The following is a 54,064-nucleotide window of genomic DNA, read 5'->3' as shown; positions in this document are numbered from 1 at the left end:
AACGGTGGCCGCCACCGGCCATTGGGATGTCCGCGAAATCGGGCTGAAAAACGGGGCCTGGCAGGTGAAAGCCGCCGACGATGCCGGCCAGATGGAAAAGTTCCGCGTCGATGCCCAAAGCGGTCAGATCCGCTGAAGCAAAAAGGCCCCGGATCGCTCCGGGGCCTTTTCGTCATCAACACGGGAAAAATCAGCCGCGCGCCATCTTGGCCAGCCGCATGCGCAGAGCGTTCAACTTGATGAAGCCCTGGGCGTCGCGCTGGTCATAGACGCTGTCTTCCTCGAAGGTGACGTAATCCATGCGATAGAGCGACTTTTCCGACTTGCGGCCGACGACGGTGACGTTGCCCTTGTAGAGCTTCAACCGCACCACACCGCAGACGTTCTGGCTGATATGGTCGATCATCTGCTGCAACGCGATGCGTTCCGGGCTGAACCAGAAGCCGTTGTAGATCAGCTCGGCATAGCGCGGCATGATGTCGTCCTTCAGGTGCGACTCGCCGCGATCCAGCGTCAGGCTTTCGATGGCGCGATGGGCGACGATCAGCACCGAGCCGCCGGGGGTCTCGTAGACGCCGCGGCTCTTCATGCCGACGAAGCGGTTTTCCACCAGATCCAGACGACCGATGCCGTTGGCGCCGCCCAGTTCGTTCAGCTTGGTCAGCAATTGCGCCGGGCTCAGCCGCACGCCGTCGACGGCCACCGCGTCGCCCTTCTCGAACTGGATTTCCACATAGGTCGGCTTATCAGGGGCCTTTTCCGGGCTGACCGAACGGGTGAACATGTCCTCGTCCGGCTCGGTCCACGGGTCTTCCAGCGCCTTGCCCTCGTACGAGATGTGCAGCAGGTTGGCGTCGGTGGAATAAGGCGCCTCGCCGCGCTTGTCCTTGGCGATGGGAATCTGATGCTTCTCGGCGAAGTCCAACAGCTTGGTGCGGCTGGTCAGATCCCACAGACGCCAGGGCGCGATCACCTTGATGTCCGGCTTCAGGGCATAATAACCCAACTCGAAGCGGACCTGATCGTTGCCCTTGCCGGTGGCGCCGTGCGACACCGCGTCGGCGCCGACCTGATTGGCGATCTCGATCTGACGCTTGGAAATCAGCGGCCTAGCGATGGAGGTGCCCAGCAGATAGACGCCTTCGTACAGGGCGTTGGCGCGGAACATGGGGAAGACGAAATCGCGGACGAATTCTTCACGCAGATCGTCGATGAAGATGTTCTCGTCCTTGATGCCCATCAGCTGGGCCTTCTTGCGCGCCGGCTCCAGTTCTTCGCCCTGGCCCAGATCGGCGGTGAAGGTCACCACTTCGCATTGATATTGGTCCTGCAACCAGCGCAGGATGATCGAGGTATCCAGGCCGCCGGAATACGCCAGCACGACCTTCTTGACTTCGCCCTTCATGGCAAACGCCCCTGGAAATGGGAAAGATTGAACGCAGCAGTATAGACCCTGGCGCGGCGCGGGCAAGCTTGCGCTGCGAAAGGACGAAAACGCACAGCCTTCCGCCTTCTGACGGATACTCTCCGACTTCCTGAAAGCCCCGCGTCCTGGCATTGTTACGGCTATGGACGACAAAGCCCGCGACGCCGATCTGAACACCGCCATCGCCTTGACCCAGCGCCTGCTTGGGTCGAGTGACGACAGCGTGGAACCGGCCAAGCCCGGCTTCGGTCAAAATCTGCGCTATTGGCTGTGGAAAGCCGGTGCCCGCCGGCTGACCCAGGCCAAAAACGCCGAACAGGTCTCCAAGCTCCTCGACAATTACGACATGGAGCTGGAACGGCTGCGCCAAAATCACGACCGTGATCTGGCGGCGCAAAAGCAGGCCCATGACCTTATCGTCCAGGAAATCGAGGCCGCACACCTGCAATCCTTCGGCTCCATGCGCGCCGGCATCATGGCCGAGGCGGAAGCGGCTAGCCAGAACCTGCGCCAGGATCTGGAGCGGGAACGCCAGCGGGTGACGCAGTTGGAGCAGCTCACGGCAGAGCTCGAGCGCGTCTACAGGGCCGAGATGGCCAAAGCGCAGGAACGCGGCCAGAGCGAGGGGCAGAATGCGCTGGACGCCGCCCAGGACCGCATCACCGCCCTGGAAGAGGAATTGGCCGCCCAAGCCAGCCGCCATCAGGAACAATTGCGCCACTATTCCGAGGAGGCGGCCAAGGCCGCCGAAACCGGCATGGCGGTGCTGCGCGACGAAATCAAGGCCTTGAACGCCAACCAGGCCAAGGAACTGAGCCTGAGCCGCCAGCTATACCTGGATCAGGCCGAGAGCGAGAGCGAAACCCTGCGTCAGCAGGTGGCGGCGGCGGAACTCGACAAGGAAACGGCGTTGCGGCAGGCCCAGCAACACCACGATGCCGCCCTGGCCGCCTTGCGCACCCGCCATGCCGAGGAACTGGCGGAAACCCGCATCAACGGCGAATGGGCGCTGGGCGACGCCAAACGCCAGATCACCGATCTGCGCCGACGCCTGAACGAACAGGAAGAAACCCACGCCGAGGCAACGGCCAGCCTGCGCGAAAAGTTCGAGCACGCCGCGCAATCTCTGGTTCGCGCGCAAGGCCGCATCGCCGAATTATCGACCGAGTTGGGGCAGACGCGTCAGGCACAGATTCTGGACGGCGATCGTCTGGAAGGGGCGCAGGCCCGGGAAAACCAACTGGCCGAACAACTGGCGGCGGAACGCGAGGCGCGCCGCCAGCTGGAAATCCAGTCCGGCAGCACCCTTGCCGATGCCCTGGCGGCCGAACGGCTGGCCAGTGAACGGGCCCAGCGGCTGCAAGCCGAATTGGAAACGGAACGCCGTGTCTTGCACGAACAGACCGGCAAGCTGGAGGAATTGCGGGCGGAAATCCAACGGCTGCGGGACGGAACCCCGCCGCCGCCGCCGCCCGACGTGGCGGCGATCATCGCCGACCATAATCGGGAACTGGCCCGGCTGCGCCTGGACAGCAGCCGCCGCATCGCCGAGTTGGAACGCCAGGTGGCGCAGAGCGAAAGTCAGCCGCAGCCTCCTCCCTCCGCCGAGATCATCCCGCTGCACAAGACCAAGCCCGGCATCGATTGGGAAGCCCGGGTCAACGATGCGCTGGAACGCGCCCAGCGGGCCGAGGCCGAGGCGCAACTGGCCGCCAACAAGATCGAAGTCCTGAAGGACGCGCTCGCCTTGGCCAAGGCGCGCCCCGCCAATGGCAACATGCCCGCCGTCGACCATCGTTTCCGCGATGCCAAACGCGCCTTCGCCCGCGCCTTCCACCCCGACCAGGGCGGGCGCGAACATCCTGACAAGGCCGCCTTGTTCCTGGAATTCTGGCCGGTGCTGGAAAAAATCGACAAGGAAGATTGTTAATTTCCCGGCAGCTTGGCCGTCACCTGCACCTCGACCGCCTCGGCGTCGTCGCCCACCTGCACCGCTTCGATGCGGTCGGCGCGCTTGACCACCTTGTCGGTGGAAATGCGGATCTGGCGGATGTCTTCCGTCGCCTGGACGAAATGCTTGTCCAGTTGCGCCACCCGCCCGTCCAGCCGCTCGACATCGTCCAGCAGCAGCCGCACTTCCTTTTGGATCAACCCGGCCTGTTCGCGCATGCGGGCATCCTTCAGCACCGCACGCACCGTGTTCAAGGTCGCCATCAAGGTGGTGGGCGAGACGATCCACACCTTGGCCCGGTAGGACTTTTCCACCACTTCGGGGAAATTGGCGTGCAATTCGGCGTAGATGGCTTCCGACGGCAGGAACATCAGCGCCGATTCCGCCGTTTCGCCGGGGATGATGTATTTCTCGGCGATATCGCGCACATGCTTCAGGATGTCGGTGGCGAAGGCGCGACCGGCAACCAGCTTTTCCGCGTCGTCCTTGGCCCGGCGCATCAGGTGCCAGCTTTCCAGCGGAAACTTGGCATCGACGCCGATAGGGCCGGGCGGATTGGGCAGCTTCAACAGGCAATCCACCCGCTTGCCGCCGGGAAGCGTCGCCTGGAACTCATAGGCCGAAGGCGGCAGCGCCGCCTGCACCAGATCGGCCAGTTGAATTTCGCCGAAGGCGCCACGGGTTTGCTTGTTGGACAAGATGTCCTGCAACGACACCACCTGGGCCGACAATTCGGTGATGTTCTTTTGCGCCGCGTCGATCACCGCCAGCCGTTCGCGCAGATCGTGCAGGCTGGTGGCCTGACGATGCGACGATTGCTGCAAGCCGTCATCCATGCGCTTGGCCATATCGGCCAGACGTTCCTCGACCGTCTTGGCCAGGGCGCGTTCCTGCGCCTGCAGGCGTTCACCCAATTGCGTCTGGGCCGCCGCCTGGGTTTCCGCCAATTGCGCCAGCCGCCCGGCCAGGGACGATTGCGCCTGCATCATGCCGTCGACCGCCCGCAACATGGCGCCGTCCTGACGTCCGCGCGCATTTTGCCCCAGCACGACGATGACGATCACCACCGCCAAGGCCGCCGCCGCCGCTGCTCCGATCAAAACCGGGTCCACCATCTTTTCCCCATTTTCGCCATCGTCTGGCCGCTTTCATAGCATAGCTTTGGCGCCGTCATGGATTTTCGGAGCATCATCATGCGCTGGCGCACCGCCCTTTTCTCCACCATCGCCCTGTCGCCCCTGTTGGCCGCCGGGGTTTGGGCCGACACCGTCTTGCGCGACGATACCCGCACCAACCTGATCCTGACCATCGCCCAGGACGGTGCGGCCCTGGTGCACGACCGTCGCAGCGCCACCTTGGAGGCTGGAGAGCAAGCCCTGATCATCGAACCGCTGCCGCGTCAGGCCCGGTTGGAGGCCGGCGGTCTGACCGGCCCCGGCATCAGTGTGCGCAGCCAATATCTCGATCTGAACGGGATTGATGCCCAGGCCTTGCTGGCCGCCCATCGCGGCAAGCAGGTGACCATCGTCTGGCGCACCGGCAGCGGGGCCGAGCGGGAAGAACGCGCCACCGTACTGTCCGCCGACGGCATCCCGGTGTTCGGTGTCGACGGCAAGGTGGTCAGCGGCCAGCCGGAACGGGTGCTTTACGACACCTTGCCCGCCGGCCTGCACGCGGTGCCGGTCTATCGCGCCGACATCGCCGCCGACAAGGCCGGCAAACGCGCGGTGGAGCTGTCGTACGTCACCCACGGCCTATCGTGGCAGCCCGCCTATGTGATCGAGCTGGAAGAAAACGGCAAAGCGCTGTTGTCGTCCTGGGCCACCCTGACCAACGGCAGCGGCGGTGATTTCCCCGCCGCCCAAGTCCGGCTGTTGGCCGGCGAACCCAACCGGGGCGCCGCCCCCACCCCCATGCCGCGTCCGGCACGGATGGAAAAGGCCATGATGGCGGCCTCCCTGGATGCCGCCCCCAGCCGCGAAGCCCTGGGGCCGCATCACCTTTATACCCTGGCCCAGCCGGTTTCCCTGCGTGACGGCCAAAGCACCCAGGTGCCGTTCCTGCCGCCGACCCACATCAGCGCCGACCGCCTGCTGGAATTGCCGCCGTTGCCGCCCCATGCCTGGCTCGGACGCTTCGGCACCGAGACCCAAAAGCAGCACCCCGACACCATCCTGGCCTTGCGCAACAGCACCGGCCAACCCTTGCCGGCGGGCCCGGCCCGATTGTTCCTGCGCGGTGGCGATGGCGGGCTGGCCCTGGCCGGCGACGACCAGATGCCCATGGTGCCGGCGGGGGCGCCGTTCCGCCTGAGCCTGGGCAAAACCTTCGACGTCACCGCCACGCGGGTGCAGACCGACAGCCAGAAGGTGGCGACCGAGATCAGCGAAACCGCCTGGGAAGTCAAACTGGCCAATGCCGGGGCCAATCCGGTCAAGGTGCTCGTGCGCGAGACCTTCGCCGGTGAATGGCTGGTGCTGGAGGAAAGCCAGCGCCACGACAAGACCGACGCCCATCGGGCCGGTTGGAGCGTGCAGGTGCCGGCCAAGGGCGAGGCGGTGCTGCGCTATCGCGTCCGCGTCAAGCTTTGATCCCTCACCGCCCGGCGGGGATATCCAGGTGCGACGGCAACTGGCCGTCATAGACCAGTTCGTCGATGGTCCGGGCCAGGATGTCGCGGGCCAGCCGGTTGCCGCCCACCGCCAGCGCCATGCCCAGATGGGCGTCGAGCAGATCGTGGATCCCGACCCGCTCCAGATATTCCCCCGGCTGCCGCCGCCGTGGCGGTGCCACCCGATTGATCTGCTCGAGCGCCAGTTCCTGCACCGCGTTCTTCAACAGGGTTTCCGTGGTGTTTTTCTCCAGCAATTGCTGGTACTCGCGTGAATCCCGCTCGGCCTGAGCCCAATTGGGCGGCGGCGGCGCTTCCGCTGCCGGCGGGGCGGTACCGTCCAATTGGGCGATGGATTTGGCCACCATGCGCGCCGCCACCAATTCCTCATCGGGCGAAGCACCATTGGCGACGGTGCGGGCCATCAATGCCCGCAACCGGTGCAACAAGCGGTCGCGCACGCTGTCCTTTATGGTCGAGGAAGCCGACAAGGGCGAAACTCCGTACGATTTGATGGCAGTCTAGGCCGTTCTGGGCGGTACTGTCGATTGCGCCGAAGAATTAATCCCTCGTCAGGGGGTGACAAGGACAGCATCTGTGCCTAATCTTAAAACCATAGTGGGTCATGGGGGCTTCCATGGAAAAAGGTAAAGTCCTGGAACGCAAAGTTTTTTATGCGGGCCAGAAGGTTTTCGGCGAGGGTGATTCCGGGGATCGCGCCTATTTGATCCAGGAAGGATCGGTCGAGATTTCCAAGCACGGCCTGGTTTTGGCCACTCTCAACAAAGGCGAGCTGTTCGGCGAGATGGCCCTGGTCGATGACCAGCCGCGCATGGCCACCGCCAAGGCGCTGACCGACGTCTCCGTCGTCATCATCGGCCGCGATTCCTTCCGCGAGAAGCTGGCCAAGGCCGACCCCTTCATCCGTGGCCTGCTGAACATCTTTGTCCGCAATATCCGCAACCTGACCCGCTGATCATGGGCTTGAGCGGTCGGTTCCGCGTGGATTTCCCGCATCTGACCGCGCGACAATTGTTCGACATCGCCGCCGACATCGAAAGCTATCCCCATTTCATCCCCTGGTGCCGCGCGGCCCGGGTGATCGGTCAGGATGGCGACGCGACAATGGTGGAAAATCATTTCGGCGCCGGCCCCGTCGATCTGCGCTTCACCACCCGAGCCGTGGCCCAAGCCCCCGAATGCCTGACCATCACCGGCGATGACGGCCCGTTCACGGCCTTTCGCCTGGAATGGACCTTCGCCGACGGCCATGTTAAAGCCCAATACCAGATCGCGTTGGCGTCCCCGTTGCTGCAAGGCCTTGCCGGTTTCGCCATGCCCGAGGTAGAACGCCGCATCGTCAGCCAGTTCCGCCAGCGGGCCAATGCCCTGTACGGCGCCTGACCACCGGAGAAGACCATGTCCGACAAGCCGCTCCCCCAACACCCCGACGCGCCGACGCGTGAAAGCGCCACCACCTTCCGTCCGGTGGCCGAGGGCATGGAAGGCCACGTCAACGTCTATCATCCGGTGCTCGATCACGGCTTCATCGCCGTCAAGGATTACATGGGCGACGACGTCTCGATCCTGCAAATGGCGCGGATGAGCTATGGCAAGGGCACCAAGGGGGTATCCGACGACCGGGCGCTGTTGCGCTATCTGATGCGCCACCTGCACACCAGCCCGTTCGAGGGCTGCGTCATCAAGCTGCACGTCAAGCTGCCCATCTTCGTCATGCGCCAATGGGTGCGCCACCGCACCGCCAGCTTGAACGAATATTCCGCCCGCTATTCCATCCTGCCCGACGAATTCTACATGCCCGAGCCGCACCTGTTGGCGGTGCAGTCCAAGGACAACAAGCAAGGCCGCGGCGATTCCCTGACCGCCGAACAGGCGGCCGAGGTGCTGCGCATCCTGAAGGAAGACGCCCAACGCAATTTCAGCACCTATCACAACTTGCTGAATGCCGATGAAGACGGCAACGCCATCGACGAGGACCGTGACGGCATCGCCCGCGAACTGGCCCGCATCGGCCTGCCTTTATCCACCTATACCCAGATGTACTGGCAGACCAACCTGCATAATCTGATGCACTTCCTGCGTCTGCGCGCCGACCCGCACGCCCAGTACGAAATCCGCGTCTATGCGGAAAAGATGCTGGCGATCATGGCCGATTGGGTGCCGGTAACCACCGAGGCCTTCCGCGATTATCAATTGGAAGCCGGGCGCTTGTCGCGCATGGAGCTCGGCTTGGTACGCGACCTGCTGGCCGGCAAGGCGAGTATGGCCGATGCCGAACGCTATGGCCTGACCAAGCGCGAGATCCGCGAGTTCAAGGACCGCTTCGGCTGCTGATCGGCACAGCCATGCGGGCTATATCGTCCCGCATGGCGATTGTCATAATCAGTGTCGATTTTTCGCCGCACGGGCTTTCTTGCTGGACCCGGTCACCTTGTTGACCACGATTCCGGCCGATGGACCGTCGTCATCGTCCATGTCGTCGTCCGCATCATTGTCGGCGCTGTCCTCTTCCTCATCCTGTGAGGCTTTTCGCTCGGGCCGGTTGGGGCTGACCTCGGCCCGGCTTTGCGAACGGCTGTTGGCCGATCCCGAGGGCGGCACGCCCGAGCCGCCGCGATAATAGCGCATGGCCTCGGCGATCTCGCTTTGCAGATCGGCGATCCGGGTCTGGTCGGAGGGGTGCGTGCTCAGAAATTCCGGCGTCCCGTCATTATCGTTGGCCGCCGCCATGCGACCCCAGAAACGCGGTGCTTCATGCGGATCATATCCGGCCATGGCCATGAAGATCAGGCCCAACCGATCCGCCTCGCTTTCATGCATGCGGCTGAACGGCAGCGCCACCGCCAGGGATGTCCCGATGCCGAAGGCCATGGAAAATACCTCTTGCGCCGCCGGATCGTCGCCGGCCAGGGCAATGCTGAGGGCCGCCCCCGTCACCTCCAGCAACAAGGACTGACTCATCCGTTCATTGCCGTGATTGGCGATGGCGTGAGCCACTTCGTGGCCGACGACCACCGCCAGACCGGCTTCGCTTTGGGTCACGTCCATGATGCCGGAATAGATGGCCACCTTGCCGCCGGGGAGGCAAAAGGCATTGACCTCGTCCTCATCCAGCAGATTGAATTCCCAGCGATAGCCGCTGATCCGGGCTTCCTCGCCGTTCTGACGGAAATATTGGGTGACGGCATCCTTGATCTTGGCGCCGACCTTCTGCACCTGCTGTGCCTTGGCGCCGGTACGGATGACGGTACTTTCCCTGATGATGTCGCGGTATTCCCGCGCCGCCATGGTCGACAATTCCTGATCGCCGTAAAGATTGATCTGCTGACGCCCGGTGATGGGAACCGTCTCGCAAGCCGCCAGCACCAGCAGCGACAAAAGCAGTGCAACCGTCCTGACCATATCCACCCCCACCCTGCCCATCGGCACATCACCAAGGTTTGCCCGGCGTGAACCAGATGTCCAGCGCTGGACGGCGGGGTGTGGATGGCCGTTCACAGACGGCGGACTTAGCCGCCGCTGACCCCGGCTTCGGCGAAGGTGGCCATGCCGGTGTGACAGGCCAGGGCGGCGCGCACCACCCCCACCGCCAGGGCAGCACCCGAAGCCTCGCCCAGGCGCATGCCCAGATCGAACAAAGGCTGCTTGCCCAGTTCCGCCATCAAACGGCGGTGGCCCGGCTCGGCCGAGGCATGGGCGACGACGCAATGGTCCAAGGCGCCGGGGAACTCCGCCTGCAAGGGTGCCACGGCGGCGGTGCACACATAGCCGTCCAGCAGCACCGGCACCCGCTTCAGACGGGCCGCCACCACCGCACCGGCCATGGCCGCCAGTTCGCGCCCGCCCAAACAGCGCAGGATATCCAGACCCTGTTGTCCGCCATGACGGGCCACCCCGGCGGCCACCACCTGGGTCTTGCGGTCGAGGCCAGCGCCGTCGATGCCGGTGCCGCGCCCGGTCCACAACCCGGCCTCGCCGCCATAAAGGGCGCAGGGGATGGCCGCCGCCGCGGTGGTGTTGGCGATGCCCATTTCGCCGATACACAGCAGATCGGCATCCGCCGGCACCGCATCCATTCCGGCCTGGAACGCCTGGATGAACTCGGCCTCGTTCATGGCCGGGCCTTGGGTGAAATCGGCGGTGGGGCGGTCAAGCTCAAGCTCGATCACCTCTAATTCAGTGCCGAAGGTGGTGCACAACTGGTTGATGGCCGCACCGCCATGGCGGAAATTGGCGACCATCTGCACCGTCACTTCCGGCGGAAACGCCGACACGCCCAAGGCGGCAACGCCGTGATTGCCGGCGAAAACCCGGGCCACCACCTTGTTCAGACGCGGCGGATGCTGTCCCTGCCACGCCGACAGCCAGCGCCCCAGATCCTCGAGCCGGCCCAGCGACCCCGGCGGCTTGGTCAATTGCGGCTCACGCGCGGCCCAGGCGGCCACCGCCCCACCATCCTCGCCCGGCAACGCCGCCAGAATTTCCCGAAGCTGCAACACACTAGAAATGGACGTATTCAAGGGTATTCTCCACAACATATTGCGCGGGCGCGGTGCCTCGTCCTATAAACCATCCATTCCTCGGCGTCATCAAAGATGAATGAAGTGACCGACCCCACCCACCCCGTTGCCGGCTGGCGCGGCGTTGTTGCCGACGCCCATCTGGCCTTGGCCTTCCTCACCCGGCTGCCACTGCCCGATACCGGCGCCTACGTCCCCGGCGCCCTGGCCCGCTCCATGCGTCTGTTTCCGCTGGCCGGGGCAGTGATCGGGCTGATCGGCGGCGCGGTCTTCGTTGTCGGCCACACCCTGTTGCCGCCCTTGCTGGCAGCTTTGCTGGCTTTGCTTGCCACCCTCATGGTTACCGGCGCCTTGCATGAAGACGGCCTGGCCGACACCGCCGATGGCCTGGGGGCGCGTGGTGGACGGGAAAAGCGGCTGGAGGTGATGCGCGATTCGCGCTCGGGTGCCTATGGCGTCGCCGCCTTGGTCTTTTCCGTCGCCTTGCGCGCCACGGCCCTGGCCGCCGCCCCCACCGCCCTGGCCGGTCTGGGCGCCATGATCGCGGCGGCAGCGCTGTCGCGGGCGACCGTGCCGGCGATCATGCAGATCCTGCCACCGGCCCGCGCCGACGGCCTGGGCGCCGGCGCCGGCTTGCCCCATGCCGGCATCGCCGCCACCGCCCTGGTGCTGGGCTCGATCATCGCCGCCATCGCCACCGGCCTGGGTGCCGCCCCGGCCATCGTCGCCGCCCTTGTCGGCGCGGGTCTGATCGCCTGGCTGGCCCGGCGCTGTTTCGGCGGCTTCACCGGCGATATACTGGGGGCGGCCCAGCAATTGGCCGAAATCGCCATTTTCATCGCTCTTGCCGGATATTGGTCATGAACGCCTCTTTCGCCCGCTGGTGGCTGGTCCGCCATGGTCCCGTGCCCTGTCCCCATGGTCGCATCCACGGTCAATTGGACGTCGCCTGCGATGTGTCCGACGACGACGATTTCCGCCAACTGGCCCAGCGGGTGCCGTCGCATGCGGTGTTGGTGGAAAGCGGCCTGATGCGCTGCCGCCAGACCTCGGGGGCACTGGAGGCCGCCGGCATGGTATTGCCGCCGCCCCTGATCGAACCGGATTTGATCGAACAAAGCTTCGGACGCTGGCAAGGCCGGTCCTGGGCCGATCTGGAGACGGCGAAAGAGCCGGAACTGCCCGATTTCTGGCGCGATCCCGCCCATACCGCCCCGCCCGGCGGCGAAAGCTTCGCCCAAGTCTGCCTGCGGGTGAAAGCGGCGATGGAACGGCTGTCGCAGGCCCATGCCGGGCGCGACATCGTCGCCGTCATCCATGCCGGCTCGATCCGCGCCGCCCTGGCCCTGGCTTTGGGTCTGGACCCGGCCCAGGCGCTGCGCTTCGCCATCCAGCCGCTGTCGCTGACCCGCCTGGACGCCACCGCCGATGGCTGGCGGGTGGAATGCGTCAATGTAACGGCGGTTTAGCTCTTTTCGGCTACGATCCAATCCAGCCGCGATGACGCGTCGGCCTCGCCCAAGGTCGTCGCCAACCACGGCATCAGCCGACCCAGAGCCTCGTCCAGCTTCCACGGTGGGTTGATCAGCACCAGACCGCAGCCGTTCAGACGGTCGGGCGCATCACCGCCCCGGATCCAGATATCCGCCGCCAAGGTCTTGGGCAGGCCCAGCATGGCCAGATCGGCATGAAAACGGTCGATGGCGGCGCGGGCCTTGATGGGATACCACAGGGCATAAAGCCCGGTGGGCCACCGCTTCATCGCCTGGACCAACCCCTTGCGCATGCGTTCGAATTCGTCGCGCACCTCGAAGGGCGGGTCGATCAGCACCAGACCGCGCCGTTCCGGCGGCGGCAACAACGCCTTGACGCCGTCATAGCCATCCCGATGGTGCACGCCAACCCGGCGATCAGCGGCGAAGCGGGCACGCAATTGGGCGCAATCCTCGGGGTGCAATTCGCACAAGGCCAAGCGGTCGGCAGGGCGCGCCAACAGGTCGGCGATCATGGGCGAGCCGGGATAATGGCGCAGACCACCATCGGGGTTGAGCCGGTGGACCACATCCAGGAACGGCGCCAGTTCCTCGGGCGGGTTGGCCGCCGCCATCACCTTGGCGATGCCGCCTTGCCATTCCCCGGTTTTTTCCGCCTGCACCGAAGCCAGATCATAGGCGCCGATGCCGGCATGGCTGTCCATGTAAGCGAAGGGGGCATCCTTGCGCTTCAGGTGTTCCAGGATCAACGCCAGGGCAGCATGCTTATGAACGTCGGCAAAATTGCCGGCGTGGTATGCGTGTCGGTAATTCATCCTCTGGCTTTTGGCTAAAAGCGGGGAAAAGCGCAAGAAAATTAGCCGTACGCTCTGTGCGCAGTAATTTTAGAGCGCATCTAAAGTGAACAAGCGTCTACATTCCAAAATCCATGGTTGCCGATAGTATCAGTCGATCCACTTGCAAGCTAATATCGGAGCATTAACCATATCGGGATAAGTATTTTTAATTATCGCTTAATTCCTTCCCTCTATATGTTAACGCCTCGCGAAGGGCCACCGGTGCTTCGCGGGATCCGTCATCAACGAGCCGACCCGTGGGGGGGATATGGCACGAAGCGATGTTAAACTGACTGGAACCGAGCGCACCTTCGGCACTGACGAGATCATCGTCAGCAAGACCGATCCGAAGGGCCGGTTGATTTATGCCAACGAGGTTTTCCTGCGCCTGGCCGGCTATAGCGAGGCCGAGGTTCTGGGGCAGCCCCACAATGTCATCCGCCACCCGGACATGCCGCGGTGCGTATTCAAGCTATTGTGGGACACCATCGCCTCGGGCAAGGAATGCTTCGCCTATGTGGTGAACCGCTCCAAGAACGGCGACCATTACTGGGTTCTGGCCCACGTCACCCCCACCTTCAATGCTGCGGGCGAGATCGTCAGCTATCACTCCAACCGCCGGGTGCCCACCCGTCAGGCGGTGGCCAAGGCGGAAGCGCTGTATGCCGAATTGTCGGCCATCGAAAACGCGTCGCAAGACCGCAAAAAGGGAATGGAAGCGGCCTATCAGGCCTTGACCGACAAGCTGCAGGCGCTGGGGGTGCCCTACGATGAATTCGTCTTCGCTCTCTAAGGCCTGGCTGGCCGCCATCGCCGCCGCCGCCGCCGCCGCAATCTTGCTGGTGGCCAGCCTGTTGTCGGGCTCGGTTCTCAATGCCGTTCTCGCCGCCATCAGCTGTGCTGCCACCTTGCTCTGCCTGTTGATGGTGCTGCGCACCCGGTCGTCCGTGCACCGGGCCACCGCGATCATTTCCCAGGCCGCCGCCGGTCGTCTGGATGCCCGCGTCATCGGCATCCGCGAAGCCGGGGTGCTGGGCGACCTGGACCACGCCATCAACCGCCTGCTCGACCTGACCGAGGCTTTCACCAAGGAAGCCGACGCCGCCATGGCTATGACCGCCCAGGGCCGCTATTTCCGTCATATCCTGCTGGAAGGTCTGGTCGGCGAGTTTTCCGACCACGCCCGCCTGATCAACGATGCGTTGACCAGCATGGAAAACAAATCCAAGGAATTCGTCACCGAGGCCACCGGCGTCGGCAACACCATCAAGCACATGAGCCAGGCGGTGGCCGCCACCGCCACCGAGTTGGAAGCCACTGCCCAGCAGATGCGCGACATCGCCAACCAGACCAGCGACCAGTCGTCCACCGTCGCCCGCGCCGCCGAGGATGCCTCGGCCAGCGTCGAATCGGTGGCGGCGGCAGCCGAGCAGGTGTCGTCTGGTATCCGCGAAGTGGCCGAACGCATCCAGCAATCGGCCAACATGGCCCAAGATACGGTGCAAGTGGCGGCGGAAACCGACCATGCCATCCAAGGGCTGGCCGATGCCGCGCAAAAGATCGGCGACGTGGTCAAGATGATCACCGAGATCGCCAGCCAAACCAATCTGCTGGCGCTTAACGCCACCATCGAGGCGGCCCGCGCCGGCGAGGCCGGCAAGGGTTTCGCCGTGGTCGCCAACGAGGTCAAGCATCTGGCCAACCAGACCAGCCGGGCCACCGACGACATCACCAACCAGATCGAAAGCATGCGCCAGGCCACCCGCGGCGCGGTGGACGCGGTCCGCCGCATCGCCGGCATGATCCGCGACATCAACGACAACTCGTCCGGCATCGCCGCCGCCACCGAGCAGCAATCGGCGGCCGTGGCCGAGATCAGCCGCTCGATTCGCGACGTCGCCGCCGGCGTGCAGACGGTGGCCAACACCATCGGCGAGGTGTCGGAAGTGGCCGGCACCGCCACCGAGGCCGCCGATCAGGTGCTGATCGCCGCCGGCGACATGGCCTCGCGCACGGTGGGCATGAACGACGACATCGACGCCTTCATCATCCGCGTCTGCTCGGGCATGCGCATGCAGTAGGGCCGAAGGCCGGCCCGTGAACGGGCCCGCTCAGATGCCGCGCGGGCTTAGGGGGGAAACCCCTTAGACCCATTCCATATCTTGCCCTTCCTCCTGGCCGACCGTACCTTGGTCGGCCAGGAGGAAGCCCATGACCAAATTCACCGGTACCGACAGCTATATCGCCACCCCCGATCTGATGGTGGCGGTCAACGCCGCCTTGACCCTGGAACGCCCCTTGCTGATCAAGGGCGAGCCCGGCACCGGCAAGACGGTTTTGGCCCAGGAAGTGGCCAAGGCCTTGGGTCGTCCGCTGATCCCCTGGCACATCAAATCCACCACCAAGGCCCAGCAGGGCCTGTACGAATACGACGCGGTAGCGCGCCTGCGCGATTCGCAACTGGGCGACCCGCGCGTGCACGATATCGGCAATTACATCGTCAAGGGCAAGCTGTGGCAGGCGTTCGAGACCGATCCCTGCCCGGTGCTGCTGATCGACGAGGTGGACAAGGCCGACATCGAGTTCCCCAACGACCTGTTGCTGGAACTCGACCGCATGGAATTCCACGTCTACGAAACCCAGCAGGTGATCAAGGCGGCCAAGCGGCCCTTGGTCATCATCACCTCGAACAATGAAAAGGAACTGCCCGACGCCTTCCTGCGCCGCTGTTTCTTCCATTACATCCGTTTTCCCGACCGCGACACCATGCAAAGCATCGTCGAGGTGCATTATCCCGGCATCAAATCGGCGCTGCTGCATCAGGCGCTGACCGTCTTCTTCGATGTGCGCGAGGTGCCGGGCCTGAAGAAAAAGCCGTCGACGTCGGAATTGCTGGACTGGATCAAGCTGCTGGTGTCCGAAGACCTGTCGCCCGACGAATTGCGCGGCCAAGATGCCAAAAGCCTGATCCCCAAGCTGCATGGGGCTCTGTTGAAGAACGAACAGGACATCCACCTGTTCGAACGTCTGGCCTTCCTCAACCGCCGGGGCGGGTAAGCCTATGTTCCTCGCCCTGTTCCTGGATTTGCGCGCCGCCAAGGTGCCGGTCAGTTTGCGCGAATACCTGACGCTGTTGGAAGCGGTGGCCAAGGGCGCGGCGGGGTTCAGCGTCGAGGATTTCTACTACCTGTCGCGCGCCCTGCTGGTGAAGGACGAACGCAACCTCGACAAGTTCGACCGCGTCTTCGCCAAGGTATTCGATGGCGTGGTGTCGGAAGCCGGCAGCATCGAGGAATTCTTGGCCGAAATCCCCGAGGAATGGCTGCGCGCCCTGGCGGAAAAGCTGCTGAGCCCCGAGGAAATGGCCGAAATCCAGGCTCTGGGCGGCTTCGACAAGCTGATGGAGACCCTGCGCCAGCGTCTGGCCGAACAGAACGAGGAACATCACGGCGGCAGCAAGTGGATCGGCACCGGCGGCACCTCGCCGTTCGGCGCCTATGGCTATAATCCGGCGGGCATCCGCATCGGCCAGAAGACCAACCGCCACAACCGCGCCGTCAAGGTGTGGGACCGCCGCGACTTCAAGAACCTGGACGATTCCTTGGAGCTCGGCACCCGCAACTTCCGCATGGCCTTGCGCCGCTTGCGCAAATTCGCCCGCGAGGGGGCGGCGACCGAATTGGACCTGGACGCCACCATCACCGGCACGGCGCGGGCCGGCGGCATGCTTGATGTCCACATGCGGCCCGAGCGTCACAACAAGATCAAGGTGTTGCTGTTGCTGGACGTGGGCGGCTCCATGGATTCACACATCCAGACCTGCGAGGAACTGTTCTCGGCGGCGCGGTCAGAGTTCAAGCACCTGGAACATTACTACTTCCACAATTGTCCCTATGGCCATCTGTGGCGCGACAATTCCCGGCGCTGGGACGACCGCATCAGCACCTGGGACGTGCTGCACACCTATCCGCCCGACTGGAAGCTGGTGATCGTCGGCGACGCTTCCATGAGCCCGTGGGAGATCACCACGCCAGGGGCGGCGGTGGAGGAATGGAACGACGAGGCGGGGGAAACCTGGATGCGCCGATTGCTGGCGCAATGGCCGTCGGCTGCGTGGTTGAATCCATCGCCGCCCCGGCACTGGCAATGGACCGAATCCATCAATATGCTCAATCAGACCATGGCCGGTCGTATGTATTCTTTGACCCTGGAGGGTCTTGACCTGGCCATGCGCGAACTGAACCGGGGCGCCGCCGCCTTAAAATGACGGCGGCGCGACCGGGTCACTGTTTACGCGTTCCCGGCTTCCTGGCCCTGGGCCGCTTCCATGCGCGAGCGGTAGAGCTGCATGAAGTCGATGGGCTGGATCATCAAGGGCGGGAAAGCGCCGTCGCGGGTCATGTCGGCGATGATCGAGCGGGCGAACGGGAACAAAAGGCGCGGGCATTCGATCAACAGCATGGGCTGGATATGCTCGTCCGGGACGTTCAGGGTGAAGATGCCGGCATAGGCCAACTCGGCGATGAACACCGGCTTGTTCTCGGCCAGATGCGCCTCGACCTTCAGATGCAGGGTGACTTCATAGGTCTTGTCGGCGATGGCGGCGGCATTGATGTCGACGTGAATCGGAATTTCCGGGTTCTGGCCGGCCATTTCGCCATAGATGCCCGGCGCGCCAGGAACCTCGAACGACAGATCCTTGACGTACTGGCCATTGATGACCAGGGGCGGCATGTTGTTTTCGTCGGACATCATCTCTTCCTTGAAGGTGAAATTCGCCTGTGATGGGCAACGGCTAGCACGGATCGGGCGCCGTTTCTAGTCCCGCCCGATATGCTGGTCGCGCGATTCCACCACGGTATAATCGCCGTCGATGATGGTCGGTCCCGGCTGCGCCGGCCGGGCCGCGGTGAAATGCCGTCCCAGCCACAGCTTCAGCAGCAGGCGCACCGGCGGCAACAGCAGCAAGATGGCCAATGCGTCGGAGAGGAAGCCGGGCAAAATCAGCAACCCGCCGGCCAGGGCGACGCAGATGCCGTCGAACATTTCCGACACCGGCATTTCACCCCGGTCCATCTGCGCCTTGGCCCGCAACATGGCGCGCAAGCCCTGGGCGCGTACCAGCACCAGACCGATCAGGCCGGCGCCCACCGCCAGCAGGATCGCCGCCAGCAGGCCCACCCATTGCGCGGCCTTGATGAACAGGGCGATCTCCACCACCGGTATGGCGATCAGACCGGCAATTAACAGCCATGCCATGCTTGCTCTTTCCCCTTTCCGGGCTTATCTGTGACGGTATCGGTCAGCCATTAAGCGACGTAGGTCAATGAACGACGGTTTTCACGCCCTCGATATCGTTTTTTTCGCCGTGGTGGCGGTTTTCCTGATCCTGCGCCTGCGCAGCGTCTTGGGCAAGCGCACCGGCAATGAAGAACCGCCGCGCTGGACGCGGACCCCGAAAGATGACGGCGAAACCGCCGATAACGTCATCGACCTGACCCGCGCACGCCGCCCGGTCGAAGCCGAGCCGGACGTCACAGCCGACGTCGCCGCCACCGCCGGTCCGCTGGCCCGGGGCGAGGCGGCCATCCGTGCCCGCGACCCCAGCTTTTCCAATACCGGTTTTCTGTCCGGCGCCCGCATGGCCTTCGAGATGATCGTCGGCGCCTTTGCCGCCGGCGACAAAAAGGCGTTGCGTCCGCTGTTGGCCGATCAGGTCTATAAGCCGTTCTGCGACGCCATCGACGCCCGTGCCCGTGCCGGCGAGGAATTGTCCACCGAGATCATGGGCATCAAATCCGCCGAAATCATCGAGGCGATCATGGTCGGCACCATCGCCCAGGTCACCGTGCGTTTCGTCTCGGAACAGATCAACGTCATCAAGGATCTGGACGGTCGCATCGTCGAAGGCGATCCGTCCCGCATCGTCCCGGTCACCGACGAATGGACCTTCAGCCGCGACACCCGCTCGAAGGATCCCAACTGGCACTTGTCGGCCACCCGCGCCGTCACCGAAGGCGATGCCCCCCACGATGCCGCCGACGAGGTTCAGCCCTGAGATGAAACCGCGTCTGGCCGTTCTGTTGCTGGCAGCCCTGGCCGCGTCGTGCGCGCCGGAAACGCCGCGCCGACCGCCGCCAGTACCCGGACCCGCGCCCCTGCCCCAGGGGCCGGATCAGTTCGGCCTGATCCCGGCGCAATTCAACGACCTTCCCGGCTGGCGCGCCGATGGCGCGGCGGCGGTGCTGCCGGCGCTCAACCGCACCTGCGACCGCGTCTTGAAGCAACCCAACGACAAATCCATCGGCCAAAACGGCATGGGCGGCACGGTCGCCGACTGGTACAGCCCGTGTTCCGCCGCCCGCCGGGTCGGCGCCAACGACCACGAGGCGGCGCGGGTGATGTTCGAGGAATGGTTCGTCCCCTTCCTCGCCGTCAACAACGGCTCCGCCGATGGCCTGTTCACCGGCTATTTCGAGCCCGAACTGGCCGGATCGCGGACGAAAAAAGGCCGCTTCACCGTCCCCATCCTGGGCAAGCCGCGCGATCTGGTCACCCGCAAGGGCGCCGACGGCAGTACCGAAAGCGGGCGCATGGTCGACGGCAGGTTCACCCCCTATCCCAGCCGGGCCGAAATCGAGGCCGGGGCCATCGCCGCCCAGGCCACCCCCCTGGCCTGGGTGGAAGACCCGGTGGACGCCCATATCCTGCATATCCAGGGCTCGGGCCGCATCCGCTTGGAAGACGGCTCGGTGCTGCGCCTGGGCGTCGCCGCCACCAACGGCCATAAATTCGTCGGTATCAGCAAGATCTTGCGTGAGCGCGGCCTGATCGAGGATACCCCCATGCCCGGCGTCCGCGCCTGGCTGAAGGCCAATCCGGCCCGCGCCAAGGCGCTGATGGCGGAAAACCCGCGCTATGTCTTCTATACCCCCATTTCCGGCGACGGCCCGGTGGGATCGGAAGGGGTGGCGCTGACCGCCGGTCGGTCCATGGCCGTCGATCCGCGCTATGTCGCCCTGGGCCTGCCCCTGTTCCTGGACACGGTCGAGCCGTCGGGTCAGCCGCTGCGCCGGCTGGTCATGGCCCAAGATACCGGTGCCGCCATCAAGGGCCCCATTCGCGGCGACTTCTTCTGGGGCACCGGCGAGGAAGCCTTCGACAAGGCCGGTCGCATGAAAAGTCCCGGTCGCTATTGGATCTTGCTGCCGCAACGGCGCTCGCCCCGCATCGCCATGGCCGAGGAACAAAATCCATGAGCGAGCTGATGGCCGCCTGGCGGGCGAAAAAGACCGAGGAAGCCATCGCCCTGCATGACCGTCTGCGCAATGCCGTGCTAGCCAAGAAAGTGCATATCTATACCGACCAGCGCATGCTGGATTTCCAGGGCTCGCCCGTCCATAACGGCTGGGACCACCTGATGCCGCTGATGGTGATGATGGTGCTGGCCCTGGTCATCCTGCTGGCCACCGGCGTCGCCTTCGGCATCGTCGCCATGACCATCGGCGCCCTTGCCCACCTGCTGGGCATCAAGCATTTCATCGCCTGGCGCATCCGCACCCGCACCACCGCCTATATGCTGGAAAGCGCCCATCACTGGCACCAGATATGGCAATTGGGCGGCATCGCCATCTATATGCCCGCTAACAACGAGCCGCCCTGTCTGGCCCCGCGCGGCGACTGGCGCAAATTCGCCCAGCGCAACCTGTCCGACGACCCGGCCGAAGCCGCCGCCGCCGCCGAGGAAGAGGTGCCGGAAGGCGGCGAAGTCCTGCCGCCATGACCCGGCGGCGCCGGTGCGTCACCCCGGACGAGGCCCGCATCTGGCGCGCCATCGTTCACGACGTCACCCCCTTGCCGGGACGCGAACTGATCGACGAGGTGGAAACCGACAGCCTGACCCCGCCGCCGTCACCGGTGGTGGCCTATGTGCCGCCCTTACCGCCGCCACCCCGGCCCAAGGCGCCGCTGCCCGATCTGTCGCACGGCGCCACCCCCGGCCTCGACCGCCGCTCGGCCGACCGCATGAAACGCGGCGACATGGTCATCGACGGCACCTTGGATTTGCACGGCATGACCCAGGATTCCGCCCACGGGGCGCTGATCGCCTTTGTCGGACGCGCCTATGACGGGGGCCGGCGCTGCCTGCTGGTGATCACCGGCAAGGGCAAACAAGGCCCGGGCATCCTGCGCGCCCAGGTGCCGCGCTGGCTCAATCAAAGCCCGTTGCGTGAACGCATCCTGGGCTTTTCCCACGCCCGGCCCCAGCATGGCGGCGAAGGCGCGCTTTATGTGCTGATCAAAAGGAAACGGGCGTGACCCCGTTCGGCGCCCGCGTGCGGACCTTACGCGACGCCAAGGGCATCGCGCTCAAGACCATGGCCACCGACCTGCACGTGTCGTCGGCTTATCTGTCGGCCCTGGAACACGGCCACCGGGGCCGCCCGGCCCCCGGTCTGGTCATGCAGATCGCCGGCTATTTCGGCCTGATCTGGGACGAAGCGGAAGATTTGAAACATCTGGCCGATCTGTCGCATCCGCGCATCACCATCGACACCGCCGGCTTGGCCCCCGAGCGCACCGAACTGGCCAACCGGCTGGCTCAAGACATCAAGACCCTGCCCGACGACATCATTGCCCAGATGCTCGCTCTAGCGCGGCGATAAGCGGGCCAGCGTCGTAGATCATACCGCTGGGGCTGTCCAAGAGCGGCGTGTGACCGGCCAGAACCGGGGCCACCACCTTGTCGAAACGATGCTTGGCGAAGGCATAGCGTTCGTCGTCGGCACCCAGATTGCGGGCCATCAGCACATAGCCGACATTGTCACGCCGCAGCCACTGGGCGATTTCGGCGGCGGATAACGACGCCACGCCCCCGGTGGAGTAGAAAGCCCCTTCCTCCCCCGATCGCAAGCCATGCAGGGCGGCCTTTTGCGGACAATAGAACGACGGGTCGTTAACCAGAGCCAGATAGGTCTGCCCCGGCTTCAGGTTTTCGGCCAGCCACAGGCACGGACTGATCAGGCTGTAATAGCGGAATGCCGGCACCTCCAGCGCCTGACGGATATCCACCAAACCGAACACCACCGGCAGCCGGTACAGCGCCGACGAACCGGCGAACAGCGACTGCACGACCATGCCGACGGCGATGGCGGCGGTGAATACCGGCCTGAACCAAGGCACGGAGACCGTTGCCACCTGCGCCAAACCGACCGTCGCCAAAGCGCATAGCGGCACCAGAATCGGCAGCAGGAACCGCAGCAAATGCGGCATGGCCAGCCACCACAGAACCACATACAGCACCACCATGGACAGAACCATCAATCGTCCGCCTGCGGGCCGGAAAAAGGCAAAGGGAAGGCCGAGCAGAATAAAGGGGAAACCCCATTGCAGGCCGTCGAAGGCGTCTTGCAGGATGAACATGGTCCAAGGCAGCGCCCAAAGACCGCCGGGGGGTTGCAGACGGCTCAGGGCTTGAGTGAGTGGCGCGAAAATATCCAGGCCGTCGGCGACGAACAGCGGATGGGCGGTGGGAAACACTGGGTTGGCGGTCACGACGTAATTGCGCAGCAAAACCGGCGCCAGCACCAGGGCAGCCACCACCCCGGCCCCGATCACATAGGCCAGCCCACGCCGGCTCACCACGGCCATCCCCCCCAGCGGCACCAACAGCGCCAATGCGGCAACGATACCGTGATATTTACAGGCCATGGCCGCACCCAGCAGCAGCCCCAAGGCGACGGCGTGGCGTTTCGACAAGGCAACAGTCACCGCCGCGCCGATGAAGGCCACCAGGGGAAAATCGGTGGTCACCGCCGACCCCAGATTCAATGTTACCCGCTGGCCGACCACCAGCAGGGCGGCGGCCAGCGCCGCCTGTGGCCCGCAGCCCAGCCGCCGGACCAGCAGCCCCGCCCAACAAGCGGCCAGACCGACCCAGGCCACATTCAGCATCTGCGCCGCCTCGGCCCCACCCAGGGCGAAGGCCATGCGGGTCAGCAGTGACGCCAAAGGCGGGAAGAATTCATAGATGCTCCAGCCGAACCACAGGGTGATGCGGCCCAGTTCCAAATCGCGGCGCGGCAGGGTCAAGTGATAGCGGATGGTGTCATGGTCGATGGGTGGGGCCAGGGCGGACAAGGCCAGCAGCCCGAATAAGGCCGCCAGCATTCCCCCCCATGGCCACCAGCGCCAGGGAAACGACGGCACGGATCGCGGCAAGCCGATGCCGAAGGCCAAGGCAAGGGCCAGCAGGACCGCCATGGCGACGAAATCATAGCGCCACGCCCCCACCGCCTGAACCAGGAGCGCCAGCGGCAACGCCCCCAGCAAGGGCGCCAGGGCCAGACGTTCGCCCTCGTCCAGTCCGGGAACCAGCCGCCGCACCAGGGGCCAGCCCAGACCGGCCATGCCCGACAGCATGAGGAGGACGACCAGCACGGCGGTCATGACAGCCCCAAGCGCTGCAAAAACTTGTCGGCCATCTGGCCACCATTGGCCCAGACAAAGGACAGTGTCACCACCAATGCCCACAGGGTAAAGCCCCAGGCCAGCAGACGATCCCTATTCATGGTCGGTCTTCAGCCGAAAGCCGCGCCGGCCCTGACGGTCCAGCGCGCCCTTGTCCACCAGCTTGCGCAAGGTGCGGTAAAACGCCTCGTGCGTCAGACCGATATCGGCGGCGATATGAGAAAGCGGCTGGCCCAGCTTGATCCAGCCTTGCGCGGCGCCAGCCTGGATGAGGAAGGCCGTCACCCGATCCTCGGCCCCCTTCAGCTTGCCCAGTTCGATGCGGGCGCGCGCCGCATTCAGGCGCCGGGCCAGAAAGGCGGAAAACGCCAGATTGATGTCGGGATGGGCGCGCAGATGCAGCAACACCTGCGGTCGGGCATAGGCCAACACCACCGCCGGCTCTAAGGCCACCGCGTCCACTGGATTGGCGTCGACGAACAGGCCGCTTTCGCCGAACAAGGTGCCGGGCTCGGCCACATGCACCATGCTGCCATGACGGGACAGGGCGACGCGACCGGTCTCAACCGCATAGAGGGCGGCAGCCTTGTCGCCGGCCCGCATCACCACCTCGCCCGCCGCCAGAATCTTGCGGCTGGGGCGGATGCCCTGCAACAAAGTGGAATGATCGGCGGCCATGGTATTTTCCCTGCTATGACCGGGATCATAGCAGGGATCGATTACAGAATGAACTTGGCCAGATCGGCTTTTTTCGCCAGAGCCCCGACCCGTTCATTGACCATGGCGGCGGTGATGGCGATTTCGGTGCCGGGGCTTTGATCGGGAGCGGTAAAGCTGATCTCTTCCAGCAGCCGTTCCAGCACCGTGTGCAGACGCCGGGCGCCGATGTTTTCCACCGACCGGTTGATCTCGGCGGCCAGATCGGCGATGGCCGCGATGGCGCCGTCCTCGAATTTCAACAAAACCTCTTCGGTACCCAACAGCGCCACGTATTGCTTGATCAGGCTGGCTTCCGGCTCGGTCAGGATGCGGACGAAATCATCCCGGGTCAGCGCCTGCAACTCGACCCGGATGGGCAGGCGGCCTTGCAACTCGGGCAGCAGGTCGCTGGGCTTGGCCAGATGGAAGGCGCCACTGGCGATGAACAGGATATGGTCGGTCTTGACGTTGCCGTGCTTGGTCGACACCGTGGTGCCCTCGATCAACGGCAGCAGGTCGCGTTGCACCCCTTCGCGGCTGACATCGCCGCCGACGTGATGTTCGCTGGAACGGGCGCAAATCTTGTCGATTTCGTCCAAGAAGACGATGCCGTGATTTTCCACCGCCCAGATGGCGTCCTTGACCACCGCGTCCTGATCGAGAAGCTTGTCGGATTCCTCCGCCAGCAAGGCGGCCAGGGCATCGGGGACGCTCATTTTACGCGGCTTGGTGCGACCGCCGCCGAAGGCCTTGCCCAGCATGTCGGACAGATTGATCATGCCGACCTGACTGCCCGGCATGCCGGGGATGTCGAAGCTGGGCATGGCGCCGGCGCCGCTATCGGCCACCTGGATTTCCACCTCGCGCCCATCCAACGCCCCTTCACGCAGCATCTTGCGGAATTTCTGCCTGGTGTCGGCGCTGGCGGTTTCACCCACCAGCACATCCAGCAGCCGTTCCTCCGCCGCCAGTTCGGCCTTGGGCACCACTTGCTTGCGCAGGCGCTCGCGCATCATGCCGATGGCGATTTCCACCAGATCGCGGACGATCTGTTCGACATCGCGACCGACATAGCCCACCTCGGTGAACTTGGTCGCCTCGACCTTCAGGAACGGCGCCTGGGCGAGACGGGACAGCCGCCGCGCGATCTCGGTCTTGCCGACGCCGGTGGGGCCGATCATCAGAATGTTCTTGGGCAACACCTCTTCGCGCAGGGCATCGGGCAATTGCTGGCGGCGCCAGCGGTTGCGCAAGGCGATGGCGACGGCGCGCTTGGCGTCGTTCTGGCCGACGATGAAGCGATCCAGTTCGGAAACGATCTCACGCGGGGAAAAGGCGCTGGCGCTCATGGCTTACAGGCTTTCGATGATGACGTTGCTGTTGGTGTAGACGCAAATCTCGGCGGCGACCGCCATGGATTTGCGCACGATCTGCTCGGCGTCCACCTCCATGTCGATCAGCGCCCGCGCCGCCGCCAGGGCGTAATTGCCGCCCGAGCCGATGCCGATGATGCCGTCGCTGGGTTCCAGCACGTCGCCCTGGCCGGTGAGGACCAGCGACACCTCTTTGTCGGCCACCGCCATCATCGCTTCCAGCCGACGCAAGTACCGATCGGTGCGCCAATCCTTGGCCAGCTCGACGCAGGCGCGGGTCAATTGGCCGGGATGCTTTTCCAGCTTGCCTTCCAGCCGCTCCAAAAGCGTGAAGGCGTCGGCGGTGGCGCCGGCGAAACCGACCAGGATGTCGTTGTTGGCGCCGATGCGCCGCACCTTGCGGGCATTGGCCTTGATCACCGTCTGGCCCAAGCTGACCTGACCGTCGCCGGCGATGACCACGCGACCGTTCTTGCGCACCGACAAAATGGTGGTGCCGTGCCAGGAGGGAAGATTTTCGGACATGACGCATCCATCAACAGAGGAAATCGGGCGGATCATAGCCCATATGGGAGGAAATGACGAAAAGGGAAGTCTGGTGCGTTTGCGCCATTCCTGATATCTGAAAGGTCTTATCCCTGGGAGATTTTCCATGCGCAAAGCCAGCGTCGAGCGCAAGACCAACGAAACCAGCATCGAGATCGCCGTCAATCTGGACGGCAAGGGCGTCTATACCGTTGATACCGGCATCGGCTTCCTCGATCACATGCTGGAGCAATTGTCGCGCCATTCGTTGATCGACCTGGACGTCAAGGCCGATGGCGACCTGCACATCGACGCCCACCACACCACCGAGGATAGCGGCATCGCCATCGGCACCGCCATCGCCAAGGCGTTGGGCGAGCGCAAGGGCATCACCCGTTACGGCCACGCCTATATCCCCATGGACGAAACCCTGGCCCGCGTCGCCATCGACCTGTCCAACCGCCCCTATCTGGTGTGGAAGGTGGATTTCCGCCGCGACAAGCTGGGCGACATGGACACCGAATTGTTCAAGGAATGGTTCCAGGCCTTCGCCCAGGCCGCTGGCGCCACGCTTCACGTGGAATGCCTGTACGGCGACAACAACCACCACATCATCGAGGCCTGCTTCAAGGCGCTGGCCCGTGCCCTGCGGGTGGCCATCGAGATCGACCCGCGCAAGGCCGATGCGGTGCCGTCGACCAAGGGTGTGCTGGGGGGGTCGCTCTGACATGCTGGTGGCCATCGTCGATTACGGCTCGGGCAATTTGCGTTCCGCCGCCAAGGCGTTCGAGCGCGTCGCCCAGGAACAGAACCTTGATGCCCGGATCATCGTCACCGCCGAGGCCGAGCAGATCCTGAAGGCCGACCGCATCGTCCTGCCCGGCGTCGGCGCCTTCGGCGATTGCCGGGCCGGCCTGGACGCCCTGCCCGGCATGGTCGAGGCCATGACCGAACAGGTCATCCATAAGGGTCGCCCGTTCATGGGCATCTGCGTCGGCATGCAATTGATGGCCAGTTTGGGGCGCGAACACGGCACCCATGCCGGCCTGGACTGGATCAAGGGCGAGGTGGTGGCCATCACCCCGTCCGATCCGGCGTTGAAGGTGCCGCATATGGGCTGGAACGAACTGGCCTGGGTGCCGGGCTCGCATCCGCTGCTGGAGGATCTGGGCGACAACCCGCACGCCTATTTCGTCCATTCCTATCGCTTTCACTGCGCCGACGCCCGCCATCAATTGGCCCGGGTGTCCTATGGCGGGCCGATCACCGCCGTCATCGGCCGCGACAACTTGGTCGGCACCCAATTCCACCCGGAAAAAAGCCAGGCCACCGGTCTTAAGGTGATCGCCAATTTCCTGCGCTGGAAGCCGTAACAAGGGTTTTCGGCGGGAAAGCGCAGGACCGTGTGAATATGTCCGCTCCCTTTACCGTCACTCCCGCGCAGGCGGGAGTCCAGAGGGTGCACCACCTTTTCCACGACTCCTGGATACCCGCCTGCGCGGGTATGACGGGACAGGTAGAGTTTTCCCCAGGCTGGCCGTGGGCCATTTTTGAAATCAAGATCCCGGAGCACCGCCCATGTCCCCGTCTTCTCCTGAGCAAAGCTTCTGGAACCAGGGCCGGGTGCGGGTGATCGCCGAGGCCGGGTCCAATTGGCGTATGGGCACGCCCAAGCGCGACCGCGCCATGGCCCGCGCCCTGATCGACGCGGCGGTCGCGGCCAGGGCCGATTTCGTCAAGTTCCAGACCTATCGCCCGGAAACCGTCTATGTCGCCAATGCCGGCCAAAGCGATTATCTGGCCGATGCCGGGGTGAAGGAAGACATCGCCGACATCTTCGCCGATCTGGCCATGCCTTACGACATGTTGGCCGAACTGGCCGAATATTGCCGAACCAACGGCATCGGCTTCATGTCGACCGGGTTTTCGGTGGCCGATGTCCTGGCCATCGACCCCCATGTGGACGTGCACAAGATCGCCTCCTACGAGCTGTCGCACATCCGTCTGATCGATCTGGCGGCCAAGACCGGCAAGCCGTTGGTGCTGTCCACCGGGGCGGCGACCGAAGCCGACATCGCCTGGGCCGTCGACCGCTTCCACGCCCAGGGCGGCCGCGATCTGTGCCTGTTGCAATGCACCGCCAAATATCCGGCGCCGCTTTCTTCCATCGACGTCGCCACCATCGATTGGCTGCGTGACCGTTTCCACGTCGCCGCCGGCCTGTCCGACCATTCCCGCGATGCCATTACCGCCCCGGTGGCGGCGGTGATCCGGGGGGCACGCGTGGTCGAGAAACACTTCACCTTGCACAACGCCCTGCCCGGCCCCGACCACCCGTTTGCCCTGACCGCCGCCGAGTTGACCCAGATGGTCGGCAAAATCCGCGAGGCCGAGCAGGTACTGGGCAGCGGCATCAAGACGATCAAGCCGGAAGAAACCGAACTGGCCGCCTTTGCCCGTCGCGGTATCCAGGCCATCCGCTCCATCCAACCCGGCGACGTCCTGATCGAGGATGTCAACATCGCCATCCTGCGTCCGGGCAAGCAGAGCTTGGGCCTCCATCCCCGCTTCATCGAGGAGATGGCGGGCAAGAAAGCCACCCGCGCCATCGCCGCCGGCCAAGGCGTGCAGGCGGGCGACTGGGAATAGGTCTTTGCGCCCGCGCCCCGGGCTTGCTAGTTTGCGCGTTCACCTTTCTGACTTTTGCGAGCCTCTCCATGATCCTGTTTCCCGCCATCGACCTGAAAGACGGCAATTGCGTGCGCCTGAAGCTGGGGCTGATGGAAGAGGCTACGGTGTTCAACACCGATCCCGGCGCCCAGGCCAAGGCCTTCGCCGATGCCGGTGCCCAGTGGATTCACGTGGTCGACCTTAACGGCGCCTTCGCCGGCAAGCCGGTCAACGGAGCGGCGGTGGAAAGCATTCTGGCGGCGGTGGATGTGCCGGTGCAATTGGGCGGCGGCATCCGCGACATGGCCACCATCGAGATGTGGCTGCAAAAGGGCGTGTCCCGCGTCATCTTGGGCACGGTGGCGTTGCGCAATCCGCAGTTGGTCAAGGACGCCTGCAAGCGCTTTCCCGGTCGCGTCGCCGTCGGCATCGACGCCAAGGGCGGCAAGGTGGCGGTGGAAGGCTGGGCCGAGACCTCGGACCTGACCGTTCTCGATCTGGCCTTGAAGTTCGAGGATGCCGGCGTCGCCGCCATCATCTACACCGACATCGACCGCGACGGCGTGCTGGCCGGCCCCAATACCCAAGCCACCGCTGCCCTGGCCCAGGCCATTTCCACCCCGGTCATCGCCAGCGGCGGGGTGTCGTCGCTGGACGATCTGAAGGCGTTGAAGGCCGTCGCCGGCTCAGGCATCGCCGGGGTGATCTCGGGTCGGGCCATCTATGACGGACGCATCGACGTGGCCGAGGCCATCAAGCTGCTGGCGGAGTAACATCCATGCTGAAGATGCGTGTCATCCCCTGCCTTGACGTCAAGGACGGCCGCGTGGTCAAGGGCGTCAACTTCGTTGACCTGATCGATGCCGGTGACCCGGTGGAACAGGCCAAGATCTATGATAAGGCCGGCGCCGACGAGTTGACCTTTCTCGACATCACCGCCAGTTCCGACAACCGCGACACCATCTACGACGTGGTCGGCCGCACCGCCGAGGCCTGTTTCATGCCCTTGACCGTGGGCGGCGGTGTCCGCCAGGTGGAAGACATCCGCAAGCTGTTGCTGGCCGGGGCCGACAAGGTGTCCATCAACACCGCCGCCGTGCATCGCCCCGAATTCGTGCGCGAGGCGGCGGAAAAATTCGGCAGCCAATGCATCGTCGTCGCCATCGACGCCAAACAGGTGGGCGACGGCAAGTTCGAGATCTTCACCCATGGCGGGCGCAATCCTACCGGCATCGACGCGGTGCAATGGGCCCGGCGCATGGTCGAATACGGCGCCGGTGAAATCCTGCTGACCAGCATGGACCGTGACGGCACCAAGCAGGGTTTCAACATCCCGCTGACCCGCGCCGTTGCCGATGCGGTGACCGTACCGGTGATCGCATCCGGTGGCGTCGGCACTCTGGAGCATCTGGTGGAGGGCATCCGCGACGGCCACGCCACCGCCGTGCTGGCCGCCTCCATCTTCCATTTCGGCACCTACACCATCGCCGAGGCCAAGGCCCACATGGCCGCCGCCGGCATCCCGGTGCGCCCGGTCTGACGGAGAACACACCGATGGCACAGACACTGATCTCCGAGGAATACCGGGCCATGCAGCAAAAACTGCATGAAAACCCCAATTACGGCGTCGCCTCGCTGGAATTCGCGCCGCTGGTCGCCGATGTCATGGTCAAGCTCAAGCTTACCCAGGTGCTGGATTACGGCGCCGGCAAGGGCCGGCTGGGCCAGGAACTGAACCGCCTGCTGCCCTTCGCCCCGCAAATCCACCACTATGACCCGGCCATCCCGCAATGGTCGGCGGAGCCGGCGCCGTGTGATCTGGTCACCTGCATCGACGTGCTCGAACATATCGAGCCTGAATTGCTGGACAATGTGCTCGACCATCTGGGCCGGCTGGTCCGTCGCTTCGGCGTTTTCACCGTCCACACCGGACCGGCGGTCAAAGTGTTGGCCGATGGCCGCAACGCCCATCTGATCCAACAGGACGAACGCTGGTGGCTGCCGCGCTTCTTGCAGCGCTTCAACCTGATTTCCTATAACCGTACCCAGATGGGATTCTGGATTTTGGTGGAAAAGCCGCGCGCATGAGCCAGCACGTTCTCGACCAATTGTTCCAGGTGATCGAAGGCCGCAAGGGCGCCGACCCGGATTCGTCCTATACCGCCAAGCTGTTCGCCAAGGGCCGCAAGAAGATCGCCCAGAAGGTGGGTGAGGAAGGGCTGGAAACCGCCATCGCCGCCGTCGCCGAAACCCCCGCCGACATCACCGCTGAAAGCGCCGATCTGCTGTATCACCTGCTGGTGCTGTGGGCCGATGCCGGCATCGATCCGGCGGATGTCTGGGCCGAACTGGCCCGGCGCCAAGGCATTTCCGGCATTGCCGAAAAGAACTCCCGCCCCAAATGAGGTTTGACCATGGCTTATGACAGCAACAACGTCTTCGCCAAGATCCTGCGTGGCGAAATCCCGTGCAAGAAGGTGCACGAGGACGAATACACCCTGGCCTTCCACGACATCGCGCCGCAAGCGCCGGTGCATGTGCTGGTCATCCCCAAGGGCGCCTATACCTCCATGGATGATTTCACCGCCCAGGCGTCGGATGCGGAAATCGCCGGCTTGTTCCGCGCCGTGACCAAGGTGGCCGAGATGGTCGGCGTCAAGGATGACGGCTGGCGCCTGCTGTCCAATATCGGCGCCAATGGCGGCCAGGAAGTGCCGCATCTGCACGTGCACATCTTCGGCGGTCGCCGTCTGGGCCGCATGGTGCCGAAGGAATAGGCGTCAGGGCTGTTTTTGTCCGCGTTCCCACGCTTCCAGCACCAACAGCGCCCACACTTTCAGCGAATGATCGCGCCGCCCGCCCTGGTGTTCAGCCAGCAGGCGGGCGATGGCGGTCCAGTCCAGGCCCAGTTCTCCCATGCGGGCACGGGTCAACCGCTCGGCCACCATGGTGGCAAGATCGGTCTTCAGCCACACCCCCATGGGTGGATTGAAGCCCAGCTTGGGCCGATCGATGATGTGGCTGGGCAACAAACGCCGCGCCACCTGTTTCAGGATCGCCTTCTTGCCGCCGGCGAAGCGGGTCGCCGCCGCCATGCGGCCAACACAGTCGATCAAGCGATGATCAAGGAAGGGGTGGCGTAGTTCGAGCGCCACCGCCATGCTCATGGCATCGCCGTAAGACAGCAGATTGCCCGGCAGGAACGACAGCAGATCGGTCTGCTGCATGGCGTCCAGGGCCGAGGCCGACGGCGCCTGCCGGTACAGATCGGCGATGGGGCGCGAGGGCAGAGTCTCCAGGCCCAGCATGGCTTGACGTTCTTCGGGATCGAAATATTCCACCCAGGACGCATACATCTGATCGGCGGGCAAGGTACCGGCGGACAGGAACTCGCGCGCCCGGCGCCAGGCGTGACGGCCCGAGGTGCTTTCCGGGATCAGTTGCGCCGCCGTGCCGGCCAAAGCCCGAAGCGGGCCGGGCAGCAGCCGGCGATAGCGTTCGGCCAGCAGGCCGCCGTGATGGCGGGGATAGCCGGCGAAGACCTCGTCGCCGCCATCGCCGACCAGGGCCACCTTCAGGTGCTGGCGGGCGCTGGTGGACAGATCGTGGATCAACAGCGCGGTGGGATTGCCGAACGGCTCACCGAAGGCGCGGACCATGTCGTCGAGTAGATCGGTGACAACGGGGCGCGCCGGCAATTCGGTATGGATGGTACCCACATGCTCGGCCACCGCCCGGGCGGCGACCCGTTCATCATAGGCCGGCTCGTCGAAGGTCATGGTGAAGCTGCGTACCGGCGGCGCCCCGCTTTCCTTGGCGGCACGGCTCATCAGTGCGGCGATCACCGACGAATCGATGCCGCCCGACAAAAAGCACCCGACCTCGACATCGGCGACCATGCGCAGGCGCACGGCGCTGTCCAACAGCGGCAGCACCTCTTCCGCCGCCTCGTCCAGGCTGATGGATCGCTCGCCGGTATAGGCCGGCGCCCAATAGCTGCCGGTGGTAATGGCGCCGTCTTTCCATTCCAGCCAATGGCCGGGCAGTAATTTACGGATACCGGCATGCAAGGTGCGCGGCGCCGGCACGTACAAGCAGGCGAGATATTCCGACAGCGCCTGCCGGTCCAGGCCCAGATCCAGGCCGGGCTGGCGGCGCAGGGTGTCGATTTCCGAGGCGAAAGCGATGCCGCCATCGGGCAGGCTGGCCCACACCAGCGGCTTGACCCCCAGCCGGTCGCGCACCAGCAACAGCGACTGGTCGCGGCGGTCCCACAGGGCCAGGGCGAACATGCCGATCAGCTTATCCAGGCCGTGCTTGCCGCCACGCATCAACAGCCGCAGCAGCACCTCGGTATCGCTGGTCGAGCTGAAATGCTCGCCCACCACTTCAAGCTCGGCCCGCAAGTGGTGGTGATTGTAAATCTCGCCGTTGAAGGCGATGACCCAGCGCCCGCACGGACTGACCATGGGCTGGGCGCCGCCGGGGGTCAGGTCGATGATGGCCAGCCGGGCATGGGCCAAACCCACCCCGTTCTCATGCCAGATGGCCTGGGCGTCGGGGCCGCGATGGGCCATGGCGGCATTCATGGCGCGCAGCAGATCGGGATTGGTGCGGGTGGAACCGGCGATGCCGCACATGGATCAGGACTCCGGGTTCAGGCGATAGCCGCCGGCTTCGGTCAACAACAGACTGGCCTGGGACGGGTCGGCCTCGATCTTCTGGCGCAGGCGGTAGATATGGGTTTCCAGCGTGTGGGTGGAGATATCGTTGCCATAGCCCCACACCCGGGCCAGCAACTCATCACGTCCGACCACACTGCCGGCGGCCAAAAGATGGGCCAGGATGGCGGTTTCCTTGTCGGTCAGCCGCACCTTGTCGCCGGCTTTTTCCAAGAGACGCGCCGCTTGGTCGAAGCGCCAGGGGCCGATATGGACCGGCGGCACCACCTCGGCCAAGGCCTGGGCGATGGCCGCGACCAAGGCGCCCATGCGCACCGGCTTGGTCAGGGTCACTTGCGGCAAGGGGCAATCGGGCACCGGCGCGCTGCTCAGAACCACTTGAAAATCCTGGATATCGCCTTGGTCGTCGGCCTGATAGCCGGCCTGTTCCAGCACCTCGACCAGAATCTGGCGGATGGCGGGATCGTCGTCGATGACCAGGATACGCGGGCGGAAAGTCAAATCTGGGTCCATTGCGGCACGGCAAAGCAGAGCCATCTATAATACAGATGCCACACCCTGGGAAATGGCGGTTCGCCAACTCTTTTGCCCGAACGGGAAAAGGGCTATGGTGCCAGCCCACTTCGCGGCCCTAGAATTCGGAAAGCATGACCACCCCGTTGGACACCACCCCCGGCCCGACCCAACCGGCCCCCGCCCCGCTGATCGCCGTTGATCGCGCCGTGGCCGAGTTGCGCCGGGGCGCCGTCATCGCCGTGCGCGGTGCCGACCGCCGCGTGGTTTATGTGCTGGCGGCCGAGGCGGCGACCCCCGATTCCCTGGCCAACCTGACTACTCTGGCCGGGGCCAAGCCGTTTCTGGTGCTGACCGGGCGTCGCGTCGGCGTGCTGGATCTGGCCCCGGCACAGCCCGGCGCCATGCGTCTGGACATGGCCAGCGGCCTTACCGCCGAGGCCTGCGCCTGGCTGGCCGACCCGGTGGTGCGCGACGTCGCCCGCCCCGACACCAGTACCCTGACTTTGACACCGCTGGCCGATGATTGCGCCGCCGCCGCCTCGGTCGCCCTGGCCAAGCTGGCCCGCTTGCTGCCCGCCACCGTCGCTGCCGTGCCACCCGCCGGCGCCCTGCTGCTGCAAGGGGTACTGGTGGTCGAGGCCGCCGATATCGCCGCCTATCCGCTCAACGCCGCCCGCTCGCTCAGACTGGTGTCGCAGGCGCGGGTGCCGCTGTTGGGGGCGGAAAACGCTCGCATCGCCTCGTTCCGCCCTGCCGATGGCGGCATCGAGCATCTGGCCATCATCATCGGCGACCCCGATGGCGAGCAGCCGGTGTTGACCCGGCTGCATTCCGAATGCTTCACCGGCGATCTGCTGGGCTCGTTGCGCTGCGATTGCGGCGACCAGTTGCGCGGCGCCATCGCCGAGATCGGTCAGGCCGGCGCCGGCATTCTGCTGTATCTGTCGCAGGAAGGCCGCGGCATCGGGCTGGTCAACAAATTGCGGGCCTATGAACTGCAAGACGGCGGTTTCGACACCCTGGACGCCAATCTGCAACTGGGTTTCGACGACGACGAGCGCATCTATCACCCCGCCGCCCGCATGCTGGCCCTGCTGGGGGTCAAATCGGTGCGGCTGTTGACCAACAACCCGCGCAAGGTCGACGCCTTGGCCGCCCATGGCGTGGTGGTGGCCGAGCGGGTACCCCATATCTTCCCGTCCAACGGCCACAACCAGAATTATCTGCATACCAAGGCCACCCGTAGCGGCCATATGTTCTAGGCCATCGGCAGAAACTGCCCGGCCAGACTTGCCCGTCCGAAATAAAACTCAATGCTTTCAATGCACTCTTAATTGGCATTGGCCTTGCACATAAGGTTAGGCCAATTCAGAGGTGCGCCATGTCCGTTTCCGCCGCCAGTTCGGGATATACCGATCCCAACCAGTTCGTTCCCACTTTCGCCAGTGAGAACGCGACGCGGGCGATCGAGCAAAAGCAGAAAGACGCCAAGCACCTGACCGTCTTCGCCGAAGGTGATGACGAACCCAGTTTCTGGGATCTTTTGGACGTCATCAATCCGTTGCAGCACATCCCGGTGGTCAACACCCTTTATCAGGAACTGACCGGCGACAAGATCGGCGTGGGCGCGCGTCTGGCCGGCGGCACCTTGTTCGGCGGTGTCATTGGTTTGGCCGCCTCGGCCATCGGCTGCATCATCGAGGAAGAGACCGGCGACGACATCGGCGGCCATGTCATGGCCCTGTTCAAGGACGACGAGCCAGCGTCACAAGTGGCCGCGCAACAACCGCCCGACGTCCCAGCCAAGACCGCCCAGGCCGAAACCAAGGCCGAGACGACCACCGCCCAGGCTGCGGCCCTGCCGGCCATCGCCTTGCCCGAGGCCACGGTACCGACACAGGCCAATGCCGCTCCCATGATGTTCAGCGCCGACGGCTTGGTGGCGCCGCAAGCCGCCGCCGCGGCCCCGGTCAATGCTATGGCCGCCGCCAAACCCTTTGCCTTGAACAGCGCCAACAGCCAAGCCCGCTATATGCCCGCCCCCAACCGCATCGCCCATCAGGCCGAGCAGGGACCGCCGCCGGTGACCGTGCCGGTGTCCAACGGCAGCAGCCGCTCCAATGTGCCGGTCACCGGGCGCGATCCGGCGGCCGGGCGCGGCCCCGATCCGGTGGCCGTGCAAAAAGCCATGAGCCAGCAAGGCATTGCCAGCGGCACCGCCCACCCCATGTTGGGGGGGGCACCATCGCCGGTTCCGCTGGCGCCGTCGTCACCCGCCGGCAGCAGCACCGATTGGGTCCAGGCCATGAACCAGGCACTGAACAAGTATGAAAAGGCCGGCAACTTGGCGTCCCGCCCGGAAAAACCGGTTTCGGTGCAATAAATCATGGACATCATGGTGCATGGCCATGGCCGCCTGATCTGGGATGGCCAGGATTATGAGTGTCGGCTGGGCCGTTCCGGCCTGATGCTCGACAAGCGTGAAGGCGATGGCGCCACGCCCATCGGCGTCTGGCCCGTCCGTGCCGTGCTGTACCGGCCCGACCGGGTTGCACGGCCGGAAACCGCCCTGCCGGTGCGCCCCATCGATGCCGACGATGGCTGGTGCGACGACCCGGCCCATGGTGATTACAACCGCCCGGTCCGGCTGCCGCACCCGGCATCGTGCGAGAAAATGTGGCGCGACGACCATCTGTACGACGTCGTCGTCGTGCTGGGCCACAACGACGCACCCCCCGTCGCCGGCTTGGGCAGCGCCATCTTCCTGCATGTGGCCGATCCCGACGGTAAGCCGACCCAAGGCTGCATCGCCCTGGCCCTGCCCGATCTGTTGACCATGCTGAAAACCTGCCGTCCCGGTGACCGCCTAGTGGTGGTCGCGCTGCCCGAACAGGGCTGAGCCCACCCGTATATGGGTGGCGCCGCAGGCGATGGCGGCGGGGAAATCACCGCTCATGCCCATGCTGATCTCGACCAAGCCCAAGCCTTTGGCGAGTTCAGCCAAGCGGCGGAAATGCGGCACCGGGTCGCCCTCCGCCGGCGGAATGCACATCAGGCCGCTGATGGTCAGGCCATATTCACGCCGGCACAGATCGACCAAAGCCGCCGTCTGATCGGGATCAATGCCGGCTTTTTGGGCTTCGCGTCCGATATTGACCTGAACCAGACAGCGTGGGCCGTGACCCAGGCGCTGGATTTCATCGGCGACGACCCGGGCCAGCTTGGGCCGGTCGATGGTTTCGATGACGTCGAACAAGGCCACCGCGTCACGCACCTTGTTGGTCTGCAACGGCCCGATCAGATGCAGCTCGGTCTGGGGAAAATCCTGCTTCAGCGCCGGCCATTTGGTCTTGGCCTCCTGCACCCGGTTTTCGCCGAACACCCGTAATCCTGCCTGTAAAAACGGGCGGATGGCGTCGGAATCATGGGTTTTCGACACCGCCACCAGCGTCACCGCACCGGGCGCCCGCCCGGCCTCGCGTTCCGCCTGATCCATGGCGGCGCGCAGGACGGCAAGGGTGCGGGGGGCATCGGACATGGCGGCAAACTCCTGTACACTTGGGGCCATGACCCTAGCAGAGCCGCGCCCGCACCACAATTCAGCCGCCCACCGCATCCCGCGGCTGGTCCTGCTGACCGATGAGCAGCGCCTGCCCGATCCGTTGCCGGCCATCGCCCGCCTGCCCGCCGGCAGCGCCGTCATCCTGCGCCATCACGACTGGCCAGAGCGGCGCCAACTGGCCCACTCGGTCGTCCGTCTGTGCCGACAAAAGCGGCTGATCCTGCTGGTGGCCAATGACTGGCGCCTAGCGGCTGAAATCGGGGCCGATGGCGTCCATCTGGCCGAGGGACTGGCCCGCCATGGCCTGACCGCGTCCTGTCGGCTGTGGCGCCGACGCCATGGCGCCTTGCTGTCGGTGGCCGCCCATTCCGCCCTGGCGCTGGGACGAGCAGCGCGTCTTGGCGCCGATTTCTGCCTGCTATCGCAGGCCTTTCCCAGCCGATCGCATCCCGGCAAGCCAGCGCTCGGCCCCGTCCGCTTCGCCATCCTGGCACAGTCCAGCCGGTTGCCCGTCATCGCCCTGGGCGGCGTCAACCGCCAGTCCTGGGGCCGCCTGCCCAAATTCTGTGCCCATGGCTGGGCCGCCATCGATGGGCTTTGGCCATCCAAATGAAAAAGGGCGACCCAAAGGCCGCCCTCTCCCAAAACAAATCCTTGCGGTTCGATTAGAACTGCAGGGACAGACCGGTCATGACCGACCAACCTTCGTTGTGGTTGGCATCGGCATTGGTGGTCTTGGCCGACTCGTCGTCATATTCGGCGTGACCGACGGTGGCCAGTAGATCGACGCCGGCACCCATGTTGTACTTGCCCGACACCTGGTAGACGGTGACTTCGTCCTGGCCATTGGCGACCAGACCTTCAGCGACCGAGTTGAAGTAGGTGAAGCTGATGGCGTAGGGGCCGGTTTCGTACATCAGACCGATGTCCCAAGCGTAACCGTCGTTGGAAGCAACGCCACCGGCGCCGCCGGCAACCGGGGCCGAGCCCATGTTGTCCTTGATGTCACGATAGGAACCACCCAGGGTGAAGCCAGCGTAGGACAACTGGGTACCCAGGCTCCATTCCTGCGAACGGTCGGTGGCGGCGGCGATGTCATAGGTGACATAACCGGCCGAAGCCTTGACGCCGACATCGAACACCTTGCCGGCATACATGGCGGCAACGCCGTAGATTTCGGCGGCTTGGTTGGCAGTGCCCGGAGTGCCGGTCCCCCAGACATTCTGGTTGTCTTCGGTGGCGTTCGGAATATAGGAACCACCAACGGTGAAGCCGTAGAAGGACGGAGCCACATAGGTGATCTTTTCGGCTTCGGCATCGGTGTCGATTTCGGTGGTCACCTTGCTGGTGACCGCAGACGGACGGGCAATCGCCAGACCACCGGTCAGGATACCGTCAGCGCCGGTATTGCCGGCGGCATCGGGAGCCATGGTGTGCATCAGCACGGTGCCGTTGGATTCGGTACCGACGATGACCTTACCGAAGCCGCCGCTGATGTAGACGTAGGACTTATCGATCTGGTCACCAGTGGTGTTGGTGCTGTCGGTGTTGCCGCCGGCTTCCAGCTCGATGTTGATGCCGACTTCCAGGCCGTTGTCCAGCTTGGTCGAACCCGAGAACCAAATCTCGTTGTCGCCCTTGACGTCAACGCTGTTGGCGCTGCCCTGACCGGCGGTGGCGTTGTTGATGCCGGCTTCAAAGCTGTCGTCCTGCCAGGCGCCGACAACCCACCACTTGGAATAGCCACCCAGGCCCAACTTGATCTTTTCGGAAGCCGAAGCCGAACCGGCGGTGATCATGCCAGCGGCAACCAGCGCAGTGCTGGCAACGAGAATCTTCTTCATGAGTGTCCCTCAATCTTTCAGTATGACCGAAATATAAGCAGCGCCAGGGCCGCCTAATTTCAAGGCATGCTATTGCAGCGCCCCCTAGGGGTCAATCCACCGATTGAGCGATCAGGAATCTCGTCGAGCGATGTGGCAAAAACGCAACAATTGCACCATCACGAAAAAAGCCCCTGCCTTACGGCAGGGGCTTCCTCGATGACCAGGATGGGCTAACCCATCCCGTATCGCGGCAATTAGAACTGCAGCGACAGACCGGTCATGACGGTCCAACCTTCGTTGTGGTTGGCATCGGCAGCGGTGGTCTTGGCGGACTCATCGTCGTATTCGATGTGACCGATCGAGGCCAGCACGTCAACGCCGGCACCCATGTTGTACTTACCCGACAGCTGGTAGGCGGTGATTTCGTCGTCATCAACGGTCGTGGTCAGGCCGTTGACCTTGGAGTTGAAGTAGGCCAGCGACACGGCATACGGGCCGGTGGCGTACTGCAGACCAACGTCCCAGCCGTAGCCGGAAGCGGTGTTGGCGTTGGCAACGCTGTTGACGCCGCCGTTGGCATTCTGGCTCACGTCACGATACGAACCACCCAGGGTGAAGCCAGCGTAGGACAGCTGGGTACCGAAGGCCACTTCCTGCGAACGAGCAGTGGCCTGAGCGATGTCATAGGTGACCCAACCGGCCGAAACCTTGACGCCGACGCCACCGAAGGTGTTGGCGTACAGAGCGCCGACGCCATAGATTTCAGCGGCTTGGTTGTCGGTGCCGGGAGTACCGGTGCCCCAGACGTTCTGGTTGTCTTCGGTGGCGTTCGGGACGTAGGTGGCACCCAGGGTCAGGCCGTAGAAGGCCGGAGCGACATAGGTGATCTTTTCAGCGTCGCCGTCGGTCAGGATGGCGGTGGTGTTGCCGCCCGGCAGGGTGCTGACAGCGCTCGGACGAGCGACGGCCAGGTTGCCCATCATCACGCCGCCTTCGTTCCAGTTGCCAGCGGCATCCGGAGCGGTGACGTGCAGCAGGTAGGTGCCGTTGTTTTCGGTACCGACGATGACCTTACCGAAGCCACCCGAAATCCAGACGTAGGATTCGTCGATGGTGTCACCGGTGGTGTTGGTGGTGTCGGTGGTGCCACCAGCGCGCAGCTGCATGTCGATACCGACCTGCAGGCCGTTGTCCAGGGTGGTCGAACCACCGAACCAGACTTCGTTTTCGCCCTTGACGTCGACCGAGTTGGCGTCGCCCTGACCAGCGGTGGTGTTGTTGATGCCGTCGGTGAACGAATCGTCCTGCCAAGCGCCGACAACCCACCACTTGGAGTAGCCGCCCAGGTTCAGCTTGATCTTTTCCGAAGCAGCGGCCGAACCGGCGGTGATCATGCCAGCGGCAACCAGCGCGGTGCTGGCAACGAGAATCTTCTTCATGTGAACTCCTCTCTAGGTATCCGTGGAACCGGCCTTCAACCGGCCACGACATTCCGTATGAACGAACATGACGGATAGGGCCATGTCACCCCCCCGACCGTCAAGCGCGACGAACCACACCTGTGACGTTCCCTCCGCACTGTGTTCTGGATGCAACACTTTTGTTCGCAGCTGCGAATATAGTAAGGTTCGGTCTCCATCGCTCCGGACCCGCCCCATGCCGCCTTTGCCGCCCCCATCCCCCTGGTTGATCCAAGGATTTCAAAGCCTTGAACGTGGCGATGCCGTCACTGCCGAACACCAGTTCCGCCAAGCCCTGATGATGCGGCGCGGCGAACCCCAGGCCTTGCAGGGATTGGGGCTGGCGCTGATCCGCCAGAACCGCCAGACCGAAGCCCGGGCGCCGCTGGAACAGGCCGCCGCCGCCCTGCCCAAAGATGCCGGCTGCGCCGCCAATCTGGGCGCCCTGCTGATCGAACTGGGCGATCACCAGGCGGCGGAAACCCATCTGCGCCGGGCCACCCGGGCTCAGCCGGGGATGGCTGCCGCCTGGAACAATCTGGGCCGTGTGTTGATGCACCTGGAGCGGCTGGACGAAGCGGAAACGGTGCTGCGCAAGGCCTTGATCCTGACCCCGGATTATTCGCAATGCCGGGAGAACTGGCGGGAAACCCAGGACATTCGCCTGCACCGGCTGGAGCAGTGCGGCCAATACGCCAAGGCCCTTGAAGAAGCGGATAAGGCCTTGCAGTTGGATCCCACCTGGGACAAGGCCCGCTATTTCCGCGCCTGCACCTTGTTGCGGCTTCAGCGCTTCACCGCCGGTTGGGCGGATTACCGTGTCAAGTACGATGAGCTTCAGGCCTTGCCCCTGCCGGAATGGCAGGGTGAGGTCTTGGCCCCACCGGCAACCTTGCTGATCCGGGCGGAACAGGGAATCGGTGAACAGATCATGTTGGCATCGCTGATCGAACGCGCCCGCAGCCGGTGCCCGCGGATCATCGCCGAATGCGACGAGCGCATGGTGCCGCTGATGACCCGCTCCCTGCCCGCGATCACGTGGGTTCCCTGGACCGACCCGCCGGCTGCCGCCCTGCGCGATCCGGCCATCACCCGCCAGTTCGGCCTGGGCCGGCTGCCGTCCTTGTTCCTGTCCGACGCCACCGCCTTCGGCGATGGTGCCGCCTTCCTGGTACCCGACCCGGTGCGGCGCGACGCGGCCCGACGCGTTCTGGGCGGCGACAAGCCGATCATCGGTCTGGCCTGGGCCAGCGGCAGATCCCCCGCCGCCGCCCGCAAGAATATTCCCATCGCCGCCTTGCGTCCGCTGTTGACCAGCCTGTCCGCCCGCTTTGTCGTGCTGCAATACGAACCCGCCGCCGAGGACATGGCCGAATTACGGTCCTGGGGAATTGATCTGGCCGATTGCCCCGACCTTGACCCCATGACCGACCTGGAGGGATTTGCCGCCACCATCGCCGCCTGCGATCACGTGGTGACCATTTCCAACGCCACCGCCCATTTCGCCGGAGCCCTGGGGGTTCCCACCACGGTGCTGCTGTCGGCCTGCCCCTTGTGGCATTGGTTCACCGAAACCAGCACCAGCCCATGGTACAGCTCCCTCAAACTGTACCGGCAAAAGAAGGACGATGGGGACTGGAGCGACGTGATGGCCGCCGTCATCACCGATCTTGCCCTTGTCTCGGTTCATCGGCTGGAGTTAGATGGCCGCCGATAGCCATAGCCTTTTCGGGGGATATCCCATGCTGCGCATTTTCATCGGCTTCGACCCGCGCGAAGCGGTCGCCTTCAATGTCTTGCAGTACTCGATCCTGCGTCGCGCCAGCCAGCCGACGGCGGTGATCCCGCTGACGTTGAACCAGTTGGGCGGCAAGATGTGGCGCGAGCGCAATCCCCTGCAATCCACCGATTTCTCTTTTTCCCGCTTCCTCACTCCGCATCTGTCCAACTACGAAGGCTGGTCGCTGTTCATCGATTGCGACATGCTGGTGCTGGACGATGTCGCCAATCTGTTCGCCCTGGCCGACGACAAATATGCCGTCCAGGTCATCAAGCACGACCATCGCCCGGTCGAGGACGAAAAGTTCCTGGGTGCGGTGCAGACCAAGTATGAAAAGAAGAACTGGTCCAGCGTCGTGTTGTTCAACAACGCCAAGTGCAAGGCGTTGACGCCGGAATACGTCAACACGGCCAGCGGTCTGGACCTGCACCAGTTCAAGTGGCTGGGCGACGATTCGCTCATCGGCGAGTTACCGCATCGCTGGGGTCATCTGGTCGATTACGACGCGGAAGTGCCGGTCGACCAGTTGTCGCTGATCCACTACACCATCGGCGGCCCTTATTTCGACGATTACCGCGATTGCGGCTATGCCGATCTGTGGAACGCCGAACGCGACGCCATGCTGGCCTGTTCGCAGCGGACCAAGGGCTGAAATCGAAAACGCGGCTTGCCGCCGGCCCCGCCATCGGTGCATTCTGCGCGCATGTGTCGGTTCCTCCGATGCATGCGCGCAAGCTTTTAGGGTACGAGCGACGATGAAGACTTTCCGCGTGGTGGGCATGAGTGCGGCCCTGGCGTTCACCTTGGTCGCCCTGGGCGCCTGCGACAATTCCCAGGCCGTCTTTCCCACCAGAGGCAAAGGCGACACCTCGCCCCGCATGAGCAATGAAAAGCGCGAGACCATTTTCGGCCCCGAAGGCATGTTCGGCGACAAGAAGAAGGGTGAAGGCACCGGCGACGGCATCGGCGTCAATTCCTTCCTGTGGCGCGCCTCGCTCGACACCTTGGGCTTCATGCCCATCGCCTCGGCCGATCCCTTCGGCGGCACCATCATCACCGATTGGTACCAACTGCCCGAATCGCCCAACGAGCGCTTCAAGCTGAACGTCTTCATCCTTGACCGCGCGCTGCGCGCCGACGGCGTCAAGGTGTCGGTGTTCAAGCAGGGCCGCGATTCCATGGGCCAGTGGGTGGATGTCCGGGTCGAGCCCAAGATGGCCACCGACATGGAAAACGCCATCCTGACCCGGGCGCGGCAATTGCGCATCGTCTCCACCGAATAGGGACCGCGTCTCCGCCCCCCTTCACCTTTTCATTTCAGCTAGAGTATAGGCCGGCCGCCATGTCGCGCACCGACGAGCGTTACAACGTCAAGGAAACCGAAGCCAAGTGGCAGAAGACGTGGGAGGACCGTCAGTCCTTCCTGGCCACCGAGGACCCGTCCCGCCCGAAATATTTCGTCCTCGAGATGTTTCCCTATCCGTCGGGCCGCATCCATATGGGCCATGTGCGCAATTATGCCCTGGGCGACGTGGTGGCGCGCTACAAGCGTGCCCGCGGTTTCAACGTGCTGCACCCCATGGGCTGGGACGCCTTTGGCCTGCCGGCGGAAAACGCCGCCATCGAGCGCGGCGTCCATCCGGCCAAGTGGACGCGCGAGAACATCGCCGCCATGCGCGAGCAATTGAAGTCCATGGGCCTGTCCTATGACTGGAGCCGCGAACTGGCCACCTGCGAGCCGGAATATTACCGCCACGAACAAAAGATGTTCCTGGATTTCCTCAAGGCCGGCTTGGTCTATCGCAAGGAATCCTGGGTCAATTGGGATCCGGTGGAAAACACCGTGCTGGCCAATGAACAGGTCATCGACGGTCGCGGCTGGCGTTCCGGCGCCTTGGTGGAAAAGCGGCTGCTGTCGCAATGGTTCCTCAAGATCACCGCCTTCGCCGACGATCTGCTGGACAGCTTGCAGACCCTCGATCGTTGGCCCGAGCGCGTGCGCATCATGCAGGAAAACTGGATCGGCCGCAGCGAAGGGGCGCGGCTGACCTGGAACCTGAAAGACCGCGACGACAGCCTGGACATCTTCACCACCCGTCCCGACACCTTGTTCGGCGCCGCCTTTCTGGCCATTTCCCCCAATCATCCGCTGGCTGGCGAACTGGCCGCCCATAACCCGGCCTTGGCCGAGTTCATCGCCGAATGCAACCGCATGGGCACCTCGGAAGCGGTGGTGGAAGCGGCGGAAAAGAAGGGCATGGACACCGGCCTCAAGGCCTTTCACCCCTTCGTTCCGGGGTGGGAACTTCCCGTTTACGTCGCCAATTTCGTCTTGATGGAATACGGCTCGGGCGCCATTTTCGGCTGCCCCGCCCATGACCAGCGCGATCTGGATTTCGCCCGCAAATACGGCCTGACGGTCAAGCCGGTGGTGCTGCCCGCCGATGCCGATGCCGCCAGCTTCCAAGTGGGCGACGAGGCTTATTCCGGTGACGGAACGTTGTTCAATTCGGACTTCCTCGACGGATTGGACGTGCCGGCGGCCAAAGCCGCCGCCATCGCCCGTATCGAAGCGGGCAAGATCGGCGAGAAGACCGTCAACTGGCGCCTGCGCGACTGGGGCGTGTCGCGCCAGCGCTATTGGGGCTGCCCGATCCCCATCATCCATTGCGACACTTGTGGCCCGGTGCCGGTGCCCGAGGCCGATCTGCCGGTGCGCCTGCCCGAGGATGTCAGCTTCGACAAGCCCGGCAACCCGCTGGACCATCACCCGACCTGGAAGAACGTCGCCTGCCCCTGTTGCGGCAAGCCGGCCCGGCGCGAGACCGACACCTTCGACACCTTCTTCGAATCGTCGTGGTATTTCGCCCGCTATTGCTCGCCCAACCGCGCCGATGTCGCCTTCGACCGCTCGGCCGCCGATTACTGGATGTCGGTGGACCAATATATCGGCGGCATCGAACACGCGGTGCTGCACCTGTTGTATTCGCGCTTCTTCACCCGCGCGCTCAAGACCTGCGGCTATCTGGGGGTCAAGGAACCCTTCGCCGGCCTGCTGACCCAGGGCATGGTCTGCCACGAGACCTACAAGGACGAAGCCGGCGCCTGGCTCTACCCGGACGAGGTGGTCAAGGGCGAGGGCGGCGGCTTGGTCCATGCCCAGACCGGCAAGACCGTGGCTTTGGGCCGCTCGGAAAAGATGTCCAAGTCCAAACGCAACGTGGTCGACCCCGCCCATATCATCGCCACCTATGGCGCCGATACCGCGCGGCTGTTCATGCTGTCGGACAGCCCGCCGGAACGCGACCTGGAATGGACCGAGGCCGGCATCGACGGCGCTTGGCGCTATGTCAACCGCCTGTGGCGGCTGACCGCCCTAGCGGTGGACTCGCTGCCCGCCATCGGCACCGCCATGCCCGAACTGGGCGAGGCGGCGGCCAAGCTGCGCCGTCAGGTGCACAAGACCATCGCCGCCGTTTCCGATGATCTCGACCGCTTCCATTTCAACAAGGCGGTGGCCCGTATCCGCGAGTTGACCAATGCGCTGGGGGATTTCAAGGCGGAAGATGCCGGCGATTGGTGGGTGATGCGCGAAGGCCTGGAAAGCGCGGCCTTGCTGATCGCGCCGATGATGCCGCATCTGGCCGAGGAAATCTGGCTGGAACTGGGCCACGCCCAGCCGGTGGTCGATACCGCTTGGCCGCTGGCCGAAGCGGCGCTGCTGGTGGAAGACAGCGTCACCATCGCCGTCCAGGTCAACGGCAAGCTGCGCGCCACCATCGCGCTGCCCAAGGATTGCGACGCCAAGCTGGCTGAGGAAACAGCGCTTGCGCAAGAGGCCGTGATCGCGGCAATGTCAGGCAAGCCGCCGCGCAAGGTGGTGGTGGTAGCGAACCGGATCGTCAATGTGGTGGTCTAAAAGCGTTCTGATGGCGGGTATGCTGGTGCTGGGCCTGGCGGGCTGCGGCTTCGAGCCCATGTATGCCAAGCACGGCGCCCAAACCAGCGCGGTCGCCGATGAACTGGCCGGCATCCGTGTTGCCGGCATCGAGGACCGCCAGGGGCAAATTCTGCGCAATGCCCTGGTCAGCCGCCTGAACCCACTGGGCGAACCGGCACGACAGACCCACACCTTGGAAGTCGTGCTGAACCCTTCCCAGGAAAACATGGCCGAGCGTAGCGACGGCAAGGCATCGCTGGGCCGCATGTTGATCAACGCCAGCTTCCGCTTGGTTGCTGTCGACAAAAAGGCCTCGTCCTATTCCGGTAGCAGCCGTTCCATTGTCAGCTATCGTCTGCTGGGCCCCACCTACGGCAGTACCGCGGTTGAGCGCGACGCTGAAACCCGGGCCCTGACCGATCTGGCCGAAGATATCCGTGCACAAATCGCCACCTATTTCGCCAATGGCAAGATCCAGCGCAAGGTCGATCCGTGAAACTGTCGGGCCAGAAAGCCGAGGCTTTCATCCGTGCCCCCGATCCGGCCATGCGGGCCATCCTGGTATTCGGCCCCGATAACGGTCTGGTGCGCGAACGTGCGGTCAAACTGGCCAAAACCGTCCTGGCCGACCTCAACGACCCCTTCCGCGTCGCCGAGCTGACCGCCGCCGCCCTCAAGGACGACCCGGCCCGCTTGGCCGACGAGGCGGCGGCCATGGCCCTGACCGGCGGGCGGCGGGTGGTGATGGTGCGTGACGCCGGCGACACCTTGTCATCCTTGTTCCAAAGCTTCCTCGACAACCCCTCGGGCGATGCCATGGTGGTGGTCGAGGCCAGCGAATTGGGGCCGCGCTCCAGTTTGCGCAAACTGTTCGAGGGAGCCGCCAATGCCGTGGCCCTGGCCAGTTACGCCGACGAGGGCGCCAGCCTGCAACAGGTCATTGCCGAAGAACTGAAGGTGAGCGGCCTGACCGCCGAAGCCGATGCCATGTCGTTTCTGATGGACCATTTGGGCGGCGACCGCCGGCTGACCCGATCAGAATTGCAGAAACTGGCGCTGTACATGGGGGGACCGGGCCGCATCAGCCTGGAAGACGCCATCGCCTGTATCGGCGACACCGCGGCGCTGTCCATGGACGATTTGTCGCTGGCTACCGCCGATGGCGACCACGGCACCGCTCAGCGGGTTCTGGACCGCCTCACCCGCGAGGGCACCAGCCCGGTGGCGGTGCTGCGGGCGTTATCACGCCATTTCCAACGCCTGCATCTGGCCGCCGGCACCATGGCCATGGGTAAATCCGCCGATCAGGCCATGAACGCGCTGAAGCCGCCGGTGATCTTCAAGGCCGCCGACCGCTTCCGTCGCCAATTATCGCGCTGGTCGGCCGAACGGGCGGGACAGGCGCTGGAACGGCTGATCGAAGCGGAAATGGACTGCAAAAGCACCGGCATGCCGGCGACCGAAATCTGTTCCCGCGTCATCATGACCCTGTGTCGGGCGGCGGGCCGCAGCAAATAAGCCCCTTCACCCCCTGTTGAAATCCCCTGGCAAAAGCCACCTAATGGGAAAGGCCTGATCAGGGGATGGCGTCTATGAATCACAGTTCTGATTATTTGCGCTCGACCTTGGCCGACGATATCGCCGCCATTATCGACAAACATCTTGAAGGCGAACGCGCCATCCACAGTCGGACCCTGGCCCAGGCTTTGCTGGCCGGCCTGCCCGCCGCCGATCTGGAGGAGTTGGACGGCCACCAGTTCTTCGCCATCACCATCGGTCTTTTGGGCTTCATGCAGAAGCGCCCCCCCGGCACCGCCGCCATCCGCATGTACAATCCCGACTTGGAAAGCCACGGCTGGACCTCGTCCCACTCGGTCATCGAGATCGTCAATGACGACATGCCGTTTCTGCTCGATTCCATCGCCATGCGGCTGGCGGCGAACACTATCGGCATCCACCAGTTGATCCACCCGATCCTGTTGATCGGTCGTGATGACAGCGGCCAGTTGACCGGCCTGGGCGATGGCCGCGCCGAATCGATCATGCATATCCAGGTCGATCGTCAGGAACCAGACCGACACGCCGAGATCTGCCGGCAACTGACGGCGGTCCTGGCCGAAGTACGCAGAGCCGTCGTCGATTGGCGCGACATGCGCGAATGCATCAAGACCGTGGCCACCGGCCTGCCCGCCCATGCCGGCACCACCGCCACCGACGATGTGGCGGAAGATGTCGCCTTTCTCGACTGGCTGCACGACAACCATTTCACCTTCCTGGGTTATCGCCATTTCATCCTGTCGGGACCGCAACAGGCGCCGGTGGTGGCTGAGGATGGCGAAAGTCTGGGCATCTTGCGCGATGGCACCGTCATGGTGTTCGACGATTCTGTTGCCCTGGCAGCCATGCCCGACGAAATCCGAGCCTTCCTCAATGCGTCGGGGCTGTTGCTGGTGACCAAATCGGTGAACCAATCCCGCGTCCACCGCCCGGCCCACATGGACGTCATCGGCGTCAAATATTGCGACGATCAAGGCCGTGTGATCGCCCTGCACGCCTTTGTCGGCCTGTTCACCTCGGCCGCCTATACCCGCAATCCGGCAGCCATCCCGCTTTTGCGGCAAAAGGTCAACCGGGTCGAAGCCCGCGCCGGCTTCCCCCGCCACAGCCACGATGCCAAGGCATTGACCAATATCCTGGAAACCTATCCGCGTGACGAATTGTTCCAGATTTCCGAGGATCTGCTGTACCGCATCGCCTTGGGCATTCTGCGCATCCAGGATCGCCCGCGCGTCGCCCTGTTCGTCCGCCACGACGACTTTTCCCGCTTCGTCTCGTGCCTGGTCTATCTGCCGCGCGACCGTTACGACACCCCCATGCGTCTGGCCGTCACCCGCATCCTCGAAACTGCCTATGACGGCAGCCTGGATGCCTATTACACTCAGGTTTCCGACGGACCGCTGGCCCGGCTGCACCTGCTGGTGCGGACCCGGGCGGGGGCCGCGCCCCCTGTGGATGTGGGCGACTTGGAAAATCGTATCGCCATCGCCACCCGCTCGTGGGCCGACCATCTCCAGGACGTCTTGATCCACGATATGGGCGAAGGGCGCGGCCTTGCCCTGGCCCGGCGCTGGCGCGACGGCTTTCCCGCCGCCTATCGTGAACACCACATGCCGCCAGCGGCCCTCGGCGACGTCGAGCGGCTGGAACGCATCGCCGCCGACGAAGACATCTGTCTCAACCTGTATCGCCCGGTGGAGGCTCCCGCGCACGAGGCGCGGCTGAAGCTGCTGCGCCGGGGCGAAACCGTGGCGTTGTCCGACATCCTGCCCATCCTGGAAGCCATGGGGCTTCGGGTCATCGCCGAAGTCCCCCATGAAATCCGTGCCGGCGACCTGAAGCAATCGTTCTGGCTGCATGATTTCCAGGTGCAATCGGCCAATGGCGCCGCCATCGCCCTGGACCAGCGGGCCGATCTGTTCGAGGCCGCCTTGGCCGCTATCTGGCGCGGTAATGCCGAAAGCGACGGCTTCAACCGGCTGGTGCTGGCCGCTGCCCTGCCCTGGCGCGAGGTGGTGATCCTGCGCGCCTACGCCAAATATCTGCGCCAAGCCGGATCAACCCTGTCGCAAAGCTATGTGGAGCGGGCTTTGTTCGACAATCCGGCCCAGTCGGCGGCCCTGGTCGCCTGGTTCAAGGCCTTGTTCGACCCCGATCACCGGTGCGGCGACGCCTGTTTGGTCGAAAGCCAGACCAAGGCCTTGCTCGATCAGGTGGCCAATGCCGACGACGACCGCATCTTGCGCCGCTTCTTCAACCTGATCGGCGCCACCTTGCGCACCAACTGGTTCCAGGGCCGCGACTACATGTCGTTCAAGCTGGATTCCACTGCCATCGACGATTTGCCGCTGCCCCGGCCCAAGGTGGAAATCTTCGTCTATTCGCCGCGGGTCGAGGCGGTGCATTTGCGTGGCGGCAAGGTGGCCCGCGGCGGTATCCGCTGGTCCGACCGCCGCGACGATTTCCGCACCGAGATTCTGGGTCTGATGAAGGCACAGATGGTCAAGAACGCCGTCATCGTTCCAGTGGGGGCCAAGGGCGGTTTTGTCGTCAAACGCCCGCCGACGGAAGGCGGGCGCGAGGCTCTGCTGGCCGAAGGCATCGTCTGTTACCAGACCATGATGCGCGGTCTGCTCGACCTGACCGACAACCTGCAAGGCGGCGAGGTGGTGCCACCGGCGGGAATCGTGCGGCGCGACGGCGACGACCCCTATCTGGTGGTGGCCGCCGACAAGGGCACCGCCACATTCTCGGATATCGCCAATGCGCTATCCCTGGAATACGGCTTCTGGTTGGGCGACGCCTTCGCCTCGGGCGGGTCCAAGGGCTATGACCACAAGGCCATGGGCATCACCGCGCGCGGCGCCTGGGAGGCGGTGAAACGCCATTTCCGCGAAATCGGCATCGACACCCAAACCACCCCCTTCACCACCATCGGCGTCGGCGACATGTCCGGCGACGTCTTCGGCAATGCCATGCTGTGCTCGCCCCATACCCGGCTGATCGCCGCTTTCAACCATTCCCACATCTTCATCGACCCGCATCCCGATTCCCGCGCCCATGGCGAGCGCCAGCGCCTGTTCACGGCGATCAAGGCCTGGGGCGATTACGACCCCGCTTTGATCTCGCAAGGCGGCGGCGTGTTCGCCCGATCGGCCAAAACCATCACCATCAGTACCGAAATGGCGGCCCGTTTCGGCATCGCCAAGCCCAGTCTGACACCGACGGAACTGATCCGCGTCTTGTTGGCCACCCCGGTCGATCTGCTGTTCTTCGGCGGCATCGGCACCTATATCAAGGCCCATGACGAAAGCCACGCCGAGGTCGGCGACCGCGCCAACGATGCCATCCGCATCGATGGCCGCGCCATCTGTGCCAAGGTGGTGGGTGAGGGCGCCAATCTGGGAGTGACCCAGCGCGGACGGGTGGAAATGGCCCAAAACGGCATCCGCCTCAACACCGACGCCATCGACAATTCCGCCGGCGTCGACACCTCTGACCACGAGGTCAACATCAAGATCCTGCTGAACGAGGTGGTGGACAGCGGCGACCTGACGCAAAAGCAGCGCGACCAGTTGCTCGCCTCCATGACCGACGAAGTGGCGGCGCTGGTGTTGCGGGATAATTATCTGCAAACCCAGGCCCTGTCGGTGATGGAAGCCGGCGGCGTTGAATCGCTGGACGGCCAGGCCCGTTTCATGCGCCTGCTGGAAAAGGCCGGTCGCCTGGACCGCGCCATCGAGTACCTGCCCACCGATGATATTCTGGTGGAACGCGCGGCCCACCGCCGCGGTCTGACCCGTCCGGAACTGTCGGTGCTGCTGGCCTACGCCAAGATCTGGCTGCACGACGCGGTGATGGCATCCGATCTGCCGGGCGATGCCTTCATGGCCCGCGACTTGGCCCGCTATTTCCCCACCGCCTTGCAGCAACGTTTCGCCGGACAGATCGGCCAGCACCGGCTGCGGCGCGAAATCGTCGCCACCGCCGTGACCAATTCCATGATCAACCGGGTGGGCGTGGGCTTCGTCCTCGACATGATGGACCGCACCGGCTTCGGCCCGGCCGATATCGCCAGGGCGTATATCGTCGCCCGCGACGCCTATGGCCTGCGCAGCTTGTGGCAGGAGATCGAGGCCCTGGACGGCGCCATTCCGGCCAGTTTGCAAATCGTCATGCTGACCGAGGCCAACCGGCTGCTGGAGCGGACCACCGGTTGGGTGCTGCGCAACATTCCCGCGCCCTTCGACATCGGTGCTGCCATCGGGTCACTGGAACCGGGCATCACCGCCCTGGAAACCGCCGGCCCCGCCATCCTGCCCGCCGATCTGGCCGAAGCGGTGGCGGCACGCAGCCAGGACTACACCACCCAAGGCGCGCCGGAAGCCCTGGCCAATCGTGTCGGCGGCATGATCGTGCTGGCTTCCGCCGCCGATATCGTGCGCTTGGCGCAACAGCACGACCAACCGGTGGGTCGGGTCGGACAGGTGTATTTTCAGGCGGGTAACCGCTTCGGCCTGGGCTGGCTGCGCGCCCAGGCCCAGCGTCTGGTCAGCGGCGGCCATTGGCAGAAACTGGCGGTCAACGCCGCCACCGAGGATCTGCACGCCCACCAACGGGCCATCACCCATTCTGTCCTGAACAGGGCGCAAACCCTGGAGGAATGGAGCCAAGCCCACGATGCCGAGATCGCCCGCGCCGATTCGCTGCTGGCCGAACTGCGCGCCGCGCCGCAATTGGACCTGTCCATGCTGGTGGTAGCCAATCGGCAACTGAAGACTTTGGCCGATGGCGGTTGAACGGCGGGGACGGTTGCATTAGTTAATGACGCTGACTTTCGCGACGGAGACCCGCCGATGGACCCGCGTCAATTCCTGGCCGAGCAATTTGCCGATCACGAAAAAACCGTGGCCGCGACCAAGACAATGGTGGCAGATGCCTTCGCCCAATTGGCGGATGCTTGCACCGTGGCTCTGAAGAGCGGCAACAAGATCATTTTCTTCGGCAATGGCGGTTCCGCCGCCGACGCCCAACACTTGGCGGCAGAGCTGGTGGTGCGTTACCGTCTGAACGGTCGCGCCCTGGCCGCTCTGGCCCTGACCACCGACACATCCATCCTGACCGCGTGCTCCAACGATTTTTCCTATGACGATATCTTCGCCCGCCAGATCGAGGCCTTGCTGCGTCCCGGCGACGTGGTTATCGGCATCAGCACGTCGGGCAACAGCCCCAACGTATTGAAGGCCCTGGAGGCAGCACGCGACCGGGGCGGCGTCGCCACCGGCCTGTCGGGGCGCGATGGTGGCAAGATGACCGGCTTGTGCGATCCCCTGATCGTCATTCCCTCCAATGTCACCGCCCGCATCCAGGAAATGCACATTCTGATCGGCCATGCCCTGTGTGACGTTTTGGAACAGCGTCTGCGGGCATAGGCTAAAGATTTGAACCGGCCTTTCCACCATGCTATGAAACCCCCAGATTTTAGGGTGACTCCCTCCGCATGAGCAGCAAATCATCTCCGGTTCTTGAAGCCCACGGTCATTCCGGCCCAGTGCAGATGGGGTCCGAACGTTCGTTCGGCATCGTCTTCGCCGTGGTGTTCGCCCTCATCGGTCTGTGGCCGTTGAAAGCTGGCGGCGACATGCGCCTGTGGGCGTTGGGCTTGGCCGCCCTATTCCTGGTGGTCGCCTTCGTCGCCCCCAAGCTGCTGAAACCCCTGAACCTGCTGTGGTTCAAGTTCGGCCTGCTTTTGCACAAGATCATGACACCGTTGATCATGGGGCTCTTGTTCTTCCTGACCGTTACGCCGGTGGGAATGTTGATGCGGGCCACCGGCAAGGATCCCATGCGGCTGAAGCGCGATCCGGACGCCGCCAGCTATTGGATCGACCGAGATCCGCCCGGCCCCAAGCCGGCTTCCATGAAGAATCAGTTCTAAAGGGTGTAAACCATGGCTTTCCTGCTTGAATTGTGGGCTTTCCTGCGTGCTCGCAAGAAGTACTGGCTGCTGCCCATCCTGGTGATGATGGTGCTGTTTGGTGGGCTGATTGTCCTGAGCCAGGGTTCCGCCGTGGCGCCTTTCATCTATACGCTGTTCTAAAAAGGGGTTGGCGGGTGAAGATACTTGGCCTATCGGCGCTCTATCA

58 protein-coding genes (2 of these 58 running past the window's edge) are annotated in these 54,064 nt (G+C 64.3%); 40 read left to right on the top strand and 18 right to left on the bottom strand.

The window, feature by feature from the left end:
• Nucleotides 1-136, top strand: the end of a protein-coding gene (locus MGMSRV2_RS17305; protein ID WP_024081668.1) for a PepSY domain-containing protein. It extends 314 nt beyond the left edge of the window; only the last 136 of its 450 coding nucleotides appear in the window; its start codon lies beyond the left edge, outside the window; it ends in the stop codon at nt 134-136.
• A gap of 54 nt (nt 137-190) precedes the next feature.
• Here MGMSRV2_RS17305 and MGMSRV2_RS17300 read toward each other — a convergent pair whose 3' ends face one another.
• Entirely contained in the window at nt 191-1,405 is a 1,215-nt protein-coding gene (locus tag MGMSRV2_RS17300) for an argininosuccinate synthase (RefSeq protein ID WP_024081667.1), read from the bottom strand.
• 163 nt (nt 1,406-1,568) lie between these two features.
• Here MGMSRV2_RS17300 and MGMSRV2_RS17295 point away from each other — a divergent pair, with 163 nt between their 5' ends.
• Nucleotides 1,569-3,356, top strand: coding sequence for a coiled-coil domain-containing protein (locus MGMSRV2_RS17295; RefSeq protein ID WP_024081666.1), 1,788 nt, complete (start codon nt 1,569-1,571; stop codon nt 3,354-3,356).
• On the opposite strand, the gene MGMSRV2_RS17290 is transcribed toward MGMSRV2_RS17295, so the two are convergent.
• Complete coding sequence (locus MGMSRV2_RS17290) at nt 3,353-4,492, bottom strand: DNA recombination protein RmuC (protein ID WP_024081665.1); 1,140 nt, start codon at nt 4,490-4,492, stop codon at nt 3,353-3,355. The genes MGMSRV2_RS17295 and MGMSRV2_RS17290 overlap by 4 nt on opposite strands.
• A 78-nt stretch (nt 4,493-4,570) precedes the next feature.
• On the opposite strand from MGMSRV2_RS17290, the gene MGMSRV2_RS17285 reads away from it, so the two are divergent.
• Entirely contained in the window at nt 4,571-5,968 is a 1,398-nt protein-coding gene (locus MGMSRV2_RS17285; protein ID WP_024081664.1) for a DUF4139 domain-containing protein, read from the top strand.
• A gap of 4 nt (nt 5,969-5,972) precedes the next feature.
• Here MGMSRV2_RS17285 and MGMSRV2_RS17280 read toward each other — a convergent pair whose 3' ends face one another.
• Nucleotides 5,973-6,479: a hypothetical protein gene (locus tag MGMSRV2_RS17280; protein WP_024081663.1), complete on the bottom strand. Its 507-nt coding sequence runs from the start codon at nt 6,477-6,479 to the stop codon at nt 5,973-5,975.
• Between the two features lie 146 nt (nt 6,480-6,625).
• Between MGMSRV2_RS17280 and MGMSRV2_RS17275 the strand changes: the two genes are divergently transcribed.
• From MGMSRV2_RS17275 to thyX, 3 genes are read left to right on the top strand one after another with little or no spacing between them, the layout of a single operon-like run.
• Nucleotides 6,626-6,964, top strand: a complete 339-nt coding sequence (locus tag MGMSRV2_RS17275; protein WP_024081662.1) for a cyclic nucleotide-binding domain-containing protein — start codon at nt 6,626-6,628, stop codon at nt 6,962-6,964.
• 8 nt (nt 6,965-6,972) lie between these two features.
• Nucleotides 6,973-7,392 (top strand): type II toxin-antitoxin system RatA family toxin, encoded by a 420-nt coding sequence (locus tag MGMSRV2_RS17270; protein WP_158497785.1) that lies wholly within the window; start codon nt 6,973-6,975, stop codon nt 7,390-7,392.
• Nucleotides 7,393-7,407: 15 nt separating this feature from the next.
• Nucleotides 7,408-8,343: an FAD-dependent thymidylate synthase gene (gene thyX, locus MGMSRV2_RS17265; protein WP_024081660.1), complete on the top strand. Its 936-nt coding sequence runs from the start codon at nt 7,408-7,410 to the stop codon at nt 8,341-8,343.
• Nucleotides 8,344-8,391: 48 nt separating this feature from the next.
• On the opposite strand, the gene MGMSRV2_RS17260 is transcribed toward thyX, so the two are convergent.
• Nucleotides 8,392-9,411, bottom strand: a complete 1,020-nt coding sequence (locus MGMSRV2_RS17260; protein ID WP_084028141.1) for a M48 family metallopeptidase — start codon at nt 9,409-9,411, stop codon at nt 8,392-8,394.
• A gap of 107 nt (nt 9,412-9,518) precedes the next feature.
• The gene (gene cobT, locus MGMSRV2_RS17255; RefSeq protein WP_041633736.1) at nt 9,519-10,547 is read right to left on the bottom strand and encodes a nicotinate-nucleotide--dimethylbenzimidazole phosphoribosyltransferase; all 1,029 of its coding nucleotides are present in this window, start codon (nt 10,545-10,547) and stop codon (nt 9,519-9,521) included.
• 57 nt (nt 10,548-10,604) lie between these two features.
• Between cobT and cobS the strand changes: the two genes are divergently transcribed.
• Together cobS and MGMSRV2_RS17245 are read left to right on the top strand one after the other, a co-directional pair.
• A complete protein-coding gene (cobS, locus tag MGMSRV2_RS17250; RefSeq protein WP_024081657.1) occupies nt 10,605-11,393 on the top strand; it encodes an adenosylcobinamide-GDP ribazoletransferase in 789 nt (262 codons plus the stop codon).
• Nucleotides 11,390-11,998 carry a histidine phosphatase family protein gene (locus MGMSRV2_RS17245; protein ID WP_024081656.1) on the top strand — a complete coding sequence of 203 codons (609 nt, stop codon included), beginning with the start codon at nt 11,390-11,392 and terminating at the stop codon, nt 11,996-11,998. The genes cobS and MGMSRV2_RS17245 overlap by 4 nt, the downstream gene beginning before the upstream one ends.
• On the opposite strand, the gene MGMSRV2_RS17240 is transcribed toward MGMSRV2_RS17245, so the two are convergent.
• Nucleotides 11,995-12,837: a 23S rRNA (adenine(2030)-N(6))-methyltransferase RlmJ gene (locus tag MGMSRV2_RS17240; protein ID WP_024081655.1), complete on the bottom strand. Its 843-nt coding sequence runs from the start codon at nt 12,835-12,837 to the stop codon at nt 11,995-11,997. The genes MGMSRV2_RS17245 and MGMSRV2_RS17240 overlap by 4 nt on opposite strands.
• Nucleotides 12,838-13,126: 289 nt before the next feature.
• Between MGMSRV2_RS17240 and MGMSRV2_RS17235 the strand changes: the two genes are divergently transcribed.
• The 4 genes from MGMSRV2_RS17235 to MGMSRV2_RS17220 all read left to right on the top strand — a co-directional run bounded on the left by MGMSRV2_RS17235 (nt 13,127) and on the right by MGMSRV2_RS17220 (nt 17,125).
• Nucleotides 13,127-13,651, top strand: coding sequence for a PAS domain-containing protein (locus MGMSRV2_RS17235; protein ID WP_024081654.1), 525 nt, complete (start codon nt 13,127-13,129; stop codon nt 13,649-13,651).
• Entirely contained in the window at nt 13,629-14,939 is a 1,311-nt protein-coding gene (locus MGMSRV2_RS22255; protein ID WP_024081653.1) for a methyl-accepting chemotaxis protein, read from the top strand. The genes MGMSRV2_RS17235 and MGMSRV2_RS22255 overlap by 23 nt, the downstream gene beginning before the upstream one ends.
• Nucleotides 14,940-15,069: 130 nt before the next feature.
• A complete protein-coding gene (locus tag MGMSRV2_RS17225) occupies nt 15,070-15,915 on the top strand; it encodes an AAA family ATPase (RefSeq protein ID WP_024081652.1) in 846 nt (281 codons plus the stop codon).
• Nucleotides 15,916-15,919: 4 nt separating this feature from the next.
• Nucleotides 15,920-17,125 (top strand): vWA domain-containing protein, encoded by a 1,206-nt coding sequence (locus MGMSRV2_RS17220; protein WP_024081651.1) that lies wholly within the window; start codon nt 15,920-15,922, stop codon nt 17,123-17,125.
• Nucleotides 17,126-17,148: 23 nt separating this feature from the next.
• Here MGMSRV2_RS17220 and secB read toward each other — a convergent pair whose 3' ends face one another.
• Together secB and MGMSRV2_RS17210 are read right to left on the bottom strand one after the other, a co-directional pair.
• The gene (gene secB, locus MGMSRV2_RS17215) at nt 17,149-17,610 is read right to left on the bottom strand and encodes a protein-export chaperone SecB (RefSeq protein WP_024081650.1); all 462 of its coding nucleotides are present in this window, start codon (nt 17,608-17,610) and stop codon (nt 17,149-17,151) included.
• Between the two features lie 66 nt (nt 17,611-17,676).
• A complete protein-coding gene (locus MGMSRV2_RS17210) occupies nt 17,677-18,117 on the bottom strand; it encodes an FxsA family protein (RefSeq protein ID WP_024081649.1) in 441 nt (146 codons plus the stop codon).
• A 67-nt stretch (nt 18,118-18,184) separates the two neighbouring features.
• On the opposite strand from MGMSRV2_RS17210, the gene MGMSRV2_RS17205 reads away from it, so the two are divergent.
• Genes MGMSRV2_RS17205 through MGMSRV2_RS17185 form a run of 5 tightly spaced genes read left to right on the top strand, consistent with a single transcriptional unit; the run spans nt 18,185 to nt 21,524 of the window.
• Nucleotides 18,185-18,916, top strand: coding sequence for a Tim44/TimA family putative adaptor protein (locus MGMSRV2_RS17205; protein ID WP_024081648.1), 732 nt, complete (start codon nt 18,185-18,187; stop codon nt 18,914-18,916).
• Between the two features lies 1 nt (nt 18,917).
• The gene (mltA, locus tag MGMSRV2_RS17200; RefSeq protein ID WP_024081647.1) at nt 18,918-20,117 is read left to right on the top strand and encodes a murein transglycosylase A; all 1,200 of its coding nucleotides are present in this window, start codon (nt 18,918-18,920) and stop codon (nt 20,115-20,117) included.
• Nucleotides 20,114-20,641 carry a hypothetical protein gene (locus tag MGMSRV2_RS17195; RefSeq protein ID WP_024081646.1) on the top strand — a complete coding sequence of 176 codons (528 nt, stop codon included), beginning with the start codon at nt 20,114-20,116 and terminating at the stop codon, nt 20,639-20,641. Before mltA ends, MGMSRV2_RS17195 begins: the two co-directional genes overlap by 4 nt.
• A complete protein-coding gene (locus tag MGMSRV2_RS17190) occupies nt 20,638-21,177 on the top strand; it encodes a Smr/MutS family protein (protein WP_024081645.1) in 540 nt (179 codons plus the stop codon). The genes MGMSRV2_RS17195 and MGMSRV2_RS17190 overlap by 4 nt, the downstream gene beginning before the upstream one ends.
• Complete coding sequence (locus tag MGMSRV2_RS17185) at nt 21,174-21,524, top strand: helix-turn-helix domain-containing protein (protein WP_024081644.1); 351 nt, start codon at nt 21,174-21,176, stop codon at nt 21,522-21,524. Before MGMSRV2_RS17190 ends, MGMSRV2_RS17185 begins: the two co-directional genes overlap by 4 nt.
• On the opposite strand, the gene MGMSRV2_RS17180 is transcribed toward MGMSRV2_RS17185, so the two are convergent.
• From MGMSRV2_RS17180 to hslV, 5 genes are read right to left on the bottom strand one after another with little or no spacing between them, the layout of a single operon-like run.
• Nucleotides 21,490-23,307, bottom strand: a complete 1,818-nt coding sequence (locus MGMSRV2_RS17180; RefSeq protein WP_024081643.1) for a hypothetical protein — start codon at nt 23,305-23,307, stop codon at nt 21,490-21,492. The two genes, MGMSRV2_RS17185 and MGMSRV2_RS17180, sit on opposite strands and share 35 nt — an antisense overlap.
• Complete coding sequence (locus MGMSRV2_RS22250; protein WP_267893898.1) at nt 23,304-23,429, bottom strand: hypothetical protein; 126 nt, start codon at nt 23,427-23,429, stop codon at nt 23,304-23,306. The genes MGMSRV2_RS17180 and MGMSRV2_RS22250 overlap by 4 nt, the downstream gene beginning before the upstream one ends.
• A complete protein-coding gene (locus tag MGMSRV2_RS17175) occupies nt 23,422-24,006 on the bottom strand; it encodes a Crp/Fnr family transcriptional regulator (protein ID WP_024081642.1) in 585 nt (194 codons plus the stop codon). Before MGMSRV2_RS17175 ends, MGMSRV2_RS22250 begins: the two co-directional genes overlap by 8 nt.
• 41 nt (nt 24,007-24,047) lie before the next feature.
• On the bottom strand, nt 24,048-25,376 hold the full coding sequence (hslU, locus tag MGMSRV2_RS17170) for an ATP-dependent protease ATPase subunit HslU (protein ID WP_024081641.1): 1,329 nt from the start codon (nt 25,374-25,376) through the stop codon (nt 24,048-24,050).
• 3 nt (nt 25,377-25,379) lie between these two features.
• Complete coding sequence (gene hslV / locus MGMSRV2_RS17165) at nt 25,380-25,925, bottom strand: ATP-dependent protease subunit HslV (protein WP_024081640.1); 546 nt, start codon at nt 25,923-25,925, stop codon at nt 25,380-25,382.
• Nucleotides 25,926-26,052: 127 nt separating this feature from the next.
• Here hslV and hisB point away from each other — a divergent pair, with 127 nt between their 5' ends.
• From hisB to MGMSRV2_RS17125, 8 genes are all read left to right on the top strand, one after another.
• The gene (gene hisB / locus MGMSRV2_RS17160) at nt 26,053-26,652 is read left to right on the top strand and encodes an imidazoleglycerol-phosphate dehydratase HisB (RefSeq protein WP_024081639.1); all 600 of its coding nucleotides are present in this window, start codon (nt 26,053-26,055) and stop codon (nt 26,650-26,652) included.
• A gap of 1 nt (nt 26,653) precedes the next feature.
• The gene (gene hisH / locus MGMSRV2_RS17155; RefSeq protein WP_024081638.1) at nt 26,654-27,298 is read left to right on the top strand and encodes an imidazole glycerol phosphate synthase subunit HisH; all 645 of its coding nucleotides are present in this window, start codon (nt 26,654-26,656) and stop codon (nt 27,296-27,298) included.
• 205 nt (nt 27,299-27,503) lie between these two features.
• On the top strand, nt 27,504-28,574 hold the full coding sequence (locus MGMSRV2_RS17150; protein ID WP_024081637.1) for an N-acetylneuraminate synthase family protein: 1,071 nt from the start codon (nt 27,504-27,506) through the stop codon (nt 28,572-28,574).
• Nucleotides 28,575-28,642: 68 nt separating this feature from the next.
• Entirely contained in the window at nt 28,643-29,368 is a 726-nt protein-coding gene (gene hisA / locus MGMSRV2_RS17145) for a 1-(5-phosphoribosyl)-5-[(5-phosphoribosylamino)methylideneamino]imidazole-4-carboxamide isomerase (protein ID WP_024081636.1), read from the top strand.
• A gap of 5 nt (nt 29,369-29,373) precedes the next feature.
• On the top strand, nt 29,374-30,135 hold the full coding sequence (gene hisF, locus MGMSRV2_RS17140) for an imidazole glycerol phosphate synthase subunit HisF (protein ID WP_024081635.1): 762 nt from the start codon (nt 29,374-29,376) through the stop codon (nt 30,133-30,135).
• Nucleotides 30,136-30,149: 14 nt separating this feature from the next.
• The gene (locus MGMSRV2_RS17135) at nt 30,150-30,683 is read left to right on the top strand and encodes a methyltransferase domain-containing protein (protein WP_024081634.1); all 534 of its coding nucleotides are present in this window, start codon (nt 30,150-30,152) and stop codon (nt 30,681-30,683) included.
• Nucleotides 30,680-31,000, top strand: a complete 321-nt coding sequence (locus MGMSRV2_RS17130; RefSeq protein ID WP_024081633.1) for a phosphoribosyl-ATP diphosphatase — start codon at nt 30,680-30,682, stop codon at nt 30,998-31,000. The genes MGMSRV2_RS17135 and MGMSRV2_RS17130 overlap by 4 nt, the downstream gene beginning before the upstream one ends.
• Before the next feature lie 9 nt (nt 31,001-31,009).
• Nucleotides 31,010-31,372 carry a histidine triad nucleotide-binding protein gene (locus MGMSRV2_RS17125; protein WP_024081632.1) on the top strand — a complete coding sequence of 121 codons (363 nt, stop codon included), beginning with the start codon at nt 31,010-31,012 and terminating at the stop codon, nt 31,370-31,372.
• 3 nt (nt 31,373-31,375) lie between these two features.
• On the opposite strand, the gene asnB is transcribed toward MGMSRV2_RS17125, so the two are convergent.
• Both asnB and MGMSRV2_RS17115 read right to left on the bottom strand, forming a co-directional pair.
• Nucleotides 31,376-33,235: an asparagine synthase (glutamine-hydrolyzing) gene (gene asnB / locus MGMSRV2_RS17120; RefSeq protein ID WP_024081631.1), complete on the bottom strand. Its 1,860-nt coding sequence runs from the start codon at nt 33,233-33,235 to the stop codon at nt 31,376-31,378.
• 3 nt (nt 33,236-33,238) lie between these two features.
• Entirely contained in the window at nt 33,239-33,778 is a 540-nt protein-coding gene (locus MGMSRV2_RS17115; protein WP_197538542.1) for a winged helix-turn-helix transcriptional regulator, read from the bottom strand.
• Nucleotides 33,779-33,924: 146 nt separating this feature from the next.
• On the opposite strand from MGMSRV2_RS17115, the gene ribA reads away from it, so the two are divergent.
• The 3 genes from ribA (at nt 33,925) to MGMSRV2_RS17100 (ending at nt 36,692) form a co-directional block, all read left to right on the top strand.
• A complete protein-coding gene (ribA, locus tag MGMSRV2_RS17110) occupies nt 33,925-35,055 on the top strand; it encodes a GTP cyclohydrolase II (protein WP_024081629.1) in 1,131 nt (376 codons plus the stop codon).
• 119 nt (nt 35,056-35,174) lie between these two features.
• On the top strand, nt 35,175-36,176 hold the full coding sequence (locus MGMSRV2_RS17105; RefSeq protein WP_024081628.1) for a hypothetical protein: 1,002 nt from the start codon (nt 35,175-35,177) through the stop codon (nt 36,174-36,176).
• Nucleotides 36,177-36,179: 3 nt separating this feature from the next.
• Nucleotides 36,180-36,692, top strand: coding sequence for a L,D-transpeptidase family protein (locus tag MGMSRV2_RS17100; protein ID WP_024081627.1), 513 nt, complete (start codon nt 36,180-36,182; stop codon nt 36,690-36,692).
• Here the strand turns inward: MGMSRV2_RS17100 and MGMSRV2_RS17095 are convergent.
• Nucleotides 36,660-37,331, bottom strand: coding sequence for a YggS family pyridoxal phosphate-dependent enzyme (locus tag MGMSRV2_RS17095; RefSeq protein WP_024081626.1), 672 nt, complete (start codon nt 37,329-37,331; stop codon nt 36,660-36,662). The genes MGMSRV2_RS17100 and MGMSRV2_RS17095 overlap by 33 nt on opposite strands.
• A gap of 28 nt (nt 37,332-37,359) precedes the next feature.
• On the opposite strand from MGMSRV2_RS17095, the gene MGMSRV2_RS17090 reads away from it, so the two are divergent.
• Nucleotides 37,360-37,968 (top strand): thiamine phosphate synthase, encoded by a 609-nt coding sequence (locus MGMSRV2_RS17090; protein ID WP_024081625.1) that lies wholly within the window; start codon nt 37,360-37,362, stop codon nt 37,966-37,968.
• A gap of 52 nt (nt 37,969-38,020) precedes the next feature.
• Here the strand turns inward: MGMSRV2_RS17090 and MGMSRV2_RS17085 are convergent, their stop codons facing one another.
• Both MGMSRV2_RS17085 and MGMSRV2_RS17080 read right to left on the bottom strand, forming a co-directional pair.
• Nucleotides 38,021-39,199 carry a porin gene (locus MGMSRV2_RS17085; RefSeq protein ID WP_024081624.1) on the bottom strand — a complete coding sequence of 393 codons (1,179 nt, stop codon included), beginning with the start codon at nt 39,197-39,199 and terminating at the stop codon, nt 38,021-38,023.
• A gap of 236 nt (nt 39,200-39,435) precedes the next feature.
• Nucleotides 39,436-40,620 carry a porin gene (locus MGMSRV2_RS17080; RefSeq protein ID WP_024081623.1) on the bottom strand — a complete coding sequence of 395 codons (1,185 nt, stop codon included), beginning with the start codon at nt 40,618-40,620 and terminating at the stop codon, nt 39,436-39,438.
• A gap of 217 nt (nt 40,621-40,837) precedes the next feature.
• Here MGMSRV2_RS17080 and MGMSRV2_RS17075 point away from each other — a divergent pair, with 217 nt between their 5' ends.
• The 11 genes from MGMSRV2_RS17075 to MGMSRV2_RS17030 form a co-directional block, all read left to right on the top strand.
• Nucleotides 40,838-42,358: a tetratricopeptide repeat protein gene (locus tag MGMSRV2_RS17075; protein WP_024081621.1), complete on the top strand. Its 1,521-nt coding sequence runs from the start codon at nt 40,838-40,840 to the stop codon at nt 42,356-42,358.
• A gap of 25 nt (nt 42,359-42,383) precedes the next feature.
• Nucleotides 42,384-43,073 carry a glycosyltransferase family protein gene (locus tag MGMSRV2_RS17070; protein ID WP_024081620.1) on the top strand — a complete coding sequence of 230 codons (690 nt, stop codon included), beginning with the start codon at nt 42,384-42,386 and terminating at the stop codon, nt 43,071-43,073.
• A 103-nt stretch (nt 43,074-43,176) separates the two neighbouring features.
• Nucleotides 43,177-43,704 (top strand): DUF3576 domain-containing protein, encoded by a 528-nt coding sequence (locus MGMSRV2_RS17065; protein ID WP_024081619.1) that lies wholly within the window; start codon nt 43,177-43,179, stop codon nt 43,702-43,704.
• A gap of 59 nt (nt 43,705-43,763) precedes the next feature.
• Nucleotides 43,764-46,340 carry a leucine--tRNA ligase gene (gene leuS, locus MGMSRV2_RS17060; protein ID WP_024081618.1) on the top strand — a complete coding sequence of 859 codons (2,577 nt, stop codon included), beginning with the start codon at nt 43,764-43,766 and terminating at the stop codon, nt 46,338-46,340.
• A gap of 10 nt (nt 46,341-46,350) precedes the next feature.
• Nucleotides 46,351-46,857 carry an LPS assembly lipoprotein LptE gene (gene lptE, locus MGMSRV2_RS17055; protein WP_052589024.1) on the top strand — a complete coding sequence of 169 codons (507 nt, stop codon included), beginning with the start codon at nt 46,351-46,353 and terminating at the stop codon, nt 46,855-46,857.
• Nucleotides 46,854-47,879, top strand: coding sequence for a DNA polymerase III subunit delta (holA, locus tag MGMSRV2_RS17050; protein WP_024081616.1), 1,026 nt, complete (start codon nt 46,854-46,856; stop codon nt 47,877-47,879). Before lptE ends, holA begins: the two co-directional genes overlap by 4 nt.
• Nucleotides 47,880-47,953: 74 nt before the next feature.
• The gene (locus tag MGMSRV2_RS17045) at nt 47,954-52,717 is read left to right on the top strand and encodes an NAD-glutamate dehydrogenase (protein WP_024081615.1); all 4,764 of its coding nucleotides are present in this window, start codon (nt 47,954-47,956) and stop codon (nt 52,715-52,717) included.
• Between the two features lie 57 nt (nt 52,718-52,774).
• Nucleotides 52,775-53,350, top strand: a complete 576-nt coding sequence (locus MGMSRV2_RS17040; RefSeq protein ID WP_024081614.1) for a D-sedoheptulose 7-phosphate isomerase — start codon at nt 52,775-52,777, stop codon at nt 53,348-53,350.
• 68 nt (nt 53,351-53,418) lie between these two features.
• Nucleotides 53,419-53,856 (top strand): SxtJ family membrane protein, encoded by a 438-nt coding sequence (locus MGMSRV2_RS17035; protein WP_052589023.1) that lies wholly within the window; start codon nt 53,419-53,421, stop codon nt 53,854-53,856.
• 12 nt (nt 53,857-53,868) lie between these two features.
• A complete protein-coding gene (locus MGMSRV2_RS21655) occupies nt 53,869-54,018 on the top strand; it encodes a DUF5989 family protein (RefSeq protein WP_024081612.1) in 150 nt (49 codons plus the stop codon).
• Between the two features lie 14 nt (nt 54,019-54,032).
• On the top strand, nt 54,033-54,064 hold the 5' portion of the coding sequence (locus MGMSRV2_RS17030) for a carbamoyltransferase family protein (RefSeq protein WP_024081611.1). It continues 1,810 nt past the right edge of the window; 32 of the gene's 1,842 nt are visible here — the first part of the coding sequence; its start codon is at nt 54,033-54,035; its stop codon lies beyond the right edge, outside the window.

Origin of the sequence: Magnetospirillum gryphiswaldense MSR-1 v2, from assembly GCF_000513295.1 — a bacterium.
In the GTDB taxonomy this organism is placed as follows: Bacteria; Pseudomonadota; Alphaproteobacteria; order Rhodospirillales; family Magnetospirillaceae; genus Magnetospirillum; species Magnetospirillum gryphiswaldense.
Note: the sequence above shows the minus strand (reverse complement) of the source record. Positions and strands in the feature narration are given on the sequence as shown.

What these genes read in the sequence shown, in the direction of transcription:
- MGMSRV2_RS17300 (WP_024081667.1), bottom strand. Translation starts at nt 1,405, where the DNA reads ATGAAGGGCGAAGTCAAGAAGGTCGTGCTGGCGTATTCCGGCGGCCTG.
- MGMSRV2_RS17295 (WP_024081666.1), top strand. Translation starts at nt 1,569, where the DNA reads ATGGACGACAAAGCCCGCGACGCCGATCTGAACACCGCCATCGCCTTG.
- MGMSRV2_RS17290 (WP_024081665.1), bottom strand. Translation starts at nt 4,492, where the DNA reads ATGGTGGACCCGGTTTTGATCGGAGCAGCGGCGGCGGCGGCCTTGGCG.
- MGMSRV2_RS17285 (WP_024081664.1), top strand. Translation starts at nt 4,571, where the DNA reads ATGCGCTGGCGCACCGCCCTTTTCTCCACCATCGCCCTGTCGCCCCTG.
- MGMSRV2_RS17275 (WP_024081662.1), top strand. Translation starts at nt 6,626, where the DNA reads ATGGAAAAAGGTAAAGTCCTGGAACGCAAAGTTTTTTATGCGGGCCAG.
- thyX (WP_024081660.1), top strand. Translation starts at nt 7,408, where the DNA reads ATGTCCGACAAGCCGCTCCCCCAACACCCCGACGCGCCGACGCGTGAA.
- MGMSRV2_RS17260 (WP_084028141.1), bottom strand. Translation starts at nt 9,411, where the DNA reads ATGGTCAGGACGGTTGCACTGCTTTTGTCGCTGCTGGTGCTGGCGGCT.
- cobT (WP_041633736.1), bottom strand. Translation starts at nt 10,547, where the DNA reads ATGTTGTGGAGAATACCCTTGAATACGTCCATTTCTAGTGTGTTGCAG.
- cobS (WP_024081657.1), top strand. Translation starts at nt 10,605, where the DNA reads ATGAATGAAGTGACCGACCCCACCCACCCCGTTGCCGGCTGGCGCGGC.
- MGMSRV2_RS17245 (WP_024081656.1), top strand. Translation starts at nt 11,390, where the DNA reads ATGAACGCCTCTTTCGCCCGCTGGTGGCTGGTCCGCCATGGTCCCGTG.
- MGMSRV2_RS17240 (WP_024081655.1), bottom strand. Translation starts at nt 12,837, where the DNA reads ATGAATTACCGACACGCATACCACGCCGGCAATTTTGCCGACGTTCAT.
- MGMSRV2_RS17235 (WP_024081654.1), top strand. Translation starts at nt 13,127, where the DNA reads ATGGCACGAAGCGATGTTAAACTGACTGGAACCGAGCGCACCTTCGGC.
- MGMSRV2_RS22255 (WP_024081653.1), top strand. Translation starts at nt 13,629, where the DNA reads ATGAATTCGTCTTCGCTCTCTAAGGCCTGGCTGGCCGCCATCGCCGCC.
- MGMSRV2_RS17225 (WP_024081652.1), top strand. Translation starts at nt 15,070, where the DNA reads ATGACCAAATTCACCGGTACCGACAGCTATATCGCCACCCCCGATCTG.
- MGMSRV2_RS17220 (WP_024081651.1), top strand. Translation starts at nt 15,920, where the DNA reads ATGTTCCTCGCCCTGTTCCTGGATTTGCGCGCCGCCAAGGTGCCGGTC.
- secB (WP_024081650.1), bottom strand. Translation starts at nt 17,610, where the DNA reads ATGTCCGACGAAAACAACATGCCGCCCCTGGTCATCAATGGCCAGTAC.
- MGMSRV2_RS17210 (WP_024081649.1), bottom strand. Translation starts at nt 18,117, where the DNA reads ATGGCATGGCTGTTAATTGCCGGTCTGATCGCCATACCGGTGGTGGAG.
- MGMSRV2_RS17205 (WP_024081648.1), top strand. Translation starts at nt 18,185, where the DNA reads ATGAACGACGGTTTTCACGCCCTCGATATCGTTTTTTTCGCCGTGGTG.
- mltA (WP_024081647.1), top strand. Translation starts at nt 18,918, where the DNA reads ATGAAACCGCGTCTGGCCGTTCTGTTGCTGGCAGCCCTGGCCGCGTCG.
- MGMSRV2_RS17195 (WP_024081646.1), top strand. Translation starts at nt 20,114, where the DNA reads ATGAGCGAGCTGATGGCCGCCTGGCGGGCGAAAAAGACCGAGGAAGCC.
- MGMSRV2_RS17190 (WP_024081645.1), top strand. Translation starts at nt 20,638, where the DNA reads ATGACCCGGCGGCGCCGGTGCGTCACCCCGGACGAGGCCCGCATCTGG.
- MGMSRV2_RS17180 (WP_024081643.1), bottom strand. Translation starts at nt 23,307, where the DNA reads ATGACCGCCGTGCTGGTCGTCCTCCTCATGCTGTCGGGCATGGCCGGT.
- MGMSRV2_RS22250 (WP_267893898.1), bottom strand. Translation starts at nt 23,429, where the DNA reads ATGAATAGGGATCGTCTGCTGGCCTGGGGCTTTACCCTGTGGGCATTG.
- MGMSRV2_RS17175 (WP_024081642.1), bottom strand. Translation starts at nt 24,006, where the DNA reads ATGGCCGCCGATCATTCCACTTTGTTGCAGGGCATCCGCCCCAGCCGC.
- hslU (WP_024081641.1), bottom strand. Translation starts at nt 25,376, where the DNA reads ATGAGCGCCAGCGCCTTTTCCCCGCGTGAGATCGTTTCCGAACTGGAT.
- hslV (WP_024081640.1), bottom strand. Translation starts at nt 25,925, where the DNA reads ATGTCCGAAAATCTTCCCTCCTGGCACGGCACCACCATTTTGTCGGTG.
- hisB (WP_024081639.1), top strand. Translation starts at nt 26,053, where the DNA reads ATGCGCAAAGCCAGCGTCGAGCGCAAGACCAACGAAACCAGCATCGAG.
- hisH (WP_024081638.1), top strand. Translation starts at nt 26,654, where the DNA reads ATGCTGGTGGCCATCGTCGATTACGGCTCGGGCAATTTGCGTTCCGCC.
- MGMSRV2_RS17150 (WP_024081637.1), top strand. Translation starts at nt 27,504, where the DNA reads ATGTCCCCGTCTTCTCCTGAGCAAAGCTTCTGGAACCAGGGCCGGGTG.
- hisA (WP_024081636.1), top strand. Translation starts at nt 28,643, where the DNA reads ATGATCCTGTTTCCCGCCATCGACCTGAAAGACGGCAATTGCGTGCGC.
- hisF (WP_024081635.1), top strand. Translation starts at nt 29,374, where the DNA reads ATGCTGAAGATGCGTGTCATCCCCTGCCTTGACGTCAAGGACGGCCGC.
- MGMSRV2_RS17135 (WP_024081634.1), top strand. Translation starts at nt 30,150, where the DNA reads ATGGCACAGACACTGATCTCCGAGGAATACCGGGCCATGCAGCAAAAA.
- MGMSRV2_RS17130 (WP_024081633.1), top strand. Translation starts at nt 30,680, where the DNA reads ATGAGCCAGCACGTTCTCGACCAATTGTTCCAGGTGATCGAAGGCCGC.
- MGMSRV2_RS17125 (WP_024081632.1), top strand. Translation starts at nt 31,010, where the DNA reads ATGGCTTATGACAGCAACAACGTCTTCGCCAAGATCCTGCGTGGCGAA.
- asnB (WP_024081631.1), bottom strand. Translation starts at nt 33,235, where the DNA reads ATGTGCGGCATCGCCGGTTCCACCCGCACCAATCCCGATCTGCTGCGC.
- ribA (WP_024081629.1), top strand. Translation starts at nt 33,925, where the DNA reads ATGACCACCCCGTTGGACACCACCCCCGGCCCGACCCAACCGGCCCCC.
- MGMSRV2_RS17105 (WP_024081628.1), top strand. Translation starts at nt 35,175, where the DNA reads ATGTCCGTTTCCGCCGCCAGTTCGGGATATACCGATCCCAACCAGTTC.
- MGMSRV2_RS17100 (WP_024081627.1), top strand. Translation starts at nt 36,180, where the DNA reads ATGGACATCATGGTGCATGGCCATGGCCGCCTGATCTGGGATGGCCAG.
- MGMSRV2_RS17095 (WP_024081626.1), bottom strand. Translation starts at nt 37,331, where the DNA reads ATGTCCGATGCCCCCCGCACCCTTGCCGTCCTGCGCGCCGCCATGGAT.
- MGMSRV2_RS17090 (WP_024081625.1), top strand. Translation starts at nt 37,360, where the DNA reads ATGACCCTAGCAGAGCCGCGCCCGCACCACAATTCAGCCGCCCACCGC.
- MGMSRV2_RS17085 (WP_024081624.1), bottom strand. Translation starts at nt 39,199, where the DNA reads ATGAAGAAGATTCTCGTTGCCAGCACTGCGCTGGTTGCCGCTGGCATG.
- MGMSRV2_RS17080 (WP_024081623.1), bottom strand. Translation starts at nt 40,620, where the DNA reads ATGAAGAAGATTCTCGTTGCCAGCACCGCGCTGGTTGCCGCTGGCATG.
- MGMSRV2_RS17075 (WP_024081621.1), top strand. Translation starts at nt 40,838, where the DNA reads ATGCCGCCTTTGCCGCCCCCATCCCCCTGGTTGATCCAAGGATTTCAA.
- MGMSRV2_RS17070 (WP_024081620.1), top strand. Translation starts at nt 42,384, where the DNA reads ATGCTGCGCATTTTCATCGGCTTCGACCCGCGCGAAGCGGTCGCCTTC.
- MGMSRV2_RS17065 (WP_024081619.1), top strand. Translation starts at nt 43,177, where the DNA reads ATGAAGACTTTCCGCGTGGTGGGCATGAGTGCGGCCCTGGCGTTCACC.
- leuS (WP_024081618.1), top strand. Translation starts at nt 43,764, where the DNA reads ATGTCGCGCACCGACGAGCGTTACAACGTCAAGGAAACCGAAGCCAAG.
- lptE (WP_052589024.1), top strand. Translation starts at nt 46,351, where the DNA reads ATGGCGGGTATGCTGGTGCTGGGCCTGGCGGGCTGCGGCTTCGAGCCC.
- MGMSRV2_RS17045 (WP_024081615.1), top strand. Translation starts at nt 47,954, where the DNA reads ATGAATCACAGTTCTGATTATTTGCGCTCGACCTTGGCCGACGATATC.
- MGMSRV2_RS17040 (WP_024081614.1), top strand. Translation starts at nt 52,775, where the DNA reads ATGGACCCGCGTCAATTCCTGGCCGAGCAATTTGCCGATCACGAAAAA.
- MGMSRV2_RS17035 (WP_052589023.1), top strand. Translation starts at nt 53,419, where the DNA reads ATGAGCAGCAAATCATCTCCGGTTCTTGAAGCCCACGGTCATTCCGGC.
- MGMSRV2_RS21655 (WP_024081612.1), top strand. Translation starts at nt 53,869, where the DNA reads ATGGCTTTCCTGCTTGAATTGTGGGCTTTCCTGCGTGCTCGCAAGAAG.